56 protein-coding genes, 2 pseudogenes and 1 riboswitch (2 of these 59 only partly in view) are annotated in these 55,891 nt (G+C 68.6%); of the genes and pseudogenes, 31 read left to right on the plus strand and 27 right to left on the minus strand.

All coding sequences use genetic code 11. The annotated features are described in order from the left end of the window. The 8 genes and pseudogenes from ABZ824_RS09230 to mnhG form a co-directional block, all read left to right on the plus strand. Positions 1–1,509, plus strand: the 3' portion of a protein-coding gene (locus tag ABZ824_RS09230) for an AAA family ATPase (protein WP_356962743.1). Its footprint begins 756 nt before the window's first position; the window shows 1,509 of its 2,265 coding nt (coding positions 757–2,265); its start codon lies beyond the left edge, outside the window; the stop codon is at positions 1,507–1,509. Positions 1,510–1,640: 131 nt separating this feature from the next. Beyond that, positions 1,641–2,942: a hypothetical protein gene (locus ABZ824_RS09235; protein ID WP_356962744.1), complete on the plus strand. Its 1,302-nt coding sequence runs from the start codon at positions 1,641–1,643 to the stop codon at positions 2,940–2,942. Positions 2,943–3,052: 110 nt separating this feature from the next. Beyond that, positions 3,053–5,955, plus strand: a pseudogene (locus ABZ824_RS09240) (Na+/H+ antiporter subunit A). Beyond that, positions 5,952–6,329 (plus strand): Na(+)/H(+) antiporter subunit C, encoded by a 378-nt coding sequence (locus tag ABZ824_RS09245; protein WP_355071672.1) that lies wholly within the window; start codon positions 5,952–5,954, stop codon positions 6,327–6,329. Before ABZ824_RS09240 ends, ABZ824_RS09245 begins: the two are co-directional and overlap by 4 nt. Next, positions 6,326–7,930: a Na+/H+ antiporter subunit D gene (locus ABZ824_RS09250; RefSeq protein WP_356962745.1), complete on the plus strand. Its 1,605-nt coding sequence runs from the start codon at positions 6,326–6,328 to the stop codon at positions 7,928–7,930. Before ABZ824_RS09245 ends, ABZ824_RS09250 begins: the two co-directional genes overlap by 4 nt. Next, complete coding sequence (locus ABZ824_RS09255) at positions 7,927–8,493, plus strand: Na+/H+ antiporter subunit E (protein WP_356962747.1); 567 nt, start codon at positions 7,927–7,929, stop codon at positions 8,491–8,493. The genes ABZ824_RS09250 and ABZ824_RS09255 overlap by 4 nt, the downstream gene beginning before the upstream one ends. Continuing rightward, on the plus strand, positions 8,490–8,750 hold the full coding sequence (locus tag ABZ824_RS09260) for a monovalent cation/H+ antiporter complex subunit F (RefSeq protein ID WP_356962749.1): 261 nt from the start codon (positions 8,490–8,492) through the stop codon (positions 8,748–8,750). Before ABZ824_RS09255 ends, ABZ824_RS09260 begins: the two co-directional genes overlap by 4 nt. Continuing rightward, a complete protein-coding gene (mnhG, locus tag ABZ824_RS09265; protein ID WP_355071667.1) occupies positions 8,747–9,082 on the plus strand; it encodes a monovalent cation/H(+) antiporter subunit G in 336 nt (111 codons plus the stop codon). The genes ABZ824_RS09260 and mnhG overlap by 4 nt, the downstream gene beginning before the upstream one ends. 14 nt (positions 9,083–9,096) lie before the next feature. On the opposite strand, the gene ABZ824_RS09270 is transcribed toward mnhG, so the two are convergent. The 5 genes from ABZ824_RS09270 to ABZ824_RS09290 all read right to left on the minus strand — a co-directional run bounded on the left by ABZ824_RS09270 (position 9,097) and on the right by ABZ824_RS09290 (position 13,497). Next, positions 9,097–10,455, minus strand: coding sequence for a DUF5933 domain-containing protein (locus tag ABZ824_RS09270; protein ID WP_356962751.1), 1,359 nt, complete (start codon positions 10,453–10,455; stop codon positions 9,097–9,099). Positions 10,456–10,531: 76 nt separating this feature from the next. After that, positions 10,532–11,677, minus strand: coding sequence for a glutamate--cysteine ligase (locus tag ABZ824_RS09275; RefSeq protein ID WP_355071663.1), 1,146 nt, complete (start codon positions 11,675–11,677; stop codon positions 10,532–10,534). An 11-nt stretch (positions 11,678–11,688) separates the two neighbouring features. Next, complete coding sequence (locus tag ABZ824_RS09280) at positions 11,689–12,375, minus strand: superoxide dismutase family protein (protein ID WP_356962753.1); 687 nt, start codon at positions 12,373–12,375, stop codon at positions 11,689–11,691. A gap of 162 nt (positions 12,376–12,537) precedes the next feature. After that, positions 12,538–13,095 (minus strand): LytR C-terminal domain-containing protein, encoded by a 558-nt coding sequence (locus tag ABZ824_RS09285; RefSeq protein ID WP_356962755.1) that lies wholly within the window; start codon positions 13,093–13,095, stop codon positions 12,538–12,540. Positions 13,096–13,143: 48 nt separating this feature from the next. Next, the gene (locus ABZ824_RS09290) at positions 13,144–13,497 is read right to left on the minus strand and encodes a DUF3263 domain-containing protein (RefSeq protein ID WP_356962756.1); all 354 of its coding nucleotides are present in this window, start codon (positions 13,495–13,497) and stop codon (positions 13,144–13,146) included. Between the two features lie 181 nt (positions 13,498–13,678). Here ABZ824_RS09290 and ABZ824_RS09295 point away from each other — a divergent pair, with 181 nt between their 5' ends. From ABZ824_RS09295 to ABZ824_RS09340, 10 genes are all read left to right on the plus strand, one after another. After that, positions 13,679–14,269 carry a peptide deformylase gene (locus ABZ824_RS09295; protein WP_355071656.1) on the plus strand — a complete coding sequence of 197 codons (591 nt, stop codon included), beginning with the start codon at positions 13,679–13,681 and terminating at the stop codon, positions 14,267–14,269. Beyond that, positions 14,259–15,260, plus strand: coding sequence for a GNAT family N-acetyltransferase (locus tag ABZ824_RS09300; RefSeq protein ID WP_355071654.1), 1,002 nt, complete (start codon positions 14,259–14,261; stop codon positions 15,258–15,260). The genes ABZ824_RS09295 and ABZ824_RS09300 overlap by 11 nt, the downstream gene beginning before the upstream one ends. 32 nt (positions 15,261–15,292) lie before the next feature. Continuing rightward, positions 15,293–16,123: an exodeoxyribonuclease III gene (locus ABZ824_RS09305; protein WP_356962759.1), complete on the plus strand. Its 831-nt coding sequence runs from the start codon at positions 15,293–15,295 to the stop codon at positions 16,121–16,123. Positions 16,124–16,194: 71 nt separating this feature from the next. Further along, on the plus strand, positions 16,195–16,821 hold the full coding sequence (locus tag ABZ824_RS09310) for a TetR/AcrR family transcriptional regulator (protein ID WP_355072123.1): 627 nt from the start codon (positions 16,195–16,197) through the stop codon (positions 16,819–16,821). 65 nt (positions 16,822–16,886) lie between these two features. Next, on the plus strand, positions 16,887–18,083 hold the full coding sequence (locus tag ABZ824_RS09315) for a homogentisate 1,2-dioxygenase domain-containing protein (RefSeq protein ID WP_356962760.1): 1,197 nt from the start codon (positions 16,887–16,889) through the stop codon (positions 18,081–18,083). After that, positions 18,080–19,258 (plus strand): fumarylacetoacetase, encoded by a 1,179-nt coding sequence (gene fahA / locus ABZ824_RS09320; protein WP_356962761.1) that lies wholly within the window; start codon positions 18,080–18,082, stop codon positions 19,256–19,258. Before ABZ824_RS09315 ends, fahA begins: the two co-directional genes overlap by 4 nt. 161 nt (positions 19,259–19,419) lie before the next feature. Continuing rightward, positions 19,420–19,866, plus strand: a complete 447-nt coding sequence (locus tag ABZ824_RS09325) for a hypothetical protein (protein WP_355071648.1) — start codon at positions 19,420–19,422, stop codon at positions 19,864–19,866. Positions 19,867–19,955: 89 nt separating this feature from the next. Further along, a riboswitch (TPP riboswitch) is annotated at positions 19,956–20,078 on the plus strand. Then, positions 20,068–21,720, plus strand: coding sequence for a phosphomethylpyrimidine synthase ThiC (thiC, locus tag ABZ824_RS09330; RefSeq protein WP_356962762.1), 1,653 nt, complete (start codon positions 20,068–20,070; stop codon positions 21,718–21,720). Its footprint overlaps the riboswitch before it by 11 nt. Before the next feature lie 284 nt (positions 21,721–22,004). Next, positions 22,005–22,478 (plus strand): helix-turn-helix domain-containing protein, encoded by a 474-nt coding sequence (locus ABZ824_RS09335; protein WP_356962764.1) that lies wholly within the window; start codon positions 22,005–22,007, stop codon positions 22,476–22,478. A gap of 64 nt (positions 22,479–22,542) precedes the next feature. Further along, a complete protein-coding gene (locus ABZ824_RS09340) occupies positions 22,543–22,875 on the plus strand; it encodes a hypothetical protein (protein WP_356962765.1) in 333 nt (110 codons plus the stop codon). A 78-nt stretch (positions 22,876–22,953) separates the two neighbouring features. Here the strand turns inward: ABZ824_RS09340 and ABZ824_RS09345 are convergent, their stop codons facing one another. Further along, positions 22,954–23,355: a VOC family protein gene (locus tag ABZ824_RS09345; RefSeq protein ID WP_355071642.1), complete on the minus strand. Its 402-nt coding sequence runs from the start codon at positions 23,353–23,355 to the stop codon at positions 22,954–22,956. A 57-nt stretch (positions 23,356–23,412) separates the two neighbouring features. On the opposite strand from ABZ824_RS09345, the gene ABZ824_RS09350 reads away from it, so the two are divergent. Beyond that, on the plus strand, positions 23,413–23,874 hold the full coding sequence (locus tag ABZ824_RS09350; RefSeq protein ID WP_356962767.1) for a MarR family winged helix-turn-helix transcriptional regulator: 462 nt from the start codon (positions 23,413–23,415) through the stop codon (positions 23,872–23,874). 179 nt (positions 23,875–24,053) lie between these two features. On the opposite strand, the gene ABZ824_RS09355 is transcribed toward ABZ824_RS09350, so the two are convergent. Next, positions 24,054–24,611 carry a TetR/AcrR family transcriptional regulator gene (locus tag ABZ824_RS09355; protein ID WP_356962769.1) on the minus strand — a complete coding sequence of 186 codons (558 nt, stop codon included), beginning with the start codon at positions 24,609–24,611 and terminating at the stop codon, positions 24,054–24,056. Positions 24,612–24,650: 39 nt separating this feature from the next. Here ABZ824_RS09355 and ABZ824_RS09360 point away from each other — a divergent pair, with 39 nt between their 5' ends. Continuing rightward, positions 24,651–25,895 carry a KasA/KasB family beta-ketoacyl-ACP synthase gene (locus ABZ824_RS09360; protein WP_356962770.1) on the plus strand — a complete coding sequence of 415 codons (1,245 nt, stop codon included), beginning with the start codon at positions 24,651–24,653 and terminating at the stop codon, positions 25,893–25,895. A gap of 149 nt (positions 25,896–26,044) precedes the next feature. Beyond that, positions 26,045–26,839 (plus strand): thioesterase family protein, encoded by a 795-nt coding sequence (locus ABZ824_RS09365; RefSeq protein WP_356962771.1) that lies wholly within the window; start codon positions 26,045–26,047, stop codon positions 26,837–26,839. A gap of 37 nt (positions 26,840–26,876) precedes the next feature. Here the strand turns inward: ABZ824_RS09365 and ABZ824_RS09370 are convergent, their stop codons facing one another. Next, positions 26,877–27,284, minus strand: a complete 408-nt coding sequence (locus tag ABZ824_RS09370) for a VOC family protein (protein WP_356962773.1) — start codon at positions 27,282–27,284, stop codon at positions 26,877–26,879. Positions 27,285–27,346: 62 nt separating this feature from the next. Beyond that, positions 27,347–27,991: a helix-turn-helix domain-containing protein gene (locus tag ABZ824_RS09375; RefSeq protein ID WP_356962774.1), complete on the minus strand. Its 645-nt coding sequence runs from the start codon at positions 27,989–27,991 to the stop codon at positions 27,347–27,349. An 86-nt stretch (positions 27,992–28,077) separates the two neighbouring features. Here ABZ824_RS09375 and ABZ824_RS09380 point away from each other — a divergent pair, with 86 nt between their 5' ends. Continuing rightward, positions 28,078–29,160: an epoxide hydrolase family protein gene (locus ABZ824_RS09380; protein WP_356962776.1), complete on the plus strand. Its 1,083-nt coding sequence runs from the start codon at positions 28,078–28,080 to the stop codon at positions 29,158–29,160. A gap of 106 nt (positions 29,161–29,266) precedes the next feature. Next, positions 29,267–29,890 carry an SDR family oxidoreductase gene (locus tag ABZ824_RS09385; RefSeq protein ID WP_356962778.1) on the plus strand — a complete coding sequence of 208 codons (624 nt, stop codon included), beginning with the start codon at positions 29,267–29,269 and terminating at the stop codon, positions 29,888–29,890. 45 nt (positions 29,891–29,935) lie between these two features. Here ABZ824_RS09385 and ABZ824_RS09390 read toward each other — a convergent pair. Beyond that, a pseudogene (locus tag ABZ824_RS09390) lies at positions 29,936–30,097 on the minus strand (GTP-binding protein); the annotation flags it as partial. On the opposite strand from ABZ824_RS09390, the gene ABZ824_RS09395 reads away from it, so the two are divergent. Further along, positions 30,081–30,287 (plus strand): hypothetical protein, encoded by a 207-nt coding sequence (locus tag ABZ824_RS09395; RefSeq protein WP_356963516.1) that lies wholly within the window; start codon positions 30,081–30,083, stop codon positions 30,285–30,287. The pseudogene ABZ824_RS09390 and the gene ABZ824_RS09395 sit on opposite strands and share 17 nt — an antisense overlap. 416 nt (positions 30,288–30,703) lie before the next feature. Here ABZ824_RS09395 and ABZ824_RS09400 read toward each other — a convergent pair whose 3' ends face one another. Both ABZ824_RS09400 and ABZ824_RS09405 read right to left on the minus strand, forming a co-directional pair. Beyond that, positions 30,704–30,946, minus strand: a complete 243-nt coding sequence (locus ABZ824_RS09400) for a hypothetical protein (RefSeq protein WP_356962780.1) — start codon at positions 30,944–30,946, stop codon at positions 30,704–30,706. 3 nt (positions 30,947–30,949) lie between these two features. Beyond that, positions 30,950–31,276, minus strand: coding sequence for a hypothetical protein (locus ABZ824_RS09405; RefSeq protein ID WP_356962782.1), 327 nt, complete (start codon positions 31,274–31,276; stop codon positions 30,950–30,952). A 1,655-nt stretch (positions 31,277–32,931) separates the two neighbouring features. Between ABZ824_RS09405 and ABZ824_RS09410 the strand changes: the two genes are divergently transcribed. Next, positions 32,932–33,087, plus strand: a complete 156-nt coding sequence (locus ABZ824_RS09410; RefSeq protein WP_356962783.1) for a hypothetical protein — start codon at positions 32,932–32,934, stop codon at positions 33,085–33,087. A gap of 45 nt (positions 33,088–33,132) precedes the next feature. Here ABZ824_RS09410 and ABZ824_RS09415 read toward each other — a convergent pair whose 3' ends face one another. Further along, complete coding sequence (locus ABZ824_RS09415; protein WP_356962785.1) at positions 33,133–34,269, minus strand: GTP-binding protein; 1,137 nt, start codon at positions 34,267–34,269, stop codon at positions 33,133–33,135. An 89-nt stretch (positions 34,270–34,358) separates the two neighbouring features. Here ABZ824_RS09415 and thiD point away from each other — a divergent pair, with 89 nt between their 5' ends. Beyond that, positions 34,359–35,204, plus strand: coding sequence for a bifunctional hydroxymethylpyrimidine kinase/phosphomethylpyrimidine kinase (thiD, locus tag ABZ824_RS09420; RefSeq protein WP_355071616.1), 846 nt, complete (start codon positions 34,359–34,361; stop codon positions 35,202–35,204). Positions 35,205–35,345: 141 nt separating this feature from the next. Here the strand turns inward: thiD and ABZ824_RS09425 are convergent, their stop codons facing one another. After that, a complete protein-coding gene (locus tag ABZ824_RS09425) occupies positions 35,346–36,092 on the minus strand; it encodes a TetR/AcrR family transcriptional regulator (protein WP_356962787.1) in 747 nt (248 codons plus the stop codon). Between the two features lie 116 nt (positions 36,093–36,208). Here ABZ824_RS09425 and ABZ824_RS09430 point away from each other — a divergent pair, with 116 nt between their 5' ends. Next, a complete protein-coding gene (locus tag ABZ824_RS09430) occupies positions 36,209–37,471 on the plus strand; it encodes a bifunctional glycosyltransferase family 2/GtrA family protein (RefSeq protein ID WP_355071612.1) in 1,263 nt (420 codons plus the stop codon). Beyond that, positions 37,468–39,768, plus strand: coding sequence for a glycosyltransferase family 39 protein (locus tag ABZ824_RS09435; protein WP_356962789.1), 2,301 nt, complete (start codon positions 37,468–37,470; stop codon positions 39,766–39,768). The genes ABZ824_RS09430 and ABZ824_RS09435 overlap by 4 nt, the downstream gene beginning before the upstream one ends. A 154-nt stretch (positions 39,769–39,922) precedes the next feature. Here the strand turns inward: ABZ824_RS09435 and ABZ824_RS09440 are convergent, their stop codons facing one another. Continuing rightward, a complete protein-coding gene (locus ABZ824_RS09440; protein ID WP_356962791.1) occupies positions 39,923–40,687 on the minus strand; it encodes an NAD(P)H-binding protein in 765 nt (254 codons plus the stop codon). Between the two features lie 243 nt (positions 40,688–40,930). Here ABZ824_RS09440 and ABZ824_RS09445 point away from each other — a divergent pair, with 243 nt between their 5' ends. Together ABZ824_RS09445 and ABZ824_RS09450 are read left to right on the plus strand one after the other, a co-directional pair. Continuing rightward, on the plus strand, positions 40,931–41,296 hold the full coding sequence (locus tag ABZ824_RS09445; RefSeq protein WP_355071608.1) for a hypothetical protein: 366 nt from the start codon (positions 40,931–40,933) through the stop codon (positions 41,294–41,296). 317 nt (positions 41,297–41,613) lie between these two features. Then, a complete protein-coding gene (locus ABZ824_RS09450) occupies positions 41,614–42,963 on the plus strand; it encodes a glycosyltransferase 87 family protein (RefSeq protein WP_356962793.1) in 1,350 nt (449 codons plus the stop codon). On the opposite strand, the gene ABZ824_RS09455 is transcribed toward ABZ824_RS09450, so the two are convergent. The 7 genes from ABZ824_RS09455 to ABZ824_RS09485 are packed head-to-tail and all read right to left on the minus strand — an operon-like array spanning position 42,934 to position 52,064. Continuing rightward, a complete protein-coding gene (locus ABZ824_RS09455) occupies positions 42,934–43,548 on the minus strand; it encodes a TetR/AcrR family transcriptional regulator (protein WP_355071605.1) in 615 nt (204 codons plus the stop codon). The genes ABZ824_RS09450 and ABZ824_RS09455 overlap by 30 nt on opposite strands. 5 nt (positions 43,549–43,553) lie before the next feature. Next, entirely contained in the window at positions 43,554–44,330 is a 777-nt protein-coding gene (locus ABZ824_RS09460) for an enoyl-CoA hydratase family protein (protein WP_355071604.1), read from the minus strand. 10 nt (positions 44,331–44,340) lie between these two features. Continuing rightward, positions 44,341–45,555: an acyl-CoA dehydrogenase family protein gene (locus tag ABZ824_RS09465; protein WP_356962795.1), complete on the minus strand. Its 1,215-nt coding sequence runs from the start codon at positions 45,553–45,555 to the stop codon at positions 44,341–44,343. Continuing rightward, a complete protein-coding gene (locus ABZ824_RS09470) occupies positions 45,552–47,597 on the minus strand; it encodes a biotin carboxylase N-terminal domain-containing protein (protein WP_356962796.1) in 2,046 nt (681 codons plus the stop codon). Before ABZ824_RS09470 ends, ABZ824_RS09465 begins: the two co-directional genes overlap by 4 nt. A gap of 8 nt (positions 47,598–47,605) precedes the next feature. Further along, positions 47,606–49,204: a carboxyl transferase domain-containing protein gene (locus ABZ824_RS09475; protein WP_355071600.1), complete on the minus strand. Its 1,599-nt coding sequence runs from the start codon at positions 49,202–49,204 to the stop codon at positions 47,606–47,608. Further along, complete coding sequence (locus ABZ824_RS09480) at positions 49,201–50,352, minus strand: acyl-CoA dehydrogenase family protein (protein ID WP_356962797.1); 1,152 nt, start codon at positions 50,350–50,352, stop codon at positions 49,201–49,203. The genes ABZ824_RS09475 and ABZ824_RS09480 overlap by 4 nt, the downstream gene beginning before the upstream one ends. Further along, positions 50,349–52,064, minus strand: coding sequence for an acyclic terpene utilization AtuA family protein (locus tag ABZ824_RS09485; protein WP_356962799.1), 1,716 nt, complete (start codon positions 52,062–52,064; stop codon positions 50,349–50,351). The genes ABZ824_RS09480 and ABZ824_RS09485 overlap by 4 nt, the downstream gene beginning before the upstream one ends. A gap of 181 nt (positions 52,065–52,245) precedes the next feature. Between ABZ824_RS09485 and ABZ824_RS09490 the strand changes: the two genes are divergently transcribed. After that, a complete protein-coding gene (locus ABZ824_RS09490) occupies positions 52,246–52,404 on the plus strand; it encodes a hypothetical protein (RefSeq protein ID WP_356962800.1) in 159 nt (52 codons plus the stop codon). A 21-nt stretch (positions 52,405–52,425) separates the two neighbouring features. Here the strand turns inward: ABZ824_RS09490 and ABZ824_RS09495 are convergent, their stop codons facing one another. From ABZ824_RS09495 to ABZ824_RS09515, 5 genes are all read right to left on the minus strand, one after another. Beyond that, complete coding sequence (locus ABZ824_RS09495; protein ID WP_356963473.1) at positions 52,426–53,202, minus strand: adenylate/guanylate cyclase domain-containing protein; 777 nt, start codon at positions 53,200–53,202, stop codon at positions 52,426–52,428. 498 nt (positions 53,203–53,700) lie between these two features. Beyond that, positions 53,701–54,462 (minus strand): ABC transporter permease, encoded by a 762-nt coding sequence (locus ABZ824_RS09500; protein ID WP_356962802.1) that lies wholly within the window; start codon positions 54,460–54,462, stop codon positions 53,701–53,703. Beyond that, positions 54,462–55,406 carry an ATP-binding cassette domain-containing protein gene (locus ABZ824_RS09505; RefSeq protein ID WP_356962803.1) on the minus strand — a complete coding sequence of 315 codons (945 nt, stop codon included), beginning with the start codon at positions 55,404–55,406 and terminating at the stop codon, positions 54,462–54,464. Before ABZ824_RS09505 ends, ABZ824_RS09500 begins: the two co-directional genes overlap by 1 nt. 114 nt (positions 55,407–55,520) lie before the next feature. Then, positions 55,521–55,691, minus strand: a complete 171-nt coding sequence (locus ABZ824_RS09510) for a hypothetical protein (RefSeq protein WP_356962804.1) — start codon at positions 55,689–55,691, stop codon at positions 55,521–55,523. A 33-nt stretch (positions 55,692–55,724) separates the two neighbouring features. Next, positions 55,725–55,891, minus strand: the 3' portion of a protein-coding gene (locus ABZ824_RS09515; protein ID WP_356963474.1) for a MerR family transcriptional regulator. 526 nt of this gene lie beyond the right edge of the window; only the last 167 of its 693 coding nucleotides appear in the window; its start codon lies beyond the right edge, outside the window; it ends in the stop codon at positions 55,725–55,727.

Here is a 55,891-nt window from a genome sequence, read left to right on the forward strand (position 1 = left end):
AAGCTCGAGGAGTGGCTCAGCCTGGCGTTGGACGAGCCCGAGCTGTTGCGCACGCTGGGCGCACGACCTCATCTCGGCGTGCTGATCACCGGCCCGGCCGGCGTCGGCAAAGCCACGCTGGCACGTGCGGTCGCGGGATCGCGGCGACTGGTGGAGCTGGACGGCCCCAGCATCGGCGCGGCCGAGAGCGGTGCGCGACTGCGTGAGGTCGCCGAGGCGGTGGCCGATATCGGCTGCGGCAGGGGCGGCGTCCTGCTGATCACCGACATCGACGCGCTGCTGCCCGCCGACCCCGAACCCGTCGCCACACTCATCCTCGACCAGCTGCGCGCCGCGATCGCGGGTCCCTGCGTCGCGTTCCTGGCGACCACCGCGCACCCGGCAGGCGTCGACCAGCGCCTGCGCGCCCCCGACCTGTGCGATCGCGAACTCGCGCTGCCGTTGCCCACCGCGGGCGTGCGCAAGGCGCTGCTGGAGTACCTGCTGCGCCGGGTGCCGACCGTGGAGCTGGAACTCGACGAGATCGCCTCGCGCACACCCGGATTCGTGGTGTCCGATCTGGCGGCGCTGTGCCGGGAGGCGGCGTTGCGCGCGGCGTCGCGGGCCAGAGAGCACGGCGAGCCGCAACTCACCCAATCCGACCTGCTCGGCGCGCTCGAGGTCATCCGGCCGCTGTCACGCTCGGGCATGGAGGAACTCGCCATCGGCAGCCTGAGCCTCGATGACGTCGGCGATATGGCGGAAACCAAGCAGGCGCTCACCGAGGCGGTGCTGTGGCCGCTGAAGCACCCGGACTCCTTCGCCCGCCTCGGCATCGAGCCGCCGCGCGGGGTGCTGCTCTACGGCCCGCCCGGCTGCGGCAAGACCTTCCTGGTGCGCGCGCTGGCCGGTACCGGTCAGCTCAGCGTGCACGCGGTCAAGGGCGCCGAACTACTGGACCGGTGGGTCGGCTCGTCGGAGCGCGCGGTGCGCGAATTGTTCCAGCGGGCGCGGGATTCCGCACCCTCGCTGATCTTCCTCGATGAGGTGGACGCGCTGGCCCCGCGCCGCGGCCAGAGCGCCGACGCGGGCGTGGGCGATCGGGTGGTCGCGGCACTGCTCACCGAACTCGACGGCGTGGAGCCGCTGCGCGACGTGGTGGTGCTGGGCGCGACCAACCGGCCGGAGCTGATCGATCCGGCGCTGCTGCGCCCGGGCAGGCTCGAACGGCTGGTGTTCGTGCCGCCGCCGGACGCCGCCGCCCGCCGGGAGATCCTGCGCACCGCGGGCCGCGCGGTGCCGCTGGCCGACGATGTCGACCTCGACGCGCTCGCGGAGGAACTGGACGGCTACTCCGCCGCCGACTGTGCCGCGCTGCTGCGCGAGTCCGCGCTCGCGGCGATGCGCCGGGACGTACACGCGGCCGACGTCACCGCCGCCGATGTGCTGGCCGCCAAGACGGTGGTGCGGCCCTCGCTGGATCCGTCGCAGATCGACACACTGCGCCGCTACGCCGACAGCCGCGGGTAGGTCGCGGGCGACCCGCTTCGGACAATCTCCGGCAATCCGGCTCTTGTTGCCTTTTTCGCACTGGAGACATTTTCGGGCGAATCGTCGGCAATCACAAGATCACGTCGCCACCACGGGTATGTTCGACAACCGTGCGCAGGGTCGGCGACATTGTCGACGCGACCACGGCCTTCACCGGAGCCGCGGTCGCGGGCGTGACGCTGTTCCTGCCGGTCACCGTCAACACACAGGGGCAAGCCACGTCGTACCGGATCGCCGGGCTGCTCAACAGCGTGCCGCGCAGCGCGGCACTGGGCGTGATCGCCGCCGTGGCGGTCGCCGTGCTGGTCGCCACCACCTCGCGACCGCTGACCGGGTGGGCGACGGCCACCGCCGCCGCGCTGGCGCAGCTGATCAACCACTTCACCGGACGCCACGTGGCCACGGCCGAGATACTGACCACGCAGAACTACATCGACTCGATCTGCGCCGCCGTGCTGCTCGGCGGGCTCGGCGCGGTGGTGCTGCGCAGACCCTTGCCCGCCGCGGCGTTCGCGGTGGGCGGCGTCGGCTTCTTCGGCTTCGGCGATCTCGCCGGCCTGCTGAACATCAACGCGGATCCGTACGCGGTTCTGGAGACCCCGACGCGCTGGATGATCGGCGTGAGCTTGATCCTGCTGATGATCAGCACCTTGCACAACTGGAAGCGAACCGAGGACGCGAAGGAGCCGCACATGGCGATCGCGCTGCCGGTGACGCCGATCCTCGCCGCCATGGTGCTCGCGCTGGTGGTCCTGGCCGGCACCGAATGGCTGGGCAGGCAGTACAGCAAACTGCCGGGGGAGAGTCACGTGGTCGAGATCGTCATCGTCGTCGCGGCGACGATCGTCAGCGCGACCGCGGCCGCCATGCTGCTGCCCGGCCGCGACGGCACCGGTGTGTACCTGGCCGTGAGCCTGACCGCGGCGGTCGACGCGGTCGGCTACGCGGTGCGGCCCGGCTGGACCGCGCCGGTGCTCATCGCGCTGACCGCGGCCGGACTCGTCATCGGCGCCCGGATGCCATCGACCGCCCTCGCCATCCTGCTGCTGCTGGGCATCACGGTCTTCGCCCTCGTCACCTCGACGTCCGCGAGCACCGTCGCGTTCGCGGTGATCAGCGGGGTCATCGCGTTGACGGCGGGATACTGCTGCGGCACCGCGCGGCCGCACTACGCGCCCAGCGGCGTACTCGCGCTCAGCGCGCTGTATCTGCCGTCGGCGGTCTCGGTGATGCCTGACCGCGTCAAGGACTGGCGCGAGGACGTGGCGGCGCACGACGCGACCCCGGGCGGCACCGCGCTCGCCATCGTCATCGGCAGCGCCGTCGGGCTCGTCATGCTGCGTAAATTACGGCCACGCAGCAGGCCGCAACCAAATGGGCAACCAGAGAGCGAATCATTAGCGGACATATAGCTTCGGTTCGGGCGGATGACGGACACCATACTCAGCCCTTCCACGGAAAAAGTACGCTTTCCGTAGGCTTGTGCCGGACACCCCGCCGCCCCTACCCGACGGAGTGAAGTTTGCTCGCAATCCTGCTCGCTCATGCCGCGGCCGCCCTGGTGGCTCCGCTGTGGGTGCGGGCACTGGGGCGCAACGCATTCTTTCTACTGGCTGTGGTCCCGCTCGGCGGCTTCGCCTGGGTGATCGCGAATTGGTCCGAGCCGCAGCGAGTTCGGCTGACCTGGGCGCCGAGCATCGCCCTGAACATCGATCTGCGCTTCGACACCCTCGCGGCGGTATTGTGCGCGCTCGTACTGGGCATCGGGGCGCTGGTGCTGATCTACTGCGCCCGGTACTTCGAGGACGACGAGCCGCGGCTCGGGGTGTTCGCCGCCGAGCTGGTCGCGTTCGCCGGCGCCATGTTCGGGCTGGTCACCAGCGACAACATGCTCCTGCTCTATGTGTTCTGGGAAGCGACAACGGTGCTGTCGTTCTTGCTGATCGGTCACAACGCCGAGCAGGCGGCCAGCCGAAGGGCCGCGATCCAGGCGCTGCTGGTGACCGGAGCGGGCGGACTGGCGATGCTGACGGGCATCGTCGTGCTCGGCACCGTGAGCGGCAGCTATCTGCTGTCGGATCTCCTATCCGGGACCAACCCGAGCGGGACCGCGGTGAATGTCGCGGTGGCCCTGATCCTGGTGGGCGCGCTCACCAAATCCGCCGTAGTGCCCTTGCATTTCTGGCTGCCCGGCGCGATGGCCGCACCGACCCCGGTGAGCGCGTACCTGCATGCCGCGGCGATGGTGAAAGCCGGCGTGTACCTGATCGCGCGCCTGGCACCGGCGTTCGCGCAGAACCCCGTGTGGCATCCGCTGGTGCTGACCCTCGGCCTCGCCTCGATGCTGCTGGCCGGGCTGCGCTCGCTCCAGGTGGTGGATCTGAACTGGTGCTGGCCTTCGGCACGGTGAGCCAGCTGGGATTCCTGATCGTGCTGGTCGGCATCGGCACACCCGATGCCGCGCTGGCCGGAGTCGCGCTGGTCGTCGCGCACGCGCTGTTCAAGGCGTGCCTGTTCCTGGTGGTCGGGATCATCGACCACGGTGCGGGCACGCGCGATCTGCGCCGCTTGTCCGGGCTCGGCCGCCGGGCTCCCGTGCTGTGCGCCACCGCGGTCCTGGCCGCGCTCAGCATGGCGGGCATACCGCCGCTGCTCGGCTTCGTCGGCAAAGAAAGCGCGCTGAACGCCGTACTGGACGCGGACGTGCTCACCGCGCCCGTACGCGGCGCGGTGTTCACCGGAGTGCTGCTCGGGTCGATGCTGACCGTCGGCTACAGCATCAGGTTCGTCTGGGGCGCTTTCGCGGACAAGGACCGCGAGCCGGAACCCGCGGCAGGCGCCACGACCGTCGCCCACCACCCGAGCGAAGTACCCGTCGCCGAAGATCAGCCGGAAGCCGAGCGTCGTCTCCGCTGGCATCCGCCGGGTGCTCTGTTCCTCGCGGCACCGGTGATCCTCGCCGTCGCGAGCCTCGCGGCCGGTCTCGCCCCGTCCTGGCTCGACGCACGATTGCGCCCCTACGCCGAAACGCTGGCCGCCGTTCCGTTTTCGCATCTGGCGCTGTGGCACGGTTTCGATGCCGCGCTCGCGTCGACACTGCTGATCGTCGCGGTCGGCGTCGTGTTGTGGCGGCTGCGCGACCGCTTCGCCGAATCGGCGCACCCGCGCCTCGGCAACGCCGACCGCGCCTACGACGCCACGCTGCGCGCGATGGACACCCTCTCGCTGCGGATGACCGGCGCGGTGCAGCGCGGGTCGCTGCCGCTGAGCCAAGCCGCGATCCTGGTCACGCTCATCGTCCTGCCGACCGTCCTGCTCGCCCTCGGCACCCGCACCGGAGTCACGCTGCGGTTGTGGGACTCGCCGCTGCAAGCGGCCATCGGCGCGATCATGGCGGTGAGCGCGCTCGCCGCGACGGTGCTGCGCAACCGGCTCGCGAGCGTGCTGGTCGTCGGGGTGACCGGATACGGCAGCGGCGTGATCTTCGCGCTGCACGGCGCGCCCGACCTCGCGCTGACCCAATTCCTGGTGGAGACGCTCACGCTGGTCATCTTCGTGCTGGTGCTGCGCGCTTTTCCCGCGACGATCGAGCCGAGCCGGACGGCCGCGTTCAAGCTGCGCAGAGCGGTCCTGGCCGTCGGGACCGGGACAGTGGTCGCGGTCCTGGCCGGGTTCGCCGTGGCGGCCCGCACCGCCGAACCCATCTGGCTCAAAATTCCCGATGCCGCCTACGAATTCGGCGGGGGGAAGAACGCCGTCAACGTCCTGCTCGTCGACCTGCGGGCGTGGGACACCCTCGGTGAGATCTCGGTGCTCGTCGTCGCCGCGACCGGGGTGGCCTCTTTGGTGTTCCGCAGCAGGCGTTTCGGCAGCGCGCCGCGCGCGACGGACTCCCCCGACTACGATCCGGAGCTGGTCAGCTGGCTGCCCGCGGGCCGATTGGTGGCCCGGGCCGAACGCTCGATGGTCCTGCAGATCACCACGCGGCTGGTGTTCCCGACCATCATGGTGCTGTCGGTCTACTTCTTCTTCTCCGGCCACAACGCGCCCGGCGGCGGGTTCGCGGGCGGGCTCACCGCTGGGCTCGCGCTGACCCTGCGGTACCTCGCGGGCGGCCGCTACGAATTGGGTGAGGCACTGCCCGTCGACGCGGGCCACATCCTCGGCGCCGGCCTCACCTTGGCCGCGGGCACTGCCGTCTCGTCGCTGCTGCTCGGCGCGCCGCCGCTGTCCTCGGCGATCATCGAGGTTTCGCTGCCGGTGATCGGGCACGTCAAGGTGGTCACCGCGCTGCTGTTCGATCTCGGCGTCTACCTCATCGTGGTCGGCCTGGTGCTGGACGTGCTGCGCAGTCTCGGCGCGCGCCTGGACAGCGAGCTGGCCGACGCCGAGACCCCATCGGCGAACGGAGGTTCCGCGACGTGACCGCGAATCTGACCCTGCTGGTGGTGATCGGCATCCTCGTCGCGTGCGGGGTATACCTGCTCCTGGAACGCGCCGTTTCGAAGATGCTGCTCGGGCTGATCCTGTTCGGCAACGCGGTGAACCTGCTGATCCTCACCGCGGGCGGCGGTCGCGGCAAACCGCCCATCCGCGGCACGGCCGACACCGAGGAGATGGCCGACCCGCTCGCCCAGGCGATGGTGCTCACCGCCATCGTGATCACCATGGGCATCGCGGCATTCGTGCTCGCCCTCGCCTACCGCGCCTACATGCTCACCACCAGCGACGACGTCGCCAACGACCAAGAGGACGTGGATGTCGCCCGGCGTCGTATCGGAGAGGACCCGGAGACGTGAGCCTTTCACCCGGCCTGCTGCCGGTCCTCACCTCGCTGCCGGTGCTCGTCCCCCTGCTCGGCGCTGCGGCCACGCTAGTGTTCGGGCGCAGGCCGCGCATCCAGAGCGCGGTCAGCGTCGGGGCGCTCACCGCTGTCGTGGTGATCTGCGGGTTGCTGCTGTTCCTGGTCGACCGGGACGGCACCACCGCGTTGCAGGTGGGCGACTGGGCAGCGCCGATCGGCATCACGCTGGTGGTGGACCGGCTGTCGGCGGCGATGCTGCTGGTCTCGTCCATCGTGCTGCTGTCGGTCAACCTCTACGGCGCGGGCCAGAACATCCGCGACGGCGACGAGCGGCAGCCCACCTCGATCTACCGGCCCACGTATCTGGTGCTCACCGCCGGTGTTTCGGCCGCGTTCCTCGCCGGTGACCTGTTCAACCTCTTCGTCGGCTTCGAGATCCTGCTCGCGGCGTCGTTCGTGCTGCTCACCGTGGGCGCGACCACCGAACGCATCCGCGCGGGCGTGGCCTACGTGATGGTCTCGTCGGTCTCGTCGCTGATCTTCCTCGCCGGCATCGGGCTCACCTACGCGGCCACCGGAACGCTGAATCTCGCCCAGCTCGCGGTCCGGTTCGGCGCCGTGCCGGAGGGCACGCGCACGGCGATCTTCGCAGTGCTGCTGGTGGCGTTCGGCATCAAGGCGGCCGTCTTCCCGCTGTCGAACTGGCTGCCCGACTCCTATCCGACCGCCCCGGCTCCGGTCACCGCCGTGTTCGCCGGTCTGCTCACCAAAGTCGGCGTGTACGCGATCATCCGGACCCACTCGCTGCTGTTCCCCGACGGCGGCTTCGACTCGGTGCTGCTGGTGGCGGGCCTGCTCACCATGCTCATCGGCATCCTCGGCGCCATCGCGCAGAGCGACATCCGCCGTTTGCTGTCGTTCACGCTGGTCAGTCACATCGGCTACATGGTGTTCGGCGTCGGCCTCGCCAACGCGGCCGGGCTGTCGGGCGCGGTGTTCTACGTGGCGCACCACATTCTGGTGCAGACCACGCTGTTCCTCGTGGCGGGACTGATCGAGCGGCAAGCCGGATCCACCTCGCTGCGCAGGCTGGGCGGGCTCGCCGCGGCCAGCCCGCTGCTGGCCGTGCTGTTCCTCGTCCCGGCGCTGAATCTCGGTGGGATACCGCCGTTCTCCGGGTTCATCGGCAAGGTCGCGCTGTTGCGGGCCGGCGCCGAACGCGGCAGCGTGCTGGCCTGGGTGCTGGTCGGCGGCGCCGTGCTCACCAGCCTGCTCACGCTCTACACCGTCGCCAGGGTATGGAGCAAAGCGTTCTGGCGGCCCCGCGAGGACGCGCCGGAGGGCCATCTCACCGCGGCCAGGCCGCCGACGCTGATCGAGGAAGCGACCGACGTGCACTACGACGAGCGCACCGATCCCGGCCGCATGCCGCCACTGATGGTGCTGTCCACCGCGGCCCTGGTGACGGTGGGGCTGTGCCTGACGGTGCTGGCCGGGCCGATCCTCATGATCGCCGACCGCGCCGCGGTGGACCTGCGCGATCCCGGCGTGTACATCGGTGCGGTGCTGGGCGAATCGCCGGGAAGCCCACGATGAGCGCCGAGCGGGGCCCGGTGCGCGACACGACCGTCCGCGTCGGCATCCTCGTATGGCTCACCGTGGTCTGGCTGGCCCTGTGGGGCGATCTGAGCATCGCGAATGTACTGGGCGGGCTGGCGGTCGCCGCGCTGATCATGGTGGCGCTGCCGCTGCCGCGCGTGCCGGTGTCCGGGCGGCTGAACCCGTTTCCCCTGCCCGAGCTGATCGTGGCGAGCGCGTATTACGCGCTGGAGTCGAGTCTTCAGGTCGCCTGGCTCGCGATCCGCCCCAAGCAGACCCCGGTGTCCGGCGTGTTGCGCGTGTACTCCGGCACGAGATCGGATCTGGTGCTGGTGCTGTGGGCCGACCTGCTCAACCTGATCCCCGGCACCATGGTGCTGGAGATCGACCGCAGGCGCTGCGTCGTCTACGTGCACGTTCTCGATGTCGGCAGCGATGCGGCGGTGGACAAGTTCTTCCGGACCACCCGGCGGCTGGAACGCCTGCTGATCGAAACGTTCGAACGCCCGACCGGATGGCCGTACTCCCGGCCGTCCTCTCCCCCGGAGGTGACATCGTGACCGTCGTCGCCGTCCTCGCCGCCGTCATCCTGACCGCGGCGGCACTGATCACCACGTATCGCGTCGTCATGGGGCCGAGCACGCTGGACCGGGTGGTCGGCATCGACTCGCTGATCGCCATCGCCGCCTCCGGGCTGGCCGTCTGGGCGGCCTACAGCGCCGACACCACCGTGGTGCCCGCGATCGTCGCGCTGGCGCTGGTCGGGTTCCTCGGCTCGGCCGCGGTGTCCCGATTCCGAGTGCGGGACGACACATGAACCTCTGGCACGTGCTCGCGGGCACCCTGATCCTGTTCGGCTCGACGCTGGCGCTCACGGCCGCGATCGGGATCGTGCGCTTTCCCGACACGCTGACCCGGATGCACGCCGCCACCAAGCCACAGGTCATCGGGCTGATCCTGGTGCTGGCGGGCGCCGCGATCCAGCTGGGCGGACACGGCAACGTCTGGGCGCTGGTGCTGGTCGGGCTGTTCACCCTGCTGACCGCCCCGGTGATCGCCCACCTGATCGGCCGCACCGCCTACCGCGAGCAGCGCCACCGCGACGGCCTGTTGCGCGTCAACGAGATGCGCGACGACGACGTCGATTAGCCGCGTGACCGGCCTCAGCGCGCGACGGGCTCGACCTCGCGGACGGCCTGCTCCGGCTGCCGCGCGGTCGCGAACCACGTCGCGTGGAACGCCGCGGCCAGTCCGGCCAGCAGTCCCAGCACGACCGTGCCCGCAAGCACCGGATACTCGGCCATCGGCACGGCGAGGTACCGGTAGGACAGCAGCAGCGTGGCCAGCACGACCGCGCCTGCGCCGACCAACCGGATCCGGAACCATCCCCAGCCGCGCTCCGGTGCGCGCAGCGCCGATTCGACGGTGAGGCACAGCACCGCGCCCGCGACCAGGTCGACGCCGTAGTGGTAGCCGAAGCCGAGGGTGGCGGTGAGGGTGGCCAGCAGCCAGAACGCGCCGCCCCAGCGCAGCCAGCGCGGAGCGGGCTCGCCGTCGCCGTCGCGGCGGGTGTGCAGGAACACCGACAGCGCCCAGGCGGTGTGCATCGAGGGCATGCAGTTGCGTGGAACCGCCGCGTCGAACGGCAGCGGCAGCGGGTTGCGATCGATCGGCGGCACCACCCCCGGCCAGTAGTTGCCCAATTGCAGCCCGTTGCCGTCCGGGCCGTACGCGAACATCGGACCGACCACCGGGAAGAGGACGTACACCAAGGGGCCGATCAAGCCGAGCACCAGGAAGGTGCGCACCAAGTAATGCGATGGCCACCGGCCCGACGACACCACTCGGCGCAGCTGCCACACGGCCACGACGATCGCCGCCACGGGCAGCTCGATGTAGACCCAGTGCAGCACCGCGTAGACCACCGGCCCGAGCGTGTCCACCGCCCGCCCGAGCACCCACGACGGATCGCCCAGCGCATGGTCGGCCAGGATCACGTATTCGTCGAGCACGGTCGGTCTGCCGATCACGGTGACGTGCAACCAGACATCGCCGACTTTGGTGGCCAGGACGAGCAGCGCGCCGAGCGCGGCGGCGTGCAGCGCGTCCCGCCGTTCGGTTCCGGACCAGCGCAGCCAGGCCACCAGCGCCAAGCCGGTCAGCACGATCACGGGGCCGTTCCCGATCGCGAACGGCTCTCCCGCCAGCAAGCGGACACCGGCCCACGCCACATCGATGGCAGCCGCGACACCCACCGCGACCAGCCTGCGACGGGCGGAAATGCCCACCAGCGCGAGGACCAGTCCGGCCCACGGCACCGACATCGATTTCGGTGTGCCGATGTAATCCCGCCCCAAGCTCTCCAGGGGGCCTTCGAATCCCTGCCAGATGGCTACGCCCTGCAACACGAGCAGCAGGACCGGCACCGCGGCCACCGCCGCGACGACCCGGATCCGAGTCCGCGGTACGCGACGGCGCGAGACCGCGCTTCCTGCTCTGGAACCCGGGTATTCGACAAGCATCCGACCATAGTAAACGTGGGGTGAACGTCATCCCCCTGGCCAGCTGAACAGCAACCGACCTATACGCGGCCGATCGCTACTGTTTCAGCTCCTCGACCAGCGCGTCCACCACCGCGACCAGATCTCCCTGCGACGCTGCGGCAACCCGGCGCTGCCGCTGGTAAGAGGCTCCCCGCTTGGGGATCTCGGCGACCAGGGCGAGTTCGTCGGCGCAGCCCAGCCGCGCCGCCGTCGGCTCCAGCCGGTTCAGCAGATCCGCCAGGTCGTCGGTGACCAACCGCTCGTTGCTGTCGGCGTCGGTGATGATGATCGCATCCAGCCCGTAACGTGCGGCGCGCCACTTGTTCTCCTGCACGTGCCACGGCGGCAGGGTGGGCAGTTCCTCGCCGTTCTCGACGCGGCGGTCGAGGTCGACGATCAGGCAATGGATGAGCGCGGCCATCGCGGCGAGCTCGGCGCGCGTGGAGATCCCGTCGCACACCCGGACCTCGATGGTGCCCCACTTCGGCGCCGGGCGGATGTCCCAGTGCATGCCCCCGAGCTGCGTGAAGACACCGGTCTTGATCTGATCGTGCACGAAATGCTCGAACTGGGTCCAGTTCTCGAACTGGAACGGCAGGCCCGCGGTCGGCAACTGCTGGAACATGAGCGTCCGGTTGCTCGCGTAGCCGGTGTCCGATCCCGACCACATCGGCGAGCCCGCCGACAGCGCGAGCAGATGCGGATACGACAGCAGCAACGAGTTGAGGATCGGAAAAACCTTGTCGCGGTGGGAGACTCCGACGTGCACGTGCACGCCCCAGATCATCATCTGGCGACCCCACCACTGGGTGCGCTCGATCAGCTCGTCGTAGTGCTCCGATCGGGTCAGCTGCTGGGCCGACCATTGCGCGAACGGATGGGTGCCCGCGCAGAACAAGTCGACACCGAGCTGCTCGGCCGCACGGCGCACCGTGTTCATCGTGCCGGTGAGGTCCTCCACCGCCGCGCCGACGGTCTCGTGCACCCCGGTGACGAGTTCGACGGTGTTGCGCAGCAATTCCTTGGTGACCTGGGGTGTGCCGTCGTGGGCACGGAGCTCACCGAGTGAATCGAATACCGCCGCGGCGGTATTCGACAGGTCGCGGGTCACCTTGTCGACCAAGGCGATCTCCCATTCGACCCCGATGGTGGGCCGGGGCGAACCATCGAAGGGAACGTGTTCGATTCCTGCCCCGGCCATATGCCACCGCGCTATTGGATCACGCCACAAGCGACACGGCCGCCCGCGTCGCCCGTCGCTAGGGTCGTCTCATCGGGACCCGCGACGCCATCGGCACGGGAGTAACGGTTGGGAATGTTGCCGAAGTTGTCGGCGTCGGCGTGGATGATGAGGGCCTTGCCCTTCACGTCGTCCAGCGTCACCGCGTCGGTGGTGGTGATCAGCTTGGCGACGCCGTCGCCGCGCACCTCGAGCGAGGTCAGATCGCCGCTGGCCGGATGCGCGTTGGCGCTGCCGACCTGCAGGTGACCACCGGCGGACAGGAAGTCGCCCGCCGGGCCGCCGGTCGGCGCGACGGAGTTCGGCTCGCACTTGCCGACCTGGTGCACGTGCAGGCCGTGGAAGCCGGAGCGCAGGCCGTGCGCCTCGACGGTGAGCTGCAGGTGGTTGCCGTCCTTGGCGAAGTTCGCGGTGCCGACCGAGGCGCCCGAGGGGTCCTTCAGCTGCACGTTCACGCCCTGCTCGGCGTTCGGCGAGCCACCGTGCTCGGTGCTCGACTGCCCGGCCGGAGCGGGCGACCCGCTCCACACCGGCGGGGTCGTTCCCTGGACGTCACTCGACTCCTGGCTGTTCGAGCATGCGGCGAGGCCGAAGACCGCGACCGCGAGCACCGGGGTCACAGTCCGCCAGGACGGGCGTCGAGTTGTGGACGGGGCCATCGGGGAACTCCTTTACGAGTACCGAGTTTACGAGTAAGGGCGGGTGGACACGTTCGTTACCGGACAAGATGATGCCACGCCGTCCCGCCGTGCCCCCGACAGGGCGGCGCGCCCTCACGCGTGTTCGCTGGTCCGGGCGTGCGACCAGCGGCCACATATGGGTCAGTTACCCGTGACGATCACCGTTACACCCGGCGCGGTATCCCCGATCGCACTCGACTTCGGTGCCACCGACGCGCCGAGCTGGTCCGCGATGGCCTGCGCGGCCTCCTTGTCGCCGGACGAATCGCCGTAGTACACCGTGGTTTTGGCGATGTTCGAGCCCGGGTAGTTGCCCGTTTCCGCGATCGTCCAGCCGCTCGCCTCGAGCTGGCCTGCCGTTTTAGCCGCGAGTCCGGCCACCATGCTGTTGTTGAGCACGCGCACCGGGACCGAACGCGCCGCCGTGGTGGTGGTCGACGCGGCGGCACTGGTCGGCGTCACGGTCGCCACCGCGGTGGACGAGGTGGGCGCCTTGGGCGCGGTGGTGCTCGCCGGGACCTGCGGCGCGGCGCTCGCGCTCGAGGTCGGCGATGCGCTGGTCCCCGAGGCGTCGGTGTCGGCGTCGGAACTCGACAGCGACATCGCCCCGAGACCGGCGAAGACGATGGCCAACGCGATCAGCACCATCGCCAGGGCACGCAACGGTGGCCCACCGGAGGTGGGGTTCGGGTAGCTCACCTTCGCGAGCCTAGTCGCACGGGACGGGTCCGGGTCCGCATCGCCGGGTCAGACCTGGAATCCGAGCCGCCGCGCCGCGCGCGCCTTCTGCCTGCTCGCTCGCAGCCTGCGCAGCCGCTTGACCAGCATCGGGTCGGCCGCCAGCGCCTCCTGCCGATCGACCACCGCGTTCAGCACCTGGTAGTACCGGGTCGGCGACATGGCGAACAGCTCGCGGATCGCCTCTTCCTTGGCCCCGGCGTACTTCCACCACTGCCGCTCGAAGGCCAGGATGTCGAGTTCGCGACGGCTCAGTCCGTCACCGTCGGCCTGTTCGGCCGAAGCGTGCTCCGTCGTGCCATCTTCGCTCGCGGAAGGGCCGTTGTGGGTCGCGGAAAGATTCCGTGCCGCTGCGCCGTCCATCTCGCTCCTCGCCGAGTGACCACCAGACGAAAATGGTGCTTGTACGTCGCGGAACATTCAACCACGCTGGCGAGGAATCGCCGGGCCCGCAGCGCGGCGTGTTCCCTACCGGCCGGTAGTCGCGGTCTCCACTTCGGCACCCGGGAAGCTGTGACGTGGCGCCCACGGCAATAATTGGCCCATGGCAATCCTCCCGATCGTGATCGTCGGCGACCCGGTTCTGCACAACCCCACCGAGCGGGTCACTCGATCGCCGGAGGAATTGGCTCCGCTCATCGCGGACATGTACGAAACGCTCGACGCCGCGCACGGCGTCGGGCTCGCCGCCAACCAGGTCGGCGTTCCGCTTCGCCTGTTCGTCTACGACTGCCCCGACCTCGGCGCGGACGGCACCGCGACCCGCCGACGCGGGGTGGTGGTCAATCCGGTGCTGGAGACCTCGGAGATCCCGGAGACCATGCCCGACCCGGACGACGACGAGGAAGGCTGTCTGTCGGTGCCCGGGGAGCAGTTCCCCACCGGTCGCGCCGAATGGGCGAAGGTGACCGGCACCGACGAGAACGGCGAGCCGGTGGAGGTGGAGGGCAAGGGCTTCTTCGCCCGCATGCTCCAGCACGAGGTCGGGCATCTGGACGGGTTCCTCTACGTGGACGTGCTGATCGGACGGAACGCGCGGGCCGCCAAGAAGGCGATCAAACGCAACGGCTGGGGCACACCGGGTCTGAGCTGGCTGCCCGGCACCGACCCCGACCCGTTCGGGCATGACGACTGACCCCGCCGCCGGCCTGCCCGATATCCCGCTCGGCCGCCGCGTGGTGCTGCGCTATCAGCTGCCCGCGGGTTATCCACAACCGCTGACCGACGTGATCGGCGAACTCGTCTCCCTGGACCCGCCGACCGTGCGCGGCGCGGGCGGCGAGCTCGTCTCGGTGGCGCCGGAGCGCGTCGTCGCGCTGAAAGCCGTCGGGCCGAGGCCGATTCGCATCAGAGAGATCCGCGCGCTGGAGGCCGCGGCCGCCTATGGCTGGCCGGGCGTCGAACACGCGTGGATCGACGGCTGGCTGGCGCGCGCGGGCAACGGATACACCGGGCGCGCGAATTCCGCTGTGCCGCTGGGCAGCTCCGAGGGACCCGCCACCGTGTCGGCGGATACGCTGCACCGGATCGGCGAGTGGTACACCGCGCAGGGCCTGCCTGTGCAGCTCGCGCTGCCCGATCGGCTGGCCCCGGTGCCGCCCGGCTGGCACAGCTGGCGAGAGACGGCCATGCTGGCTCTCGATATCGACAATTTCGTGCTGCCCCAAGGCCCTTCGATGGTGCGGATCGCGCCCGCTCCCGACGCCGACTGGCTGGAGACGCACCGCTACGACGGCGAGGAACCCGGCGCGCGGACGATTCCCGCGCCCGATCCCGAGGTACTGACCGCGGTCCTGAACGGTGAACTCGGCTTCGCCTCGCTCGGCCTGCCGCGTCCCATCGCGATCGGCCGCGGCGCACTCACCACCGCCCCGGACGGACGCCGCTGGATCGGCCTCACCTGCGTGGCCGTCGCCGCCGCGCACCGCAGGCACGGGCTCGGCTCGCTGGTCTGCGCCGAACTGATCCGCTGGGGCCGCGACCGCGGCGCGACGCACGCCTATCTCCAGGTGGAAGCCACCAACGAGCCGGCCCGCGCGATGTACCGCGAACTGGGCTTCATCGAACACCACACCTATCGCTACGCCGCGCCGGAACCGCTCGCCGGGCCCGGCGGCCTGCGGTAGAACAGACCTGTCACCCCCGAAGGAAGGCCGCAGTGCGTCTCGCCACCTGGAATGTCAACTCCATTCGCTCCCGGCTCGACCGCGTCGCGGACTGGCTCGACCGCCAGGACATCGACGTGCTGGCCATCCAGGAGACCAAGTGCCGCGACGACCAGTTCCCGTTCGAGCGCTTCGACGAACTGGGCTACGAAGTCGCCCACCTGGGGATCAACCAGTGGAATGGGGTGGCGATCGTCTCCCGCGTCGGTCTCTCCGACGTCGAGCTCGCCTTTCCCGGCCAGCCCGGCTTCGACAAGGACGCGGGTGAGTCGCTGATCAGCACGCCGGTCGTCGAGTCCCGCGCGATCGGGGCGACCTGTGGCGGCGTGCGGGTGTGGAGCCTGTACGTGCCCAACGGCCGTATGCTGGGCGACCCGCACTACGCCTACAAACTGGAATGGCTTGCCGCCCTGCGTGACAACGGCGCGCGCTGGCTGGCCGACGACCCGCAGGCCAAGATCGCGCTGGTGGGCGACTGGAACATCGCGCCGACCGACGACGATGTGTGGTCCGTGGAGTACTTCGCCGAGAAGACGCACACGTCGCAGCCGGAGCGCGATGCCTTCCAGGCCGTCGTGGACGCCGGATTCGCGGATGTCATGCGTCCGTTCGCGCCAGGACCGGGCGTCTACACCTACTGGGACTACACCCAGCTGCGCTTCCCGCGAAAAGAGGGGATGCGCATCGATTTCATCCTCGCCTCTCCCGCGCTCGCCGCCACCGTATCGGACGCGACGGTCGATCGTGAGGCGCGAAAGGGCAAGGGCGCCAGCGACCACGCCCCGGTGATCGCCGAGTTCGCCGACGAACCCGGGCGCTCGTGACCCGCCCGGCGCAGCCGCCTTTCCCCCGCCGCAGCAGCGGTAACCGGGCCACCGGCGGCAGGCTGGGCGGTATGGGCGCCGACCCGGCCGTGCGGCAACGGCAGCGCGCACAGCATCTCGGCCCGGAGCGCCGCCGTCCGCAGGTGCTCGACACCGCGCTCGCCATCGCCGTGGAGAACGGCATCGCCGCGGTAACCATGGCCGCCATCGCGGAGCGGATGAAGGTGACCAGGCCGGTGGTCTACGCCTGCTTCGCCGATCGCGTCGAGCTGATCGAGGCGCTGATCCAGCGCGAGGAGGGCTACCTGGTCAGCGGCGTGCTCGAGGTGATGAAGCCACGGGACGTCGACGCCGACGAAACCGTGTTCGTCCAGGGATTCCGCGCCCTGCTGACGAAGGCCGCGAGCCGGCCGGACGCCTGGCGGCTGGTCTACGGCAATCCCGACCCCGCCGTCGCGAATTCCTTCGGGCGCGGGCGCGCGCTCGTCATCGAGCGCTGTACCAAACTCCTGCGCCCGACGCTGCGCGCCTGGGGCACGGCGGACGCCGAGCACAAGTTGCCGGTGCTGGTGGAGCAGTGGGTCTCTGCGGGCGAGGCCGCCGTACGCGCGCTGCTCGCGGACCAGGACGGCTGGACACCGGCGGATCTCGGCGCGTTCGTCGGGGCCGCGGTCTACCGAGCCATGCGAAACGCCTGATCGGGGATTCGGCCGCACTACGATGGTGATCAACTACCCGACCACCGGCTGGCGGAGGAACGGTCATGGCGTTCTATCGGCAAGTGGGTGCGGTACCGCCGAAGCGGCACACCCAGCATCGTGACGAGCAGGGGCGGCTCTACTACGAGGAGCTGATGGGCGAGGAGGGCTTCTCCGGCGACTCCTCCCTGCTCTATCACCGTGGCCTGCCGCCGGCACTGGTCGATTCGACGGTCTGGGAGCTGCCCGATCAGCGGACCACGCCGAACCATCCGCTGCGTCATCGCCATCTGCGCCTGCACACGCTGTTCCCCGGCGACACCCCGGCGGAGACCGATCCGGTGACCGGGCGCCGCTTGCTGCTGGGCAACGCGGACGTGCGCATCTCCTATGTGGTCGCGAAAGGCGGTTCGCCGCTGTACCGCAACGCGATCGGCGACGAGCTGGTCTATGTCGAGTCGGGCGCGGCGGTGGTGGAGACCGTGTTCGGCGCGCTGCCCGCACGGCAGGGCGATCAGGTGCTCATCCCGCGTGCCACCACACACCGCTGGCGGCCCACCGGCCCGGAACCTTTGCGGGCGTACGCGATCGAAGCGACAGGTCACATCACGCCGCCCAAGCGCTATCTGTCGAAGTTCGGCCAGCTGCTCGAACACGCCCCGTATTGCGAGCGCGACCTGCACGGACCCACCGAGACCATCGGTGCGACCGGCACCGAAGTAGAAGTGCTGGTCAAGCACCGCCCCGGCGGCCAGGTCGTCGGCACGCGGATGGTCTACGCCGCGCACCCGTTCGACGTGGTCGGCTGGGACGGCTGCCTGTATCCGTTCACCTTCAATATCGCCGACTTCGAACCGATCACCGGCCGTATCCATCAGCCGCCGCCGGTCCATCAGGCGTTCGAAGGCGGCAACTTCGTCGTCTGCAATTTCGTTCCGCGCAAAGTGGACTACCACCCGCTGTCGATCCCGGTGCCGTACTACCACTCCAACGTCGATTCCGACGAGGTCATGTTCTATTGCGGCGGCAATTACGAAGCGCGCAAAGGCTCGGGAATCACGCAAGGCTCGGTGTCGGTGCACCCCGGCGGTTACGCACACGGTCCACAGCCCGGCGCGTACGAGAACAGCATCGGCATCGAGTACTTCGACGAGCTGGCCGTCATGGTGGACACCTTTCGCCCGCTGGAGCTCGGCGAAGGCGCGCTGGCCTGCGAGGACCCGACCTATGCGTGGAGCTGGTCGGGGCGAGGCCCCGCGTGAGGACCGAGGTGGAGGTAGCGCCGGAGTCGCTGTTCGGTCCGGACAACCTGCCCTACGGGGTGTTCGCGCCGACCGGAGAAGGCCCCCGCGTGGGGGTGCGGCTCGGCGAACATGTCATCGATTTGGCTGTGCTGCTCGATGATTCGGTTTTCGCCGAACCGAGCCTGAACGCCTTCCTTGCGCAGGGCCCCGTGCGCTGGCGGACGGTGCGCGACCGGATTCGTGAGGCGGTCGACGGCGAACTGGACCACGCCGCGGTGCATCGGCTGTCCGACGTGGTGTTGCGGCTGCCCGTGCGTGTCGGCGATTACGTGGACTTCTACGCCAGCATCGACCACGCGACGAACCTCGGCCGCCTGTTCCGGCCGGACGGCGACCCGCTGCTGCCGAATTGGCGCCATCTGCCGGTCGGTTATCACGGGCGGGCGGGCACCGTGGTGGTGTCCGGCACCGATGTGGCACGCCCCTGTGGGCAGCGCGGAACAGACTCCGGCGCACCGGATTTCGGCCCGTCGCGGCGGCTGGACATCGAAGCCGAGCTCGGATTCGTGATCGGCGTCGGCTCGCGGCTCGGCGTACCGGTCGAGATCGATGAGTTCGCCGACCGGGTCTTCGGCGTCGCGCTGGTCAACGATTGGTCCGCCCGCGACATCCAGGCCTGGGAGTACCAGCCGCTTGGCCCGTTCCTCGGCAAGTCGTTCGCGACCTCGATATCGCCGTGGATCACGCCGCTGGCTGCCTTGGAGTCGGCGCGGATACCGCTGCCCGAGCAGTCACCCGCGCCCCTGCCCTACCTGCTCGGCACCGAGCACTGGGGCCTGGACATCGAACTCACCGTGACGTGGAACGGACAACCGGTCACTTACCCGCCCTACTCCCGGATGTACTGGTCACCGGCGCAGATGCTGGCTCATCTCACCGCGAACGGCGCGTCGACGCGCACCGGGGACCTGTACGCCTCTGGCACCATCTCCGGTCCCGAACCCGGCCAGCGCGGATCGTTCATCGAGTTGTCCTGGGGCGGCAGCAGGCCGGTATCGGTCAACGATCAGCAACGCACCTTCCTCGAGGACGGCGACGCGGTGACGATCACGGCATCGGCCCCGGGCCCGGGTTCGGCCAGGATCGGATTGGGCGAGGTCACCGGCCGGATCCTGCCAGCACACCCGCGCTGAACACGTTCGGTCTCGTCCCACCGGATACCTGGGTTCGACGACAGCCGCGCTTGAGAACGGCGTTCTCCGGGTACGCCGCTACCCGAGCGCCTCGATCTCCGCTGCCCGGCCGGACCGCGGAGTTCACGGCCGCACCCATCCTCCGGACAAGGAGCGAGGTCATGACCGATCGCCCGGCCGCTCAGCACCGCCGCCCCGATGGCGTCGACGACGGCACCGTCGCCGCCACCGGCAAACTCTCGGAGGCCCTGGAGATCGTCGAACGCGCCCGCGGCCACCTGTACTCCTTCCACCAACTGACCGGCGGGGCCGATCTGGCGCTCGACATAGCGGTGGAGCTGTTCCGTGCGGCGGGTCACGCGCACATCGCCGATCGGATCTCCGCCGAGTTGATCGGGCGCAACGTGTTGGCCGGACGCTGGACATTCCAGATCATCGAGGAATACGACGACGGTTACTACGACCTGTTCCGCGACATCGAGCGCGCCGCCCGCGACGAACTGCTCGACGGCCGCCGCCACATCTACGAGGCCGAGATGAAAGAAGCTCGCCGCACCCACGGCGCGCCGGGACATTCGGCCACCCCGCAGCCAGCGGAAGACGCCTGATCCCAACGCCGCTGCCTGCGTCTTCACTCGATCCGCCGAATCGCCGGGCAGGCGCTCGGCGGGTCCGGGTATGGTCGGGCGGGAAAATTTCACAAACCAACGGGGGCTCGCACCAGCGGGCTGAGAGGACGGCTAGCCGAGAGGCGTCAGGGCCGTCGACCGTATGAACCTGACCGGGTAATGCCGGCGTAGGGAGGAAAAATGGCACGCGCCGCTGCGTCCGACGGCGGATCCGCACCCGTCGACAGCGTCACCACCGGCCCCATCGAGGGCAGCGTCAAGCACTATCTCGAGTCCGATGACCTGCGCATTCCGGTGCGCCGGATCAATCTGACCAATGGCGAGCACTTCGACGTCTACGACACGTCGGGCCCGTACACCGACGAGTCGGCGACGATCGATCTCGAAGGCGGTCTACCGAAACTGCGCGACACGTGGACCAGACCCGAGGGGAAGGGCCCGCGCACTCAGCTCGCCTGGGCCCGCGAGGGCATCGTCACGCCGGAGATGCGTTTCATCGCCGCACGGGAAGGCGTCTCGCCGGAATCGGTGCGCGAGGAGGTCGCCGCAGGCCGCGCGGTGATCCCCGCCAACCACAAGCATCCGGAGCTCGAGCCGACCATCATCGGCAAGAAGTTCCTGGTCAAGATCAATGCGAACATCGGCAACTCGGCCGTGTCCTCCTCGATCGCGGAGGAGGTGGAGAAGATGGTGTGGGCCACCCGCTGGGGCGCGGACACCATCATGGACCTGTCCACCGGCAAGAACATCCACGAGACCCGCGAGTGGATTCTGCGCAACTCCCCCGTCCCGGTCGGCACCGTGCCGATCTACCAGGCGCTGGAGAAGGTGAACGGCGACCCGACCGCGCTGACCTGGGAAATCTACCGGGACACCGTGATCGAGCAGTGCGAACAGGGCGTCGACTACATGACCGTCCACGCGGGCGTGCTGCTGCGCTACATTCCGCTGACCGCCAAGCGGGTGACCGGAATCGTCTCGCGCGGCGGATCCATCATGGCGGCCTGGTGCCTCGCGCATCACCAGGAATCGTTCCTCTACACGCACTTCGCGGAGCTCTGCGAGATCCTGGCCCGCTACGACGTCACGTTCTCCCTCGGTGACGGCCTGCGGCCCGGCTCCATCGCCGACGCCAACGACGAGGCGCAGTTCGCGGAACTGCGCACCCTTGGCGAACTGACCAAGATCGCGAAATCCCATGGCGTGCAGGTGATGATCGAGGGTCCGGGACACGTGCCCATGCACAAGATCGTGGAGAACGTGCGGCTCGAGGAGGAGCTGTGCGAGGAGGCCCCGTTCTACACCCTCGGCCCGCTCGCCACCGACATCGCCCCCGCCTACGACCACATCACCTCCGCGATCGGCGCCGCCATCATCGCGCAGGCGGGCACCGCCATGCTCTGCTACGTCACGCCGAAGGAACACCTCGGCCTGCCCAACCGCGACGACGTGAAGGTCGGCGTGATCACCTACAAGATCGCCGCACACGCCGCCGACCTGGCCAAGGGCCATCCGCACGCACAGCAGCGCGACGACGCACTGTCCCAGGCCCGCTTCGAATTCCGCTGGCGCGACCAGTTCGCGCTGTCCCTCGACCCGGACACCGCGCGCGAATACCACGACGAGACCCTGCCCGCCGAACCCGCCAAGACCGCACACTTCTGCTCCATGTGCGGCCCCAAGTTCTGCTCGATGCGGATCTCCGCGGACGTGCGCGAATACGCCGAGCGCCAGGGCTTGAACGACGCGGAGGCACTGCAGGCGGGCATGGCGGAGAAGTCCGCCGAGTTCGCCAGCCACGGCAACGCCGTCTATTTGCCCGTGGTCTCGTAGTCACCGCCGCCCGCCGCATCGCGACGATGCGGCGGGCGACGGAGGGCGAATCCGGCCGAATCTTCGAACCGCATCTCATCTGCTCAGGGGTTCGAGGTAGAGGCGCTCGCAGGGCTAGCGCTCTCAGATCGGTGAGGATTGAGCCGAGTAGCGCGTTTCGAGTCGACTCGTCTTCGGACTCCCAGCCGCTGCCGGTGGCTGCGGACCCGACGTCGCCCTTGCACTTATAAGTGCAAGGGCCTACGGTAAGTAGTACCTGCGAGAGCAGAGAGGAGTTCGAGTCGATGAGTCCGTCACTGATTCACGACGAGAAAGCGGTCGTGTCGATCACCGCAAGCGAAATCGAGCAGGCTCGGGCGTTCCAGGCCCGCGTCGAGCAGGCTCGCGGCGTCGCGTCGGATGATGCAGAGGAGACCATCACTGTCGGTCTCCGAAGTGGGGACTCCGTGGAGATGCCCGCCCAGCTGACGGCGCTGATCTCTCAGATTCTCGACTTCATCAGCCGTGGTTGCACCGTGACTGTCGGCAGTGTCCCGAACGAGGTGACCACCACCGTCGCCGCAAAGATGCTGAGCATCTCACGTCCGACACTGATGAAGCTCGTAAACGAAGGCACGTTGCCCGCGCACAAGGTCGGCTCGCACACGCGACTTTTCAGCAGGGATGTTCTCGCGCACAGGGAATCCCAGCGGGCTGCGCAGCGTCAGGCTTTCGATGACCTGCGCGCTCTCGAAGACGAACTCGGCGTAGTCGACTGACTGCTCACGATGCCTGTTTGATCCGGTAAGTGGTGCCCCGTCCGCTTGTACCATTTACCCCGACGTGGGCGATGCGCACGTCCACTGCGCGGCGGTTTACGCCGCCATCGACATCCTGCTCACCGACAACGATAAGCACTTCACTCAGATGGATGAGCTTCCCTACGAGATCTACACAGCCGATGAATTCTTCGAGCTTGTCGATGACTCGGCCCCCCATATGGTTCGAGCCGTCACCGCGAAGCAGCTCGTCTACCACGTTCGCAATAGCGATACCAGCAGCGCCGCACTCCCCGAACGACTGAAGGCGGCTGGAGCGCCCGCTTTCGCAGAGCGCGTCCGAAAGCATCTGCTGACACTTGATATCAACGCTCTTCTGCGCGAACCGGACTTGTGAAGTACAACGCCTGATACTCCGGTAGGCACCGGCTGGCGTGCGGGTGCGGCGGCATGGAATCGTCGAACTACCTGGCGGTCAATAGGACTGGAGTTCGATCAGCGTTCCCTCCGGGTCGCGCAGGTGGGCGGTGCGCAGACCGGGGCCCCACTGCGGGCGGTCGGTTGGGCCCGCGACAACGGTCGCGCCGTGGTCGGCGCACAGCTTCGCTCCCGCGTCGACGTCGGGCACTCGGCAGACGAACATCACCGTGTCCTGCGACGGTGCGGCAGGCAGCGTAGACGTGCCGATGACCTCCGCCATCGCGGCGCGATCGAAGAGCACTAGTACGCCTTGGTCCGCCACGTCCCAGTTCGCGTATGGACCGGCGGCGGTTCCCTTGACGAGGGTCGCCCCGATCAGCTCGGGTAGCACCGCCGCGTAGAACCCGAAGCATTCGGCGAAGCGGGTGACCAGGAGTCTCGGATGTAGTGCGTCCACGGTGATCTCCGATTAGTTGGTGCGGACCTATTGTAGGTTCGCTCCTACAATAGGGCCATGGATACCGGACGCGCACTCCCACCGAGCCTGCTCGGCCTCGACATCTACCTCCTGTCGCGGGTCGGCAAGGCCGCGCGCACCGGGTTCGCCGACCGCCTTGCCGCTCGCGGCCTGCGCCTGTGGCACATGGCGATCCTCGCGGCGCTCGCCGATTTCGGCCCGCACGCGCAGCGGGACTTGGCCGAGCGCCTGGCCATCCACCCCAGCGACGTGGCCAAGATCGTCGACGAACTCGAAGCCGCCGGTCAGGTGGAACGTGCGCGGGACGAGCGCGACCGTCGCCGCATCACCGTGCGCCTCACCCGGACCGGCCGTACCGCGTTGCGTTCCCTCGATCGCGAAGCCGGTCGGGTCGGCGACGAGATCCTCGGCCCGCTCGACCCTACGGAACGAGAGCAGCTGCATGCGATGCTCGAACGCCTCTTCGCGCATGCGTACCCGGGGTCACGCACCGAGTGATCGCCTCCGCGCGAGACGATCCGGGCGAGGCGAGCGATCTGATCACCCCGCCCTCGTCGCAGAGCGAGTCGCACGCGGGCCACGGCCGTGCCGAGCAGCAGCGTCGCTACCAGATTCCACCGTCACCGACCGCACGACGGCTCGAACTCTGCCCACCGCCGATGCGCCGATGAAACTGTTCAGAGCACCGTCTGTTCGATCAGGCGGCGGGCCGCGCGATCGGTGCGCTCGACCTCGCCGGTGATCAGCCGGTCTTGCAGAATTCCGCGCAGACCCGAAATCAGCAGTGTGGCGACAATTTCCGGGTCATCAATGGAATCGATGACGCGCAGCCCGTCGGCCAGCGCCGAGACGAAGATCGCGATGGCCGAGTTGGCGTAATCGGCATACGGACTGCGCGGCGCACAGGCCGCGCCGAGCACCTGAAGCATCACCCTGACGCTGGTGCGGCCGTCGCCCGAGGCGCTCGCGGTCCAGAAATCCCACAGCCGGTCGCGCAGTTCCGCAGCGTCACCGATGTCGGCGAACATCGCCGCGATGTCGGGGCGCTGCGTCGCCAGCGCTTGGACCAGCAATTCCTCCTTGGTCGTGAAGTAGTAGATCAGCATGCGGGAGCTGGTGCCGAGTTCGGCGGCCAGCGGGCGCAGCGACAGGTCCGCGAGACCGTGATCGGCGATGTAGCGCACGACGGCGGCGAGCAGTTCGGCGCGTTTGGCGTGGTCGAGGGGGCGGGCCATGGGTTGACTGTAGCGATCGGTACAGGTATTCATGACATCGTGACTGTAACAATCGCTTCAGAAACTCGGGATTCGGTCGTGGTCACCGGATACGCGGCGACCACGTCGCTGGCCGACGACATGGATACGACCTGGTCCGGTTTGCTGGCGGGGCACAGCGGAATCGGCGCGTTGGATGACGATTTCGTGGCCGAGTACGACCTGCCGGTCCGCATCGGCGGCAAGTTGAAGTCACAGCCCAGCGGGGAACTGTCCCGGGTCGAACAGCGCAGGCATTCCTACGTCGAACAGATGGCGCTGGTGCTCGGCCGCCGGGTCTGGCGCGCGGCGGGCGCGCCCGAGGTGGACGGCGACCGCTTGGCGGTGGCGATCGGCACCGGGCTCGGCGGTGGTGACGCGCTGATCTCCGCGGTCGACGCGATGCGCGCGGGCGGCTACCGCAAGGTGTCGCCGATGTCGGTGCCGATGGTGATGCCGAATGGTCCCGCCGCCACCGTCGGGCTCGAAATTGGCGCCAGAGCAGGAGTTTTCGCTCCGGTCTCGGCGTGTTCGTCGGGTTCGGAGGCGATCGCGCACGCTTGGCGGCTGATCACCACCGGCGAGGCGGACGTAGTGGTGGCGGGCGGGGTCGAAGGACACATCGACGCCGTGCCCATCGCGAGCTTCGCCATGATGCGCGCCATGAGCACCCGCAACGACGAACCGGAACGCGCGTCCCGTCCGTTCGACCGGGACCGCGACGGGTTCGTCTTCGGCGAGGCGGGCGCGCTGCTGGTGCTCGAATCGGAGCGGCACGCACGCGCGCGCGGCGCGACCGTGCACGGGCGGGTGCTCGGCGCGGGCATCACCTCCGACGCCTATCACATCGTCGCCTCCGAGCCGGAAGGGCTCGGCGCTGCCCGCGCGATGCGCAAGGCCATCGAAACCGCGGGACTGCGGGCTTCGGATATCCAGCATGTGAACGCCCACGCCACGTCGACCTCCATCGGCGACGCCTCGGAGGCCAACGCGATCACCTCGGTCGTGCCCGACGCCTCGGTCTACGCTCCGAAATCCGCGCTGGGGCACTCGATCGGGGCGGTCGGCGCGTTGGAATCGCTGGTCACCATGCTCACCCTGCGGGATCAGGTCGTCCCGCCGACGTTGAACCTCGACAACCTCGATCCGGAGATCGATCTCGACGTCGTCGCGGGCGCGCCACGGACTCAACACATCGATTTCGCACTGAACAACTCGTTCGGTTTCGGCGGGCACAACGTCGCGCTCGCGTTCGGCCGGGTCTGATCCCGAGCCCGTTCCGGGGCGGGTTACCGTCGTTGTGCAAGCGACCGATCGGCCCGAAGGATGGACAGCGACGTGAGCGAGCGTCAGCGAAGCAACCGAGGACACCGCGCGCGGGCGCGCACTGAGTCGAGCGCGGGCGGGGCACGGTCATGACTGACGCCTTCTACCTACCCGATCCCGATCGGCCGGACCGATTCATCTCGACCGAGTTCACCCGTGGCCCCTGGTCGCCGGACGCCCAGCACGCCGGTCCACCGTCGGCGCTGCTCGGGCACGTGATCGAGCGGTGCGAGCCACGGCCCGGGTTCCAGGTCGGCCGGGTCGCCGTCGAGATCCTCGGCCCGGTGCCGCTGGAACCGCTCACCGCGCAGGCGCGCGTCGCGCGTCCCGGTCGCAGCGTCGAACTCATCGAGGCGACACTGTCGACCGAGCGCGGGCCGGTGATGCGGGCGAATGCCTGGCGATTCAAGCTGGCCGAACCGGAATTGCCGCTGCCGGAACGCTTCTTGCCGACGGGCTCGCGCCCCGGCCCGGAGCACGCGGACGCGCCCGAGCCGTTCCCGTCCACCCAGCCGATCGGGTTCCACACGGCCATCGATTACCGGTTCGTCAGCGGATCCTTCTCCGAACCAGGCCCGGCGATCTGTTGGATCAGGATCAAGCACCCGATCGTCGCGGGCACCGATCCGAGCCCGCTGGAACGCACCCTCGCGGCCGCGGATTCCGGCAACGGCGTGAGCGCGGTCCTGGACTGGTCGAAGTACCTTTTCATCAACACCGACCTGACGGTCACCCTGTACCGCCAGCCGGCGGGCGAATGGGTCTGCCTCGACGCCGTCACCTACCCCCAACCCCATGGCATAGGCATGGCGGAATCAGCGCTCTACGACGAAAAGGGTCCCTTGGGCCGCAGCACGCAAACCCTCTTCCTCGGCAACCGATAACCGAGGCAGACCCACTCGGCGTTCGTCACCGACGCGTTCACGGACGGGTCGAGATCTGTTGGACGCCCCAGCCGTTGCCGTCCGGGTCGGTGAAGAAGAAGAATCCGACGTTGTCCAAGGGGTCGGGCATGGGGGTCGGGTTTTCGCCGAGGACTTGGATTTCGGTGAGCTCGACGCCGCGGGAAGTCAGTTCCTCATGGGCTTTGCGCAGGTCGTTGACTACCAGTTGGAGGCCTTGTTGGGATCCGGGCCGCATGTCCGGCACCGCACCCTTGCCGATCACGATCGAGCAGCCCGAGCCGGGCGGCGTGAGCTGCACTATGCGCACCTCCTCGGCGATCTTCGTGTCGTGGTCGACGGCGAAGCCCAGTTGCTCCGCGTAGAACCGCTTGGCTCGGTCGATGTCCGACACGGGCACGATCACGACCTCGAGTGTCCAGTTCACGGCACTTCCTTTCGGCGGACTGCGGTATTCGTACCAGTGCGGACCGGTTCACCCCGGGAAATTCATCGCCGTGCCCACCGCCAGGAGAACTCGTCCGGCGCGGGCGGTGGGCCGGGGAGTTCGCCGTCGGAGCTCAGTCCGGCGACGAGCATCGCGAGCACGCGGCGGCGCAACTGGACCGTGCGCTCGGGGTCGGGCACCGCGACCGCCGCGCAAGATTCCAGGATCAGGCCGAGGTCCTGCGGGGTGACGTCGTCACGCAGCTGGCCGGTGGCGTGGGCGCGGCGCACGAGTTCCTCGGTCGCCTCGCCGGAGCGCAGGACGTCGGGGAGGATCGATTCGTCGGGAGTGAACGTGCCCGCGAGGTGCACGGCGAGGGAATGCACGTCCGCGTCCACCACGCGCTCCAAGAAGCCGACGAGTCCGCGCCATCCGTCCGAATCCTCCAGCGCCGCTTCGGCCTCCTTGTTGTATCGGCGCAGACCGTCATGGCAGAGCGTGCGCAGCAGCACTTCCTTGCTCGGATAGCGGCGGTAGAGCGCGCTGATCCCGACGCCCGCGCGTTCGGCGACGGCGGAGATCGGGGCCGTCGCGTCGGCGAGGAAGACCACGCGGGCGGCCTCCAGGATCAAGCCGTCGTTGCGGGCCGCCTGCGCCTTGCGGCCGGGCAGACCCTTCTGAGCTGGGGCGTCGGATGTTCTCGGCATGAATTCAGCGTAGCACTTGAAACGGAATGATCCGTTCTGTTATGGTTGAAACAGAACAGAGCATTCCGTTTCACTAGGAGCAGGACATGACCGCGATCACCCCCTTCCGCATCGACATCGACCAGGCCGATCTGGACGATCTGCGCGACCGGCTCGCACGTACCCGGTGGGCTCAGCAGATCCCCGGCTCGGGCGACACCTACGGAGTGAGCGTCGAGCGCGTCCGTCACCTGGTCGATTACTGGCGCGACGGGTTCGACTGGCGCGCGGTCGAGAACGCGCTGAACGCCTACCCGCAGTTCACCACCGAGATCGACGGTCAGAACATCCATTTCCTGCACGTGAAATCCGCACAGGAGGACGCGTTCCCGCTGATCCTCACGCACGGCTGGCCCGGCACTTTCGTCGAGTTCGTCGGCGTCATCGAGCCGCTCACCACGGCCGGATTCGATCTGGTGATCCCTTCGGTACCGGGATACGGCTTCTCCGGCCCCACCACCGAGGCGGGCTGGAACGACGCTCGCATCGCCCGCGCCTGGGCCGAGTTGATGCGGCGGCTCGGCTACGCCCGCTACGGCGCGGTGGGCAACGACGGCGGATCGCAGATCTCGCCGGAACTCGGGCGGGTGGCTCCGGAGAACGTCGTCGGCGTGCACGTCGCGCAGGTGTACTCGTTCCCCTCCGGCGACCCGGCCGAACTGGCCGATCTCGACGAGGACGAGCAGCGGTCGCTGGCCACCCTGGACTGGTTCGTGAAGAACAAGATGGGCTTCAACGTGCTGCAATCCCAGCAGCCGCAGACGCTGGCGCACGCGATCACGGATTCGCCCGCCGGATTGGTCGGCTGGAACGGCCAACTGCTCGGCCCGGACCTGGACGACGACTTCGTGCTGACCAATATCGCGATCCACTGGCTCACCGGCACCGCGGGCTCGGCGATTCGGCACTACTTCGAGAAGGACAAGGCCGAGCACCCCACCGCGCCGACCACGGTTCCGCTCGCGCTGTGCGGCTCCTCCGGCGATTTCCACGGCATCCGGCGCTTCGCCGAGCGCGATCACAACATCGTCTCATGGCGCACGCACGATGTGTTCACCCATTATCTGCACCATGTGGCGCCCGCGCTCATGACGGAGGAGATCACGGAGTTCTTCGCGAAGCTGCGCTGAGACAGTCGCTTATGGCATCGAGAGTCGCGGCCATGGTTCGTCTCGATTCCCGCTGATGTACTGGATTCAGCAACAGCACAACAGCTTTCGAACAAGGAGAGAAACCATGCGAATCGCGGTCTTCGGAGCCACCGGTACCGTCGGGCGTCTCGTCGTCGAGCGGGCGCTGCGGGAGGGTCACGAGGTGACGGCCTTCACCCGCAGCGCCGCGAGCGTCACGCAGCGGCACGAGCGGCTGCGCGTCGTGGAAGGCGATGTGCTGGACACCGATTCGGTGCAACGCGCGGTGGAGGGACAGGACGCGGTGCTGATCTCGCTCGGCAACGGCCGCAAGGGCGTGGTCCGGGCGGGCGGAACCAAAGCGATCATCGACGCGATGCGGCGCACGGGCGTGAAACGGCTGATCTGCCAGACGACGCTCGGCGTGGGCGACAGCAGGGGCAACCTGAACTTCCTGTGGAAGTACGTGATGTTCGGCTTGCTGCTGCGCCCGGCCTACGCCGATCACGTCGAGCAGGAGGAGTACGTCCTGGCCAGCGACCTGGACTGGACGATCGTGCGGCCGAGCGCGTTCACCGACGGACCGGCCACCGGCAGCTACCGGCGCGGGTTCCCGGCGGGCGAGCCCGGACTCACCCTGAAGATCTCCCGCGCCGACATCGCCGACTTCATGATCGAGCAACTGACCGACACCACCTACCTGCGCCAGGCGCCCGGTATCTCGAACTGAGCACGTCATCCGGCGACGCCGAGGCGGCCTGGAGCGACACAGCCATCAGGCGTGCTCGTGCAGTTCACCCCACACCGGGAAGGGATCGGGATACTCGGCCCAAGCGCCAGGGCCCGCGGCGAACTCCGCGTCGGTGAGCAGGGCTTCGTCCAACAACGCGCGCACCTTCGCGCAATCCAGCTTCACCCCGATGAACACGATCTCCTGCCGCGTCCGCGCCGCCTGCACCGCCACGCCAACTGGAGGCGAAGGCCTCCCACCCGCGGTCGTCGCCGCCCGCCTCGGGCAGCAAGCACCTGACCGCGACCTGCTCGGCGGCGCCGCGGCGCGCCCGCGTAACCGCCTCGCGCTCACCGGCAGTGAGCAACTGGACCTGTTCTGCGACATCGCCATGTAGCTCCTGAGCCGCGGGCCCAGGCAACCGTGGTCCAGATCACTCAGAAATCTCGAGCAGTGGTGGAACCGTTGCCCCGGCCGTGCCGTCCAACCTTATTGACGGACAACGACTCCCGGCTTTTCTCGTCGGGGCTGGAATTCGACGGCCGTCGCCAAATCAGGACATATCACCGTCCGGTGGAGAGGTTTCCGCTGGACGAGGGTCGAGAGCAGACGGGGGACGACATGACAAGCACACGACTGGCATCGGCGATGCTTTCGCGGTGGCTGCGCCGTTCACCGCCGGTTTCGCGGACACCGCGGTAGCGGCTGCCGCGCCCACGGCCTACCAGCTGCCCGCCACGACCGCCGCCACGCAGGTTAAACCGATCACGGAGGGGCTTTCGCCGGGGCAGCGCAAACCGAAGAAGGTCACGGTCACGGTGCGCTGCGAAGGCTGGTGGCGAACATCGGTTGACCGCTGGTCGGAGCCGGGGTGTTGGTGGTGTGCGCGACCGATGGGCTGGCGGTGGGGGCGGTGGTCTGGACATCGAGCATCTCGTTGAGCGCGGTCGACACCGCGCTTTGGTGGGTGCGTAACTGTTCGGGGCTGCCGGTGCCGGTGACCGCCCAGTCCTCCGCGACGGTGAAGCCGGCGGGAAAAATTACCGCCTTGCTCAATGTTCATGATTGGGTCCAAGTGAGTTTTGGCGAGGGGCCTGACAGGCTACACACCGCGACCATTCGAGTGTTGTCGATTGCTGCGGATCGGACCACGAAGTCGCGGTGGGTGATTTCCATACCAGGGTAGGTGACGTTGTCGATAGTGAGCGCAGCCTCGACGGCGATTGCTTTTGCTGATATTTGGTCGAGGTAGTCCAATCCGGCGTCGGGGGCAAATCTGCTCAACGCACGCGCGGCGAAATCCGCCACCGTGTCGCTGTAGTCGATGAGGTAGGTTTCGACGAATACAGATGACAGGCTGCTGCGGATGGTAACTGACCGCGGCATCTGATTTCGTCCGTATATGCTTATTGAGAAGGGCTCGGGCCTCGCCGGTAGGGCGATGGGTACCCCCAATTGTGCTGCTGCGTGTTGTGGGCTTTGCGGGCCGGAACGACGCGAGGGCGGGTTGGGTGATATGTACATAGGTCCGCTGAATTCCGGCATGTCAAATACTTCCTTCGTGTTGTTTCTGCCGTGTCGAGCATCGACGATAGGCCCTGACTCACGTTTCGGTAAAGGCGAGCGCTCGTGGGCGTGGACCGAGCGTGGCACCTGAGTTACTTACGAAGCAAGCCACAGCCAGCGCGGTGAACACCACGGTCAGATATGCTCGTCGGATTCGAGTCTGCGTCACGTTCAAATTTCAGTTCGTTTCAAGTATGGGGCCAATCACCGGGGGTGTGATGAAGTTCGGCTGGCAGAATCTGCACAATGGCCTGAGTGGCAGCCATACGTTTGATCACGCCGTACCGGTGTTTGCCCCCGATATCACATGGAAGGACTCATTTACCGATACGACCGGCTCCGGTGAAGTAATGGGATCTCTGACCGGCACGATGTATCTCGGAAAGACTGATTGCGAAACGCCCGCTGTCACGGGAATCTTTCAAAGTCGGGTAAGGAGCCAGTCCAGTGCCCCATTCACTTTCAGAGTATGAATGGGGCACTGAGGCCCGTACAACCCCCTTGAGGGACCGGCGTAAGGGGGTCCCGGTAGTAATCGCGCGAAAAACAACACATATGGCTGGACCAGCAGCGATGGCGTTGTGATTGGTTCGGGCTGCGGGCGGGTGTGGTAGGTGCTTGGCTTGGCTGCCGATGAGGTTGGTCGGCCGCCTCGGCGTGAGCCGAGGCGGCCTCGCCGGTCCAGGTGCGGTGCAGCGCGGCTACCCGCTGCTCTACGCCGGTGAAGGTGTCCTCGGTGAATCCGACCAATCCGCCGATACGCGCCGTCACTGCGTCCAGATGCGCCAGATCCACGCCGAACGCGGCCGTCACGGCAGATCCAGCGAAGACGTGGCCGCGGTGGTGGCCCCCACTCGGGCGGTCTCGACCTCGGCCACGTTCGCGACCGAGACACCCAGTAGTTCGCCCATGCCGTCCAGCGCCTCGAGGATACGTATCGCGCCCTGGCGGGTCTCCCTTCATGCCGCGGAGTAGGCGTCGGCGGCCGGGCCGCGCCACGTCGCCATCAGACCGGCTACCTCGGTGTCGGCCGAGCGGATTCCGTCGATAAGCGTTTGCGCGGCTTGCTGGACGTAGCGGCGCCCGCGTCGGACACTTCGGTCGGGACCATCGCGAAATCTGTTCCGGCGCTGGCTGTGTCGGTCATGCAATCCCCTGTCTGCGCAATGTGTCATGCGTTCTCGCATCTGTGATTTTGCAGGGTTGGACGCAGCGCCTACCGTTTCGGTTCCAATCGAGCCGATCTCGAAACCACTACTCGCCGCGAGCAAATTTCGGGCGTACTTCCGCCGGGCGGCATCGATCACAGGATCGATCCGGCCGGGCCGGGCGTAGGGGTGCCGCGCATGGCCTCTCCCTACAGCGATGCCGATCTACCGGCTGAGCACGGCCTGGACCGGAGTGCGCCCGACCCAGCGCGGCCAGCGCCACGATTGTGAACGCCAGCGCGGCGGGCGCTGCGGGAGGGCTACGAGGTGGACGGACCGGCCACCGGCGGCTACCGGCGCGGGTTCCCGGCGGACGAGCGCGGACTCACCCTGAAGATCTCCCGCGCCGACATCGCCGACTTCATGATCGAGCAACTGACCGACACGACCTACCTGCGCCAGGCGCCCGGTATCTCGAACTGAGCACGTCATCCGGCGACGACGAGGCGGCCTGGAGCGACACAGCCATCAGGCGTGCTCGTGCAGTTCACCCCACACCGGGAAGGGATCGGGATACTCGGCCCAAGCGCCAGGGCCCGCGGCGAACTCCGCGTCGGTGAGCAGGGCTTCGTCCAACAACGCGCGCACCTTCGCGCAATCCAGCTTCACCCCGATGAACACGATCTCCTGCCCCGGCGGCACCTCCAGCGACGACCACCAGGCGGCGGGTTCGAAAACCAGGTTCGGTCCCGCTTGCGACCACACCGCCGCCAGCGTCGAGCGGCTCGCGATCCAGCAGAATCCCTTGCTGCGCAGCAGACCACGCAACCGCTCCAGCGCGTCGGAAAGGCGCAGTGGATGGAACGGCCGATCGGCGGTGTAGGTGAGGCTGCGGATGCCGTACTCCTCGGTCTCCGGCGTGTGCCCGCCCGCGAGTTCTTCCACCCAGCCATCGGCTTCCGCCGCCACCACCGGGTCGTAGCGGCCGGTGTCGAGCACCTCGCGCAGGTCGACCACACCGTTAGTGGTCCGCAGCACGTGCGCGCGCGGATTGAGCCTGCGCACCGTGGCCTCCACCGCACCCACCGCCGCGGCGCCGACCAGGTCGGTCTTGTTGACCAGCACGACGTCGGCGAACTCGACCTGATCCACCAGCAGGTCGGCGATGGTGCGCGCGTCGCCGTCGCCCGCCTCCAGGTTCCGCTCGGCCAGCGCTTGCCCGCGCGCCACTTCCGCGAGGAAGGTCGAGGCATCGACCACGGTCACCATGGTGTCCAGCCGGGCGACGTCGCCGAGCCGGAACCCGTCCTCGAACTCCCAGTCGAAGGTCGCGGCCACCGGCATCGGCTCGGAGATGCCGGTGGACTCGATCACCAGCTGATCGAACCGTCCCGCGCGGGCGAGCCGGGCCACCGCCTCGATCAGGTCCTCGCGCAGGGTGCAGCAGATGCAGCCGTTGGTCAGTTCGACCAGCTTCTCTTCGGTGCGGTCGAGGTGGCCTTGGCCCGCGACCAGCGCGGCGTCGATGTTCACCTCACTCATGTCGTTGACGATGACCGCGACCCGGCGGCCCTCCCGGTTGGCGAGGATGTGGTTGAGCAGCGTCGTCTTGCCCGCACCGAGGAAGCCGGACAGCACGGTGACGGGAAGCAGGTCGGAGTCCATGAAGTTAATGATAACGATTTTCATTTTATGTGCACGGGCAGGTCCGGTTGCCCGTAGCGGGAGAACGACGTCGCCGTAGGGTTTGGGTCGTGAAATTGCTGCCATTGCCCGCCGAGGGGCAGACCCCCGTCCGGGCGCTCACCATTGCCGGTACCGATTCCGGCGGAGGCGCCGGAATCCAAGCCGATACCCGCACCATGGCGCTGTGCGGCGTGCACGCCCTGGTCGCGGTCGCGGCGGTGACCGTGCAGAACACGGTGGGCGTCAGCGGTTTCCACGAGATTCCGCCGCAGGTCGTGGCCGCTCAGGTGCGCTCGGTCGCCGGGGACATCGGCGTCGGCGCCGCGAAGACCGGCATGCTGGCCTCGACCGCGATCATCGAGGCGGTCGCGGAGGTGTGCCGGGAGGTCGGCATCGGCCGCGATGGCGAGATTCCGCTGGTGGTCGATCCGGTGGCGGCCTCGATGCACGGCGACCCGCTGCTGCACGCCGAAGCGCTGGACGCGCTGCGCAACACGCTGATTCCGCTCGCGACCGTGGTGACGCCGAACCTGGACGAGGTCCGCCTGCTCACGGGCATCGAAGTAGCGGACGACGATTCGGCGCGGCGCGCGGCCGAGGCGCTGCACAAGCTGGGACCGCGGTGGGCGATCGTCAAGGGCGGGCACCTGCGTTCCTCCGAATACAGCGCCGACCTGCTGTTCGACGGCGAGCAATTCCTCGAGTTCACCGCGCCGCGCATTGCGACCGGCAACGACCACGGCGGCGGCGACACGCTGGCCGCCGCGATCGCCTGCGCGCTCGCCCACGGCTATCCGGTGCCCGAAGCGGTCGAGTTCGCCAAGGAGTGGACCTACCGCTGCTTGGCCGCGTCCTACGATCTCGGCGCCGGCCATGGGCCGGTGTCCCCGCTGTGGCGGTTGCACCGGAGCTGATCGGCGCCATTTCTTGTCGGTGGGCGCTGCGATACTGAAGACGTCGCCGACACGGATGGCTTCAACGGCGAGGCGATCGGAACAACGACGTTCGGCGTGGACGCGGCACGACCTCGGCGCCCGGCCCGGGGGGCGCTCCGGTCACAACGTGGAAAAGGCGAGGTGCAGCGGACGATCGGCCGCGATGGCGATGCCGTGCAGCCGAGCGCTCGCCGCCACCAGCGCGAAGATGGTCTCGCTCAGATAGTCGGCGAACTGCTCGGCCGTCATGGCGGGCGGCTCCAGCCGGTTCACTCCCAGCCACCAATCGGTGGCCGAGGCCACCGCGCCGAAGATCGAATAGATCACCAGCTGCACGTTTTCGACCCGCACCGACTCGTCGTCCACGACGCCTGCGAACAGCTCGGCGGCGCGCCGGGCGGACTGCCTGGCCGATTGCAGCGCGCGATCGGCGTCGTCGGACCGTTGCGTGAAGTGGCTGTGCAGCATGAACCGGAAGACGTTCGGCTGCCGCGACACCACCAGCACGTATTCGGACGCGGCGCGGCGCACCAGGTCACCGGCCGAGTCGCCGGTCAGGTCGAAGCTGGTCATGACCTGTTCCCAGAGCAGGTCGCGAACCCGGTCCACGATCGCGTTGTAGAGGTCGGTCTTGTCCTCGAAATGGCGATACAGCTTCGGCTTGGCCGCGCCCGCCTCCTTGGCGATGTCGCCCATGCTGACGGCGGGGCCGAATTTGTCGAGGGCGCGGAATGCCGCGTCCACGAACTCCTCGCGCACCTTTGTGCGATGCTCGCGCCAGCGCTCGGTGCGGGCGTCCACGCGTTTCGGCGGCTGGTCGTCTTCCGTCCGGCCGCGCAGCATCACGAATCCGGATGCTACCTGCACCGAGCAGCCCCGATGACCGGGCGTCCGCCGGGCATCCACCCGGCGATCCCGAGCTACCAGGAACCTCACAGCTGAGGCCCAGCCCGGTGGCAGTGTGGCCGTCGAGTCTGGTTCGCATGACCGAGACTTCCACCGTCGCGGCGACGGAACGGACCGAGACCACGGGCGCGCCCGTGCTGGACGTGGTGATACCCGTCTACAACGAAGAGACCGACCTCGGCGTGTGCGTGCGCAGACTGCACGCACACCTGCGCGAGGGGTTCCCGTTCCCGGCGCGCATCACGGTCGCCGACAACGCGAGCACCGACGCCACGCTCCAGGTCGCCCAGCTGCTCGCGGAGGAACTGGACGATGTGCGCGTCGTCCATCTGTCCGCCAAGGGGCGCGGTCGGGCGCTGCGCGCGGTGTGGGAACACTCGGACGCGCAGGTGGTCGCCTACATGGACGTCGACCTGTCCACCGACCTGAACGCCTTGCTCCCGCTGGTCGCGCCGCTGATCACCGGGCATTCCGACCTGGCTATCGGCACCCGGCTCGACGCCGCGTCCCGCGTGGTGCGCGGACCCAAGCGCGAGATCATCTCGCGCTGCTACAACCTGCTGCTGAAGGCCTCGCTGCGCGCGCACTTCTCCGACGCGCAGTGCGGCTTCAAGGCGATGCGCACGGAGGTGGCGCGCCGCCTGCTGCCGCTGGTGCACGACGGGGAATGGTTCTTCGACACCGAATTGCTGGTGCTCGCCGAGCGGGCGGGTCTGCGGATTCACGAGGTCCCGGTGGACTGGATCGATGACCCGGACAGCCGCGTCGACATCATCGACACCGCCCGCAAGGACCTGCTCGGCATCTGGCGGCTTGGTCGGGCGCTGGCGACCGGCGCGCTGCCGCTGGAGGAACTGCGCCGCTCGGTGGGCCGGGAACCGCTGGTGCCCGGGGTGCCGCTGGGCATGGTGGGTCAGCTGGTGCGGTTCGCGATCGTCGGTGTGTTGAGCACGCTGGCCTACCTGCTGCTCTACGTGGCGCTGCAGCCATTGACCGGCGCGCAAGTGGCGAACTTCGCCGCCCTGCTGATCACGGCGGTGGGCAACACAGCGGCCAACCGGGCCTTCACCTTCGGCGTGCGCGGCTCGAACGGGGCCGTGTCGCACCAGTTCCAGGGTTTGGTGATCTTCGGCATCGGGCTGGCGCTCACCAGCGGTTCGTTGTTCGCGCTGCATCGGTGGGCGCCGGACTCCTCGGTGCATCTGGAACTGTTCGTGCTGGTGGTGGCCAATCTGGTGGCGACGCTGCTGCGGTTCGTCGGGCTGCGCTGGGTGTTCCGCGACAGCGGAGGCGATCGTGCGTCGAACGCATCGGGGCTCGCCGCGGAGGTTCGTCGATGACGGCGACTCTGACCGCGCAACCGGTCGCGGCCGAACCGCGGCCTCGGACCAGAAGGAACTGGGAGTTTCCGGCGCTGGCGGCGCTGCTGCTCGGCACGGCGGTGGCCTATCTGTGCAACCTGAGCGCCAACGGGTGGGCGAATTCGTTCTATTCCGCCGCGGTGCAGGCGGGCTCGGTGTCGTGGAAGGCGTTCTTCTTCGGATCCTCCGACGCGGCCAACTCGATCACCGTGGACAAGCCACCCGCCTCGCTGTGGTTGATGGAGCTTTCGGTGCGGGCCTTCGGGCTGGGCAGCTGGAGCATCCTGGTGCCGGAGGTGCTGCTCGGCGTGGCGAGCGTGGCACTGCTGTGGGCGACGGTGCGCAGGCCGTTCGGGCCCGCGGCCGGATTGCTCGCCGGGTTGGCGCTGGCGGTGACGCCGGTCGCGGCGTTGATGTTCCGCTTCAACAATCCCGAAGCGCTCTTGGTGTTCTTGATGATCGCCGCCGCCTGGGCGATGACCCGGGCGGTGGAGGACGGCCGCTGGCGGTGGCTGGTGCTGACCGGCGCGCTGATCGGATTCGGCTTCCTCACCAAGCAATTGCAGGTGCTGCTGGTGGTTCCGGCGCTCGCGCTGACCTATCTGCTCGCGGGGCCGCCGAAACTCGGCAAGCGCATCCTGCAACTCTTCGCGGCCGGGGCCGCGATGGTGGTGGCCGCGGGCTGGTGGTTGCTCGCGGTGGAGTTGTGGCCCGCCTCGTCCCGTCCGTGGATCGGCGGATCGCACGAGAACTCCATCCTGGAACTCACCCTCGGCTACAACGGGCTCGGCCGGCTCAACGGCAACGAGCGCGGCAGTGTCGTACCGGGCGGCGGTGAGCTGCCGCGGGGCGGCAACGGCATGTGGGGGGAAACCGGCATCACGCGGATGTTCGAACCGGCACAGGGCGGTCAGATCGCGTGGTTGATCCCGGCCGCGCTGGTCGCGCTGATCGTCGGAATCCTCCTGCGCGGCAAAGCGGCTCGCACCGACCGGCAGCGCGCTTCGCTCGTCCTCTGGGGCGGATGGCTGCTGGCGACCGGGCTGGTGTTCAGCTTCATGGCCGGGATCTTCCACCAGTACTACACCGTCGCACTGGCTCCGGCCATCGCCGCGCTGGTCGGCGCGGGCGCGGTCCTGGCGTGGCGGGGGCGGCATCGGCCGTGGGTGCGGCTGGCGTCGGCACTGGCGGTGGGTCTCACCACGGCGACCGCCTGGATGCTGTTGTCGCGCAGTCCGGAATGGCAGTCGTGGCTGCGCTGGACGGTGCTGGTCGTCGGCGTGCTCGCGACACTCGCCGTGCTCGTTCCCGCGCCGCGCAAGCTGGCCGTGGTGTCGGCGCTGGCGGTCGCGTTCACTTTCCTGGCCGGGCCCGTGGCCTATGCCGTCGATACCATCGCGACGCCACACGCCGGTTCGATTCCTTCGGCGGGGCCGAACGTCGCGATGCGCGGGCGGCCACCGTGGGGCGAAGGCATGCCCGGCATGGGTCGCCGCATGCAGAACGGAACGAGCACGGGCCGCGACGGCGCCGCGCAAGCACCGGGTGGCACACCGCCGGACGGAGGTTCGCCGGGTCCGCAGGGCACGGACGGCCGAATTCCACAGCCGGGCAGCCGACTTCCGGGTTCTGGACCGCAGGGCAACGCACCCGGCGGCCGGACACCGAGCGGCGGACGCCAGGGCACCACGCCCAACGGGCAGGCCCCCGGCGGCGCGGGTACACCGCCGGGCTTCCCACCCGACGGGCAAGCTCCTGACGGCGCGGGTACACCGCCGGGTTTCCCGCCCGGCACCGCGCCGCAAGGCACCGCGCCCGGCGGGCAGACACCGGACGGCACGGTGTTCCCGCAAGGAACGGGCGGTATGCCCGGAGACGGCGGTCCTGGTCCCAATGGCGGCGGCGGGATGGGCGGCCTCCTCGGGGCGAGCGAACCGAGCGCGCAGATCGTGTCCCTGCTCGAGCAGAACGGCGGCGACTACACCTGGGTGGCCGCGGCCATCGGCTCGAACAGCGCCGCGGGCTTGCAGTTGGCCACCGAACTTCCGGTGATGCCGATCGGCGGCTTCAACGGCAGTGACCCCTCGCCGACGCTGGAGCAGTTCCAGCAGTACGTCGCCGAAGGGAAGATCCACTACTTCGTCGGCGGCGGCCGTGGCGGGCCCGGTTCATCCAGCTCCTCCCCCAGTGCGCAGATCACGCAGTGGGTCGAGGAGAACTTCACCGCCATCCAGGTGGACGGGGTCACCTTGTACGACCTGACCGCCACCCACTGAAACCACGCGATGCGGCCCTGTCGCCCTGCATTCCCTCGGGGCCGCATCGCCTTCCGGTGTTCAGCGCATTCCCCTGCACTCGCTGAACACCGCATCCGCACCGGCGTCATACCTCGGCGCCGGTGCGGACCGCGTTTTCGATGCCTCCGGGTGGCTACCGGACGGACTCGATCCACTCGGCGAACGTCGGGCCTGCGAGCTTGGCGTGCGGGCCGGGGAGAAGTCCACCGTTTTCGTACACCTCACGGTCGGGGTTGTCCTGGTCGCTCACCTCGACGACGTGTGCGGGCGCGCCGCGGCGGGCGGCAAGCAGGGTTGCGGCGCCGGCCATCGTTTCCGGTTGCGGGCCCGCGATTTCCGGGAAAGGAGCCGCGGTGATCTCGGGAGCGAGCGCGAGGCGGACGAGTTCCTCGGCGACGGTACGCGCGGCGACCAATTGGGTGCGCATCTCGGCCACGTAGGCGGTGTCCCCCTGGGTGCCCCACCCCATCATCAGCTCGACCAGTTCGTGGAACTGCGCCGCACGCAGGATCTGCACCGGCAGCGGCCCTTCCAGCAGCACTCGCTCGTGGACCAGCTTGGCCGCGTTGTATCCGGCGGTGGTGCCGTCGATGCCGATGATCGACGCCACCACCAGACGCTCGACCCCTGCCTTCTGTCCCGCTTCGTGCAGATTGCGCGCGGTCGCGGTGAAGAAGGCCGTCGCCACCTCCCGGTCCGGGGACGGCGTGCTGGAAACGTCGATCACGACGCGCACACCATCCAGCGCATCGACCAGGCCCCGCCCGGTCTCGATGTCGACACCGTCGGCCCGGGAGAAGGCGACCACGTCGTGCCCCTGCTCGTTCAGCACATCCACCACGTGCCTGCCCAGCCGCCCGGTCGCGCCCGCTACCGCGATCTTCGTGCCCTTCGCCATGGCCCTCACTCCTTGTGTCGCTGCGTCGTTTCGCGTTCACAGGAAGGACGACGCGACGCCGGCGAGTGTGACATCGACGCGAAGGCGCTCGGAGTCGTCACCGGCGCAGGCTATTCGAGCGTCAGGTCTTGGCACACCGCAAAACTCCAGCGATGATGATCGGATGCGTGACAGCGCACGTTCCGGAGCGGGAACCCGGAGCGCATCAGGTCACGTGTCCACCGCGAACATTCAGGGAAACAGTTGAACGCTTTCACGAAGCTGGCCGTGACGGTGGTCAGCGCACTGGTCGCAACCGCGCTCACCGTCGGATTCGCCGCCACCGCGTCGGCCGCGCCCGTCGACCGCACCGAACCGATCGCCGCGGCGACCATCGAGGCCCCGCAGGTGACCTACATCAAGGCGTGCCTGCCGCCCGGCGACACGATCGAACTGCGCACGGGAATCGGCGCGGCGATCGGCGCCGCCATCGGCGCGCTGGTCGGCCTGCCCGTCTTCTTCGTCGGCGCGATCCCCGGCGCGATCATCGTCGGCCTGATCGGCGCCGCCATCGGAGCCTCCTCCTACGCCATCGATTCCGGGCGCCTCGAGCAGCAAGGACTGTGCTGATCGAGCACAGCGCATGAGTGCGCCGAGTTCGGTAGAGCCCTAAGCGAATCGTTGACTATGAGGGGCGCGAGTTGTCTGTCGCGCCCCTACCGATCCACGCGATCACATGCACCGGGACATCGGGACCCGGTAAGCATCGCTTCCCGCACAGGGAGGCCAAAAGTGACACACGTTACATTTCCCAATGGTAATACTACTTTCGTAGTAGCCGTATCGTTAGACGAGCTCACGGTTTCAGCGTTGCCCTCGGGACCGCGCCGATCATGTTGTCCGGCACCGGTTCTGCCGATCGATCGTCATCTGATGAAGGAAAGTTCATGGCAACTGTCGCACCGGCGACAACTGTCGTTGTCGCGCAGGCGACGGAACTATCGACCGCGCGTAGCCGACCGCCACGAGCCGCGCTCGCCCTGGGCGCGGCCATCGTGTTCACCGCGATCTCCCTGGCGGCCTGGCTGCTGTTCTTGCGGCCGAACTGGGAAATGTACTGGCACCAAATAGATCTGCAGGTGTACATGTGGGGCGGCAAGGCCGCCGCCCTGCACCCGGGCCAGTTGTACGCCGCCCGCGGCCCGATGTTCCTGCCGTTTCTCTATCCCGTCTTCGCCGCGTGGATCTGCGCCGAATTGGCGCGGTTCCCGATCAACTACATCGGCACCGGCATGGTGGTCACGACGCTGATCTCCCTGTATGTCAGCGTGTGGTGCACCGCTGTACTGATGCGGTATCGGCGTGGGCTCGGCATGCTGGCGATGACGCTTGCCGTGGGCAGCGCCGCGCTCTGGCTCGAGCCGGTGCAGCAGACCTTCCGCTTCGGGCAGATCAGCATGATCCTGATGGCGATGGTCCTGGGCGACCTCGCCATGCCGAAACACCGCCGGAGTCGCGGCATCCTCATCGGTATCGCCACCGGCATCAAACTGACGCCCGCGGTGTTCGTCGTCTATCTGGTGATCACCCGCCAATTCAAGGCCGCCGCCGTCGCGATGGGCGCGTTCGCGGCCACGGTCGCGGTCGGTCTCTGGTATCGGCCGACCGAGGCGATCCAGTTCTGGACCTCGACCGTGGCGTCGCAGAACCGGATCGGCTTCGCATACGTGCAGAATCAGTCGCTCAACGGTGTGCTCGGCCGCCTGCAATGGACCACGTGGGACAGCCACGTGGTGTGGCTCTTCGGCGCCGGCGGGCTCGGGCTGGCCGGGTTGGCCGCGGCGCGAATCGCCTACCAGCGGGGAGACGAGATGCTCGGCGCCCTGCTCGCCGCCGGTGTGACGCTGCTGTGCTCACCGATCTCCTGGACCCACTACTGGGTGTGGGCGGTGCCCGCGCTCGTCTGGGCCGTGCACGCACTGTCCCGCCGATCGTGGACAGCCGGCATCACCGTGCCCGGCGCGATCGCGTTGTTCGCCTTCGCGTGGCCGATGCAGGTCGACTCGATCGGAACATGGGATCAGACGCTGCCGCTGCTTCCGCAAGGCCTGATCTGGTTCGTACCCCAGACCAACGGCCGGGAATTCCACTGGACCGTCGTGCAATTCCTGGTCGGCAACTCCTACGCTCTGCTCACTCTCGCCGCCATGGTCGCCGCGATAGTCCTGCTGCTGAGCGCGCCGAGACCGCCGATCGCGGACTCCCGATCAGCGAGGAGCGTGCAAAGCGGCGTGTAGCGTGGCCGCCCATTGCTCGACTATGCGCTTGCGGCGGGCCGAGTCGTCGGTGAGGACGTCGGCCAACCCCAGGCCGCGGGCCATGTCCAAGGTCGCCTGGACCAGGTGATGGGTGACCGGATCGGAGTCGTCCACGCCGAGAGCCTCGATCGCGCGACGATGCGACGCGCGGCCGAAGCGGGCTTCCAGCGGGACGATGCGTTCGCGCAGCACCGGGTCGGCGGCGGCGTGCGTCCACACCTGCAACGCGGCTTTGAACAGCGGACTGGTGTACGACTCGACCAGCCCCGCCACCACCGCCTCCGTACGGCCGACGCCGTCGCCCAGCTCCCCCAGCGACGACGCCTCTTGCACCGCCTGCCCGCTGCGCGTGTCGAACATGAACTCCAGCGCGGCGGTGATCAGATCCTCCCTGGTGGGAAAGTGATGCTGCGCCGCGCCACGCGACACCCCGGCCCGTTCGGCGACGACCGCGACCGTCGCGGCCGCCCAGCCCATCTCGGCCAGACAGTCGATGGTCGCCTCGAGCAGGCGCTGCCGGGTGGCTCGGCTGCGGTCCTGCTTGGGTTCGTGGGGTGTCGCCATGGTCGTTATTCTGCCCAGCTCGGCGGGCGGCGCTGCAAAAAGGCCAGCATGCCCTCGTGCACTTCGGGGGTGCCGAAGAAGCTCGCCGAACGCCGCGCGAGCTCCTCGGCTGAGGCGTCGAACTCCGCGAGGATGCCCGCGTTGACCAACCGCTTGGCCTCGGCCAGCCCCTGCGGGGAGCCCTTGCGCACTTCCCCGCACAGCCGCGCCACCTCGGCGGCCGGGTCGTCGGCGGTCACCGTGACCAGGCCGATCTGCTCGGCGACGGCGGCGTCGAACTTCTCGCCGGTGAGGTAGTACCGGCTGGCCGCGCGCGGATCGAGCCTGGGCAGCAGGGTCAGCGAGATCATGAACGGCGCCAGCCCGATCCGCACCTCGGTGAGCGCGAAACTGCTGCCCGGCCCGGCCACGACGATGTCGCAACCGGCCACGATGCCCATGCCGCCCGCCCGCACGTTGCCGTCGATCCGCGCGATCACCGGCTTCGGGATCTCCACCAGCCTGCGCAGCACGCCGATCATGACCCGGGTGCGCTCGTCGGCGGCCACGGCCGGATCGGCGTCGCTCGCCTCGCTCAGATCGGCGCCGGCGCAGAACGTGTTGCCGGTGTGCGCGAGCACGACGACGCGCACCTTCTCGTCGTCGGCGGCGTCGTCGAGTCCGCGCAGCAGCTCGGCGACCAGCTTGGACGACAGCGCGTTGCGGTTGTGCGGCGAGTCGAAGGTGAGCGTCGCCACGCCGCCGCTCACCTCGTAGCGGACGAACGGAGCCGTCTCGGTCATGCGCGTCCTCTCAGTACGACTTCGGCAGGCCCAGCGAGTACTGGGCGACGAAGTTCAAGACCATTTCCCGGCTCACCGGCGCGATGCGGCCGATGCGAGCGGCGGCGAGCATGGCGGCCAGTCCGACGTCCTTGGTCAGGCCGGAGCCGCCGTGGGTCTGGACGGCCTGGTCGAGCGCCTTGATGCTGGCTTCCGCCGCCGCGTATTTCGCCATGTTGGCGGCCTCGGCGGCGCCCATCTCGTCGCCCGCGTCGTAGAGGGTCGCGGCCTTCTGCATCATCAGCTTCGCCAGCTCCACTTCGACCTTCACCTGCGCCAGCGGATGCGAGATGCCCTGGTGCGCACCGATCGGCGTCTTCCACACCGTGCGCTCCTTGGCGTATTCCACCGCGCGTTCGATGGCGTAGCGACCCATGCCGACGGCCATCGCGGCGCCCATGATCCGCTCCGGGTTCAGGCCAGCGAACAACTGCATCAGCGCCGCGTCCTCCTTGCCGACCAGCGCGGTGGACGGCAGCCGGACGTCGTCGAGGAACAGGTTGTACTGGTGATCGGGCTCGATGATGTCCATCTCCTGCGCCGTCTTGGTGAAGCCTTCGGCCTCGGTCGGCACGATGAACAGGGCGGGCTTGAGCTTGCCGGTCTTGTGGTCGGAGGTGCGGGCCACGATCAGCACGGCCTCGGCCTGGTCAACGCCGGAGATGAAGATCTTGCGGCCGTTGAGAATCCAGTCGTCACCGTCGCGGCGCGCGGTGGTGGTGATCTGGTGGGAGTTGGAGCCGGCGTCGGGCTCGGTGATGCCGAACACCATCTTGCCGGAGCCGTCGGCGAGCTTGGGCAGCCATTCCTGCTTCTGCTCGTCGGTGCCGTACTTGGTGATGATGGTGCCGCAGATGGCCGGGGACACCACCATCAGCAGCAGGCCCGCGCCCTGCGCGGACAGCTCCTCCATCACCAGCGACAGCTCGTACATGCCCGCGCCGCCGCCACCGTATTCCTCCGGCAGGTTCACGCCGAGGAACCCGAGTTTGCCCGCCTCCTGCCACAATTCGTCCAGCGGCTCGCCCTTGCGCGCCTTCGGCAGCACGTAGTCGCGGTAGTTGTACTTCGTGGCCAGCGCGGCGACGGCGGCCCGCAGCGCCTTCTGCTCGTCGGTTTCGATGAAGCGCCCACCCGTCTCCCGGCCGCCGCCCCTCACCGAATCGCTGCGCGATGCTGTAGTCATAACTTCTCCTGGGTTTCTACGGTTTCGACGACCGCGAGCACGGCGCCGACGTCGACCTGCTGGCCGACGGTGACGTTGACGGCGCTGAGCACGCCCGCGGCGGGCGCGGCGATCGTGTGCTCCATCTTCATCGCCTCCAGCCACAGGATCGGCTGGCCCTGTTCGACGTGGTTGCCGACCTCCGCGCCGAGCCGGATCACGCTGCCCGGCATTGGCGCAAGCAGAGAACCGGTGGCCACCTGGTCGGCCGGATCGCTGAAACGCGGCAGCCTGCGCAGAGCCACCGGGCCGAGCGGCGAGTCGACGTAGACCTGGTCGCCGTAGCGGGCGATCTCGAACTGCCTACGCACCGGGCCGCGCTCACCCGGAACCGACAGCACGACGCGATCGGGAGCCGACTCTACGAGAGCGAGACCGTCGTGACCGTCCACGGTGACGGCGGTCCGGCCGAACCGGTAACCCACCTCGTGCGTTCCGGTAGCGCGGCTTTCGTAGGACTTGCGCTGTGACTGCGAGGGGAGATTGCGCCACCCGCTGGGCAGCCCGCCGCCCACCCGCGCGCTGCCCCGGTTGGCGGCGGCGTCGGCGAGCGCGGCGGCCACGATGGACAGCGCCTCGTCGAACTCCGACGCCAGCGGCGCGGCCAGGGCGGCCAGCCCATGCGTGGTGAAGAACGCGGTGTCGGTGTCACCCGCCAGGAACGCCGGATGACGCAGCACGCGCACCAGCAGGTCGCGGTTGGTGACCAGGCCGTGGATCTTCGCGCGGTGCAGCGCCGAAGCCAGCAATCGTGCTGCCTCGCCGCGCGTTTCGGCGTAGGAGATGACCTTGGCCAACATCGGGTCGTAGTGCACGCCGACCACCGAGCCGTCCACCACGCCTGTGTCGAGCCGCACGCCCGGGCGGTCCAGCAGGTCGAACTCGATGAGCACCGACGGGATATCGATCCGGTGCACGGTGCCGCTCTGCGGCTGCCAGTCGTGCGCCGGATCTTCGGCGTAGAGCCGGACCTCGATCGAATGCCCGTGCATGGCAGGCGGTTCTGCGGGCAACACGCCGCCCGCGGCGACGTCCAGTTGCAGGCGTACCAGATCCAGCCCGGTGGTGCACTCGGTGACCGGATGCTCCACTTGCAGGCGGGTGTTCATCTCCAGGAAGAAGAACTCGCCCTGCTCGTCGGCGAGGAACTCGACGGTGCCCGCGCCGGTGTAACCGATCGCGCCCGCCGCCAGCCGCGCCGCCTCGAACAGCCGCGCCCGCATACCCTCGGTGCGCTCCACCAGCGGCGACGGAGCCTCCTCTAGCACCTTCTGGTGGCGGCGCTGGATCGAGCACTCACGCTCGCCGACCGCCCAGATCGTGCCGTGCGTGTCGGCCATCACCTGGACTTCGATGTGCCTGCCGGTCTCGAGGTAGCGCTCGCAGAAGACCGTCGGATCGCCGAAGGCGGATTCCGCCTCGCGCCGGGCGGCCTCGATCTGCGAAGTCAGGTCGGCCAGCTCGCGGACCACGCGCATGCCGCGCCCGCCGCCACCGGCGGACGCCTTGATCAGCACCGGCAGGTGCGCCTCGGTGACCTCGGCCGGGTCCAGTTCGGCGAGCACCGGCACGCCCGCGGCGTCCATCATCTTCTTCGCGGCGACCTTCGAGCCCATCTGCTCGATCGCCTCGACAGGCGGCCCGATCCAGACCAGCCCGGCGTCGAGCACGGCCTTGGCGAATTCGGCGTTCTCGGAGAGGAATCCGTATCCAGGATGGATGGCATCGGCGCCAGCGGCGACCGCGGCCTCGATGATCAGCTCACCGCGCAGATAGGTCTCCGCGGGCGTGTTGCCGGGCAGGCGCACCGCGGCGTCCGCCTCGGTGACATGCGGCGCGGCGGCATCCGCGTCGGAGTACACCGCGACGGTGCCGAGACCCATCCTGCGGCAGGTCGCGAAGACCCGGCGGGCGATTTCGCCACGGTTGGCGACAAGGACATTCGTGAGCCCACCCGTCACCCGGCCGCCGCCCTTCATCGAATCGCTCTGCGATGCAGTCATCGTCGGCCTCACATTCGGAAGACGCCGAAGCCGTCGGCGCCTTTGATCGGGGCGTTGTGAATGGCCGACAGGGACATTCCCAACACGGTGCGGGTGTCGCGCGGGTCGATGACGCCGTCGTCGTAGAGCCGCCCGGACATGAACATCGCCAGCGATTCGGCCTCGATCTGCGCCTCCACCATGGCGCGCATCCCGGCGTCGGCCTCCTCGTCGAACGGCAGGCCCTTCGCCTCGGCGGCGGCCCGGCCGACGATCGAGATGACGCCCGCCAGCTGCGCACCGCCCATGACGGCGGATTTCGCACTGGGCCAGGCGAAGACGAAGCGCGGGTCATAGGCCCGGCCGCACATGCCGTAGTGGCCCGCGCCGTAGGACGCGCCCATCAGCACCGAGATGTGCGGCACCTTCGAATTGGAGACCGCGTTGATCATCATCGCGCCGTGCTTGATGATGCCCTTCTGCTCGTACTCCTTGCCGACCATGTAGCCGGTGGTGTTGTGCAGGAACAGCAGCGGGGTGTTCGACTTGTTGGCCAGCTGGATGAACTGGGTGGCCTTCTGCGATTCCTCGGAGAACAGCACACCGCGCGCGTTGGCCAGGATGCCGACCGGGTAACCGTGCAGCTCGGCCCATCCGGTGACCAGGCTGCTGCCGTAGAGCGGCTTGAACTCGTCGAAATCCGAGCCGTCCACGATGCGGGCAATCACCTCGCGCGGATCGAACGGGATCTTCAGATCCGACGGCACGATGCCGAGCAGATCCTCCGGGTCGTAGAGCGGTTCGATCACCTCGGCGCGCGGGGCGGGCCCCTGCTTGCGCCAGTTCAGCCGCTTGACGATGGAGCGGCCGATGCGGATCGCGTCCTGCTCGTCCACGGCGTAGTAATCCGCCAGGCCGGAGATCCGCGCGTGCATGTCCGCGCCGCCGAGGGATTCGTCGTCGGATTCCTCACCGGTGGCCATCTTGACCAGCGGCGGACCGCCGAGGAACACCTTGGAGCGCTCCTTGATCATCACCACGTGATCGGACATACCGGGGATGTAGGCGCCGCCCGCGGTGGAGTTGCCGAACACCAGCGCGATGGTCGGGATGCCCGCCGCCGACGCCTGGGTGAGGTCGCGGAACATCCGGCCGCCGGGGACGAAGACCTCCTTCTGCGTCGGCAGGTCCGCGCCGCCGGATTCCACCAGCGAGATCACCGGCAGCCGGTTCTCCCGCACGATGTCGTTGATCCGCAACGTCTTGCGCAGCGTCCACGGGTTCGAGGTGCCGCCGCGCACGGTCGGATCGGGCGCGACGATCATGCACTCGACACCCTCCACGATGCCGATGCCCGCGATGGTGCTGCCGCCGACGTGGAATTCGCTGCCCCAGCCCGCCAGCGGGCACAACTCCAGGAACGGCGAGTCCTCGTCGACGAGCAGTTCGATGCGCTCGCGCGCGGTCAGCTTGCCGCGCTTGCGATGCCGCGCCAGCTTGTCCGGCCCACCGCCCGCGATGGCCTTGGCGAACTCCGCGTCGACCTCGGCGAGCTTGGCGGTCATCGCTTCCGCGGCCGCCTCGTACTCGGGCGCGGCGGTGTCCAAGGTGCTGCGCAGAATGGTCATGACTGGTACCCCAATCGCTTCGCCGCCAGTCCGGTCAGTATTTCGGTAGTGCCGCCGCCGATCCCGAGGATGCGCATATCCCGATACTGGCGCTCGATCTCGGATTCGCGCATGTAACCGAGGCCGCCGAACAACTGGACGGCCTGGTTGGCCACCCACTCGCCCGCTTCCACCGCGGTGTTCTTCGCGAAACACACCTCGGCGATCAGGTCGGTCTCGCCTTCGGCGCTGCGCTGCACCACATCCCGGGTGTAGACGCGGGCCACATCGATCCGACGCGCCATCTCGGTGACCGTGTTCTGCACCGCCTGCCTGCTGATCAGCGGGCGGCCGAAGGTCTCGCGATTGCGCACCCACTCCAGCGTCAGTTGCAGGCAACGCTGCGCGCTGGAATACGCCTGCACCGCCAGCCCGACGCGCTCGCTGACGAACGCGCCCGCGATCTGGTAGAAGCCGGAGTTCTCCGGGCCGACCAGGTTCTCCACCGGCACCCGGACGTCGACGTAGGACAGTTCGGCGGTGTCGGAGGCCAGCCAGCCCATCTTGTCCAGCTTGCGGCTGACCGTGAAGCCCGGCGTGTCCTTGTCGACGATGAGCAGCGAGATGCCGCCGGAGCCCGGCCCGCCGGTGCGCACCGCGGTGACCACGAAGTCGGCGCGGACGCCGGAGGTGATGTAGGTCTTGGCGCCGTTGACGATGTAGTGGTCGCCGTCGCGGCGCGCGGTGGTGGTGAGGTGCCCGACGTCGGAGCCGCCGCCGGGCTCGGTGATCGCGAGCGATCCGATCTTCTCGCCCGCCAGCGTCGGCTTCACCCAGCGCTCGATCTGGTCGGCGTTGCCCGAGGCGATGATGTGCGGCACGGAGATGCCGCAGGTGAACAGGGAGGCGAACAACCCGCCGGACGCACCGGCCTGGTGCATCTCCTCGCAGACGATCATCGCGTCAACGCCGTCGCCGCCGGAACCACCCGCGGATTCCGGGAACTGCACGCCGAGCAGGCCGAGCGCGCCCGCCTTCTTGTGCAGCTCGCGCGGGATCTCACCGGCGCGCTCCCAACCGTCCAGGTACGGCAGGATCTCGCGTTCCACGAATCCGCGCACCGTCGATCGCAATTCGCGTCGTTCCGGCGTTTCCCAGAGTTTCGTCATGTCAGCAGCTCCACTGGAATGTCGAGGTGACGAGACCGCAGCCATTCGCCGAGTCCCTTGGCCTGCGGGTCGAAGCGGGCCTGATAGGCCACGCCCTGGCCGAGCAGGCCTTCGATGATGAAGTTCAGCGCCCGCAGATTGGGCAGGACGTGCCGGGTGACGGTCAGCGAAGCCGCCTCCGGGAGTAGTTTTTTGATGCGCTCCACGGTGAGCGAGTGCACCAGCCAGCGCCATTGCTCGTCGGTGCGCACCCACACACCGATATTCGCGTCACCGCCTTTGTCACCGCTGCGTGCCAGCGCGACGGTTCCCAGCGGCATGCGGCGCGTTTCCCCGGCGGGCAGCGGTTCCGGAGCGGGCGGCTCGTCGACGGCGGCGAGTTCGGCCGTCTCCGTCGCCGGGGCGATCTCGACGCGGGCGCCGTCGGGCAGCACCGCCGTGTGCGGCACTTCGGCGGCGTCGACGAACCCGGGCGTGAACACGCCGTAAGGAGAACCGTTGCCCGGCAAGGTGGTGAAGCTGCACCCCGGATAGCTGGCCAGCGCCAGCTCCACCGCGACGTTGGAGAACGCGCGCCCGACCTTGTTCGGGTCCGGGTCGCGCACCACGCAGCGCAGCAGTGCGCTGGCCTGCTCCTCGGTGTCGGCGTCCGGGCGGTCCAGGCGGGCCAAGGTCCAGGTCAGCTCGGACGGTCGGCTCGGCAGCCAGGACTCCAGTTGCCGTTGCGCCAGTTCAGCTTTCGCTTCGATGTCCAGGCCGGTGAGCACGAATTCCATCTCGTTGCGGAAGCCGCCGAGGGTGTTCAGCGAGACCTTGAGCCGGGGCGGCGGGGCCTCACCGGTGACGCCGCTGATCCGCACTCGGTCCGGGCCGTCCTGGTCGAGCCGGATGGTGTCCAGGCGGGAGGTGACGTCGGGCCCGGCGTAGCGCGCTCCCTGGATCTCGTACATGAGCTGGGCCTCGACCGTGTCGACGGTGACCGCGCCGCCGGTGCCCGCGTGTTTGGTGATGACGCTGCCGCCGTCGGCGCGGATCTCCGCGATCGGGAAACCCGGCCTGCCCAGATCGGCGAGCTCGGTGAAGAAGGCGTAGTTGCCGCCGGTGGCCTGGGTGCCGCACTCGATGACGTGCCCGGCCACGACCGCGCCGGCCAGGCGGTCGTAATCCGTTCGGCCCCAGCCGAAGTGCGCGGCGGCGGGGCCGACGATCACCGAAGCGTCGGTGACCCGGCCGGTGACCACGATGTCCGCGCCCGCGTTCAGGCATTCGACGATGCCCCACGCGCCGAGGTAGGCGTTGGCGGTCAGCGGCGCGCCGAAGCCGAGGTCACCGGCGCGCGCGAGGAGGTCGTCGCCCTCGACGTGCGCGATCTTGGCGTCCAGTCCGAGGTCGGCGGCAACCTTGCGCAGACGCTGCGCCAGACCGGCCGGGTTCAGGCCGCCCGCGTTCGCCACGATGCGCACGTTGCGTTCGAGCGCCAGCCCGAGGCAGTCCTCGATCTGCTTGACGAAGGTCTTGGCGTAGCCGAGGTCCGGGTCCTTCATCCGGTCCCGGCCGAGAATCAGCATGGTGAGTTCGGCGAGATAGTCGCCGGTGAGGACGTCGAGCTGTCCCCCTTCCAGCATCTCGCGCATGGCGCCGAGCCGGTCGCCGTAGAAGCCGGAACAGTTGCCGATCCGGAGCACGTCCGGGTCGGCGGCCAGCATACTCATCAGCGGGAATGCCTCCTGTACGGCGAACCGTCAGGATGAGCCGCATGCCGCACCCGTGAAGTCCGCGTTCCGCGACCAGCATCACACCGGGGCCAGAAAAAAGCAAGCATGCGTGCTTGTTAATTGCCGCCCCGCCGCCCCGGCCACCGGGAGACCGAGTGGGCTGGAGCAAGATGGCACCGTGTCCAGCGACGTCACCGTGATCGTTCTGTTCGCCCTGGCGGGCTTCCTGCTCGGCGGCGTTTACACCACCTGGAGGACGGCCCGGCCGCTGTCCATCGCGCTCGCCGTCTGCGCCGCCCTCGCGGCGGGCGGCGCGCTGGCCTGGTGGCTCGGATAGATCGAGCGGAGAGGCAGCCGCTCAGCCCCTCGACAACCGGAAGATTCGCAGGTCCTCAGGGACACCGTTGAGTGGCGCCGCGAAGAAGCTGCGGCGATACGGCTTGGCCGCCAAGCCCAGCTCCGCCAGCGTCTCCGGCCGCAGCCCCTGGAGCGTGGCCTCCGACAGCATGGTGTTGCCGTTGCCGCCCGCCTCCATGACCCGGGCCGCGATGGTGACGTCCACCCCGAGCCAGTCGCCCCCGATCTCACGCGGGGAACCGGTGTGCAAACCGATCCGCATCTGCGGGGTATAGCCGCGCACCTGCACGTCGGCCAGGTTGCGCTTGGCGGTCACGGCGGCGCGCACCGCCCGGTCGGCCGAAGGGAACACCGCCATGACCCCGTCGCCCATGCGCTTGACCACGTGGCCGCCCCGCTCGGCGATCGGCGGCTCGATGGCCTTGGCCACCTTGCGCAGCAGTTCCAGGGTGGCCTCGTCACCGGCCGTCAGCGACCAGCGCGAGAAGGCCACCAGATCGGTGAACATGACAGTTACTTCCTGGCTACCTTTACCGCGTCCCATCCGCTCCAGGGCGGCCTGCCAGACCTGCAAGGCGCCGAAGCCGATCTCCCGCGCGGCGCTCGGTGCGTCGCCGACCAGTTTGTCCGCCGCGCGCGCGACCGCTCGCGCGCCGCCGGGCCCGGAAACCGACAGCGGATCGCCGAAAGCGGGATCACCCGGCAGCTGTTGCCGCGCCTTGCGCAGCACGCCGATCAGGTCCGCCCGCTGATTCGCCGCGTTCACCAGCGCGGATATCTGAGCACGCCGTAACCCGCCGGAACGGCGAGGAGCATCGCCCGGATCGGACGGCTCCAACGGAATGACCACCTCGGGCGGTACCCCTCCCTCGGCCTCCGGCCCCGACCCCGGCTCGGCGCCGCCGGAAGGTGTTTCATGCACGCCCCGAGGGTATCTCAGCCGATCCGACGTCGGCAGGTTACCGATCATCACCATGTGCCACCTCCGCTGCGAACCTCAGCGAGCACACCGTCGGGCCCGGCATTGGATAACGAGCTGGTTGCTGCACCGAGGCTACTCGGGCGAGAAGGGGTCTCGGAACCGGCAAGGGGCATAGTTTCCTCGATGTTCACACGCACGATCGGCCCGGCGCGAGGGTTCGCACCGGGCCGATCAGGGCACCGTCCGCCGGGCAGTGACGGGCGGTGGGGGGAGCGCCGGACCTCCCGACAAGGTCGGCGCACCATCAACCCGAGTGGCGAGGGAAGGCGACTCGGGTCGTCAAGGGAGCTCGTCTCAAGCGTCGCGCTGGTTCACCACGACCAGCGACGCGCCGAAGACGATCGCGACGAAGACGGTGAAGTAGAGCAGGCTGCCCCAGGGTCCCCAGTGCCAGTTGGCCGTGGACGGGGAGGCGCTCATGAAATGGTTCGCGTTCGCGAACGGCAGGAACGGGGTGACATTGCGCCCGAAGCTGCCGAACGCACCGAGCAGCCCCTCGATGAGCAGCGGCCACAGCACGATCAGCGAGATCGCGGCGGCGGATTGCCGCACCAGCACGCCGACGCCGACCGCGAGGACGACGCACAGGAACGCGTAGATCGGGATGGAGTAGACCTCGCGCCAGTCGGCCGCGCTGGACAGCGTGAGCGCCGCGCCCGCGTCCGGCCCGCTGATCGCTTTCGCCACCACGTAGGCGACGAACGCCAAGGCGATGGTCAGCAGCGCGCCGTACACGCTGACCAGCCCGGCCTTGGTCAGGATGACCTTGGCCCGGTGCGGCGTCGCCTGGAACGTCGTCCGGATGATGCCGAAGCGGTATTCGCTGGTCACGGTCAGGGTGGCCATGATCATCAGGACCATCACGCCGAAACCGCTGATCCCGGCCACCGCGGTGGAGACCGTCAGGTCGATCGCGCCTTCCGTGCCGTAGGACGCGCGCGCCACCGAGGCGAGCAAGGCGGCCATGCCCAGCGCGAGGGCGATGACGATCGCCGAGCACCACCAGGGCGACCTGGTCGAGGTGAGCTTGATTCGTTCCGCTGCCAGCACGCCCATCAGAGCGCACCTCCCATCACCTGATCGAAGCCTTCGCCGTGGTACTCCACCGCGCCGCCGGTCATCCGCATGAACGCCTCTTCCAGCGACGCGCGCTGCGGGGCCAGCTCGAACAGCGTGATGCTGTTCTCGCCCGCGAGCTTGCCCACCGCGTCACTGGAGACGCCCGCCACCATGAGCGCGGAGCCGTCGGCACTCGCGCCGTCCTCCCTGACGGTCATGCCGTTGGAGGTGAGCACGCTGCGCAGCTGGTCGAGCTGCGGGCTGCGCACCCGGACCGTCTGCTCCGAGGCGCGTTCGATGAACTCCTGGGTGGTGGAATCCGAGATCAGCTTGCCGCGCCCGATCACAACCAGGTGCTCGGCGGTCTGCGCCATCTCCGACAGCAGATGACTGGAGACCAGCACCGTGCGGCCCTCGGCGGCCAGCCGCTGCATGAAGCGGCGGATCCACAGGATGCCCTCCGGATCGAGGCCGTTCACCGGTTCGTCGAACAGCAGCACCTCTGGGTCGCCCAGCAGCGCGCCGGCCAGGCCGAGCCGCTGCGACATGCCGAGCGAGAAGCCGCCCGCCGACTTGCCCGCAACCTCGGACAGGCCGACCAGCCGCAGCACCTCCTCCACCCGGGACTTGGCGATGTCGTTGGAGGCGGCCATCCACTCCAGATGAGCCCGCGCCGACCGGTTCGGATGCACCCACTTGGCGTCCAGCAGCGCCCCGACGGTGCGCAGCGGATGGTCCAGCTCGTGGTACGGCCTGCCTTTGATCAAGGCGGTGCCCGCGGTGGGCTTGTCCAAGCCGAGGATCATGCGCATGGTGGTCGATTTGCCCGCGCCGTTCGGTCCGAGGAACCCCGTTACCTGCCCGGGGCGAACGGTGAAGGTCAGATCCTGCACCGCTACGGTCTGCCCGTAGTGCTTGGTGAGGCCTTTCAGCTCGATCATGCCGCCCAGCATTCCGCAAATCGCGGGCGCGCGCGTCGGTAATTGGTGCCGAGTTGGATCATCCTCGAGGATGAGGAGATGAAACAGGCTCCCTTAAGGGTCGAGGTCGAAGTCTCAACGGCCGAGTAGTTCGGCGACGCGCAGCAGCGGAGCGATGTAACCGGGGATCGCACTCGGATCGCGCAGCGCCGCCGATGTTCGGACGAAGGTGAGAAGTTCGGCCCCGACCAAGCTCCAAGGCGGCACCGTTCGGGCGATGTGCGCGGCGATCAACGGCGGACCCACTCTATATATGAATCGCGGCAGGATCACAGGCGTTTACGTCGCGAGGGCGAACACGGCGGCGAGCGCGGCGGCCGCGTCGAGCAGGGCGCGAGATCGAGCCGCGATGCTCGCGTCCCGAGCCGCCAGCGCCGCCTCGACATCATCGGATCGGTGGCCGCGCGGCAGGTCGGACATCAAGGTCTTCAGCGTGTCGACGCGGT

Origin of the sequence: Nocardia sp. NPDC047038 (genome assembly GCF_040644075.1) — a bacterium.
Taxonomy (GTDB): Bacteria; Actinomycetota; Actinomycetes; order Mycobacteriales; family Mycobacteriaceae; genus Nocardia; species Nocardia sichangensis.

Coding starts and splice junctions, on each gene's coding strand:
- ABZ824_RS09455 (WP_355071605.1), bottom strand. CDS start 43,548: ATGGCGACACCCCACGAACCCAAGCAGGACCGCAGCCGAGCCACCCGG.
- ABZ824_RS09355 (WP_356962769.1), bottom strand. CDS start 24,611: ATGGCCCGCCCCCTCGACCACGCCAAACGCGCCGAACTGCTCGCCGCC.
- ABZ824_RS09385 (WP_356962778.1), top strand. CDS start 29,267: ATGCGAATCGCGGTCTTCGGAGCCACCGGTACCGTCGGGCGTCTCGTC.
- ABZ824_RS09335 (WP_356962764.1), top strand. CDS start 22,005: ATGAGTCCGTCACTGATTCACGACGAGAAAGCGGTCGTGTCGATCACC.
- ABZ824_RS09325 (WP_355071648.1), top strand. CDS start 19,420: ATGACCGATCGCCCGGCCGCTCAGCACCGCCGCCCCGATGGCGTCGAC.
- ABZ824_RS09255 (WP_356962747.1), top strand. CDS start 7,927: ATGAGCGCCGAGCGGGGCCCGGTGCGCGACACGACCGTCCGCGTCGGC.
- ABZ824_RS09405 (WP_356962782.1), bottom strand. CDS start 31,276: ATGCCGCGGTCAGTTACCATCCGCAGCAGCCTGTCATCTGTATTCGTC.
- ABZ824_RS09480 (WP_356962797.1), bottom strand. CDS start 50,352: ATGACGAAACTCTGGGAAACGCCGGAACGACGCGAATTGCGATCGACG.
- ABZ824_RS09500 (WP_356962802.1), bottom strand. CDS start 54,462: ATGGGCGTGCTGGCAGCGGAACGAATCAAGCTCACCTCGACCAGGTCG.
- ABZ824_RS09375 (WP_356962774.1), bottom strand. CDS start 27,991: ATGCCGAGAACATCCGACGCCCCAGCTCAGAAGGGTCTGCCCGGCCGC.
- ABZ824_RS09470 (WP_356962796.1), bottom strand. CDS start 47,597: ATGACTGCATCGCAGAGCGATTCGATGAAGGGCGGCGGCCGGGTGACG.
- ABZ824_RS09310 (WP_355072123.1), top strand. CDS start 16,195: ATGGGCGCCGACCCGGCCGTGCGGCAACGGCAGCGCGCACAGCATCTC.
- ABZ824_RS09465 (WP_356962795.1), bottom strand. CDS start 45,555: ATGACTACAGCATCGCGCAGCGATTCGGTGAGGGGCGGCGGCCGGGAG.
- ABZ824_RS09290 (WP_356962756.1), bottom strand. CDS start 13,497: ATGGACGGCGCAGCGGCACGGAATCTTTCCGCGACCCACAACGGCCCT.
- ABZ824_RS09295 (WP_355071656.1), top strand. CDS start 13,679: ATGGCAATCCTCCCGATCGTGATCGTCGGCGACCCGGTTCTGCACAAC.
- thiC (WP_356962762.1), top strand. CDS start 20,068: ATGGCACGCGCCGCTGCGTCCGACGGCGGATCCGCACCCGTCGACAGC.
- ABZ824_RS09280 (WP_356962753.1), bottom strand. CDS start 12,375: ATGGCCCCGTCCACAACTCGACGCCCGTCCTGGCGGACTGTGACCCCG.
- ABZ824_RS09415 (WP_356962785.1), bottom strand. CDS start 34,269: ATGGACTCCGACCTGCTTCCCGTCACCGTGCTGTCCGGCTTCCTCGGT.
- ABZ824_RS09430 (WP_355071612.1), top strand. CDS start 36,209: ATGACCGAGACTTCCACCGTCGCGGCGACGGAACGGACCGAGACCACG.
- ABZ824_RS09435 (WP_356962789.1), top strand. CDS start 37,468: ATGACGGCGACTCTGACCGCGCAACCGGTCGCGGCCGAACCGCGGCCT.
- mnhG (WP_355071667.1), top strand. CDS start 8,747: ATGAACCTCTGGCACGTGCTCGCGGGCACCCTGATCCTGTTCGGCTCG.
- ABZ824_RS09365 (WP_356962771.1), top strand. CDS start 26,045: ATGACTGACGCCTTCTACCTACCCGATCCCGATCGGCCGGACCGATTC.
- ABZ824_RS09300 (WP_355071654.1), top strand. CDS start 14,259: ATGACGACTGACCCCGCCGCCGGCCTGCCCGATATCCCGCTCGGCCGC.
- ABZ824_RS09315 (WP_356962760.1), top strand. CDS start 16,887: ATGGCGTTCTATCGGCAAGTGGGTGCGGTACCGCCGAAGCGGCACACC.
- ABZ824_RS09395 (WP_356963516.1), top strand. CDS start 30,081: ATGAACACGATCTCCTGCCGCGTCCGCGCCGCCTGCACCGCCACGCCA.
- ABZ824_RS09460 (WP_355071604.1), bottom strand. CDS start 44,330: ATGACCGAGACGGCTCCGTTCGTCCGCTACGAGGTGAGCGGCGGCGTG.
- ABZ824_RS09440 (WP_356962791.1), bottom strand. CDS start 40,687: ATGGCGAAGGGCACGAAGATCGCGGTAGCGGGCGCGACCGGGCGGCTG.
- ABZ824_RS09485 (WP_356962799.1), bottom strand. CDS start 52,064: ATGAGTATGCTGGCCGCCGACCCGGACGTGCTCCGGATCGGCAACTGT.
- ABZ824_RS09475 (WP_355071600.1), bottom strand. CDS start 49,204: ATGACCATTCTGCGCAGCACCTTGGACACCGCCGCGCCCGAGTACGAG.
- ABZ824_RS09275 (WP_355071663.1), bottom strand. CDS start 11,677: ATGGCCGGGGCAGGAATCGAACACGTTCCCTTCGATGGTTCGCCCCGG.
- ABZ824_RS09380 (WP_356962776.1), top strand. CDS start 28,078: ATGACCGCGATCACCCCCTTCCGCATCGACATCGACCAGGCCGATCTG.
- ABZ824_RS09270 (WP_356962751.1), bottom strand. CDS start 10,455: ATGCTTGTCGAATACCCGGGTTCCAGAGCAGGAAGCGCGGTCTCGCGC.
- ABZ824_RS09350 (WP_356962767.1), top strand. CDS start 23,413: ATGGATACCGGACGCGCACTCCCACCGAGCCTGCTCGGCCTCGACATC.
- ABZ824_RS09505 (WP_356962803.1), bottom strand. CDS start 55,406: ATGATCGAGCTGAAAGGCCTCACCAAGCACTACGGGCAGACCGTAGCG.
- ABZ824_RS09450 (WP_356962793.1), top strand. CDS start 41,614: ATGGCAACTGTCGCACCGGCGACAACTGTCGTTGTCGCGCAGGCGACG.